At 68.4% G+C, this 56,252-nt stretch carries 54 protein-coding genes, 1 tRNA gene and 1 pseudogene (1 of these 56 running past the window's edge); 23 read left to right on the top strand and 33 right to left on the bottom strand.

Annotated elements, in window-relative coordinates:
• Positions 1-514: the 3' portion of a DMT family transporter gene (locus JM664_RS07090; protein WP_227419221.1), read on the top strand. It extends 392 nt beyond the left edge of the window; the window shows 514 of its 906 coding nt (coding positions 393-906); its start codon lies off the left edge, out of view; its stop codon occupies positions 512-514.
• Positions 515-600: 86 nt separating this feature from the next.
• Here the strand turns inward: JM664_RS07090 and dnaE are convergent, their stop codons facing one another.
• A complete protein-coding gene (gene dnaE, locus JM664_RS07085) occupies positions 601-4,101 on the bottom strand; it encodes a DNA polymerase III subunit alpha (RefSeq protein WP_227419220.1) in 3,501 nt (1,166 codons plus the stop codon).
• 97 nt (positions 4,102-4,198) lie between these two features.
• On the opposite strand from dnaE, the gene JM664_RS07080 reads away from it, so the two are divergent.
• The 8 genes from JM664_RS07080 (at position 4,199) to JM664_RS07045 (ending at position 14,375) form a co-directional block, all read left to right on the top strand.
• Complete coding sequence (locus JM664_RS07080) at positions 4,199-4,672, top strand: SRPBCC family protein (RefSeq protein WP_227419219.1); 474 nt, start codon at positions 4,199-4,201, stop codon at positions 4,670-4,672.
• A gap of 178 nt (positions 4,673-4,850) precedes the next feature.
• A complete protein-coding gene (gene xdhA, locus JM664_RS07075) occupies positions 4,851-6,377 on the top strand; it encodes a xanthine dehydrogenase small subunit (RefSeq protein WP_227419218.1) in 1,527 nt (508 codons plus the stop codon).
• Positions 6,374-8,788 (top strand): xanthine dehydrogenase molybdopterin binding subunit, encoded by a 2,415-nt coding sequence (gene xdhB, locus JM664_RS07070; protein ID WP_227419217.1) that lies wholly within the window; start codon positions 6,374-6,376, stop codon positions 8,786-8,788. The genes xdhA and xdhB overlap by 4 nt, the downstream gene beginning before the upstream one ends.
• Positions 8,785-9,723, top strand: coding sequence for a xanthine dehydrogenase accessory protein XdhC (xdhC, locus tag JM664_RS07065; RefSeq protein WP_227419216.1), 939 nt, complete (start codon positions 8,785-8,787; stop codon positions 9,721-9,723). Before xdhB ends, xdhC begins: the two co-directional genes overlap by 4 nt.
• Positions 9,720-11,243 carry an ABC transporter ATP-binding protein gene (locus JM664_RS07060; RefSeq protein WP_227419215.1) on the top strand — a complete coding sequence of 508 codons (1,524 nt, stop codon included), beginning with the start codon at positions 9,720-9,722 and terminating at the stop codon, positions 11,241-11,243. The genes xdhC and JM664_RS07060 overlap by 4 nt, the downstream gene beginning before the upstream one ends.
• Before the next feature lie 12 nt (positions 11,244-11,255).
• Positions 11,256-12,335, top strand: a complete 1,080-nt coding sequence (locus tag JM664_RS07055) for an ABC transporter permease (protein WP_227419214.1) — start codon at positions 11,256-11,258, stop codon at positions 12,333-12,335.
• Entirely contained in the window at positions 12,332-13,255 is a 924-nt protein-coding gene (locus tag JM664_RS07050) for an ABC transporter permease (RefSeq protein WP_227419213.1), read from the top strand. Before JM664_RS07055 ends, JM664_RS07050 begins: the two co-directional genes overlap by 4 nt.
• A gap of 43 nt (positions 13,256-13,298) precedes the next feature.
• The gene (locus JM664_RS07045; RefSeq protein WP_227419212.1) at positions 13,299-14,375 is read left to right on the top strand and encodes a BMP family ABC transporter substrate-binding protein; all 1,077 of its coding nucleotides are present in this window, start codon (positions 13,299-13,301) and stop codon (positions 14,373-14,375) included.
• Between the two features lie 143 nt (positions 14,376-14,518).
• On the opposite strand, the gene JM664_RS07040 is transcribed toward JM664_RS07045, so the two are convergent.
• The gene (locus JM664_RS07040) at positions 14,519-17,008 is read right to left on the bottom strand and encodes a GcvT family protein (protein ID WP_227419211.1); all 2,490 of its coding nucleotides are present in this window, start codon (positions 17,006-17,008) and stop codon (positions 14,519-14,521) included.
• A 104-nt stretch (positions 17,009-17,112) separates the two neighbouring features.
• Between JM664_RS07040 and panC the strand changes: the two genes are divergently transcribed.
• From panC to JM664_RS07025, 3 genes are all read left to right on the top strand, one after another.
• Positions 17,113-17,991: a pantoate--beta-alanine ligase gene (panC, locus tag JM664_RS07035; RefSeq protein ID WP_319637522.1), complete on the top strand. Its 879-nt coding sequence runs from the start codon at positions 17,113-17,115 to the stop codon at positions 17,989-17,991.
• On the top strand, positions 17,988-18,803 hold the full coding sequence (gene panB / locus JM664_RS07030; RefSeq protein ID WP_227419210.1) for a 3-methyl-2-oxobutanoate hydroxymethyltransferase: 816 nt from the start codon (positions 17,988-17,990) through the stop codon (positions 18,801-18,803). The genes panC and panB overlap by 4 nt, the downstream gene beginning before the upstream one ends.
• Before the next feature lie 73 nt (positions 18,804-18,876).
• The gene (locus JM664_RS07025; RefSeq protein ID WP_227419209.1) at positions 18,877-19,518 is read left to right on the top strand and encodes an alpha/beta hydrolase family protein; all 642 of its coding nucleotides are present in this window, start codon (positions 18,877-18,879) and stop codon (positions 19,516-19,518) included.
• A 107-nt stretch (positions 19,519-19,625) separates the two neighbouring features.
• On the opposite strand, the gene JM664_RS07020 is transcribed toward JM664_RS07025, so the two are convergent.
• From JM664_RS07020 to JM664_RS18850, 4 genes are all read right to left on the bottom strand, one after another.
• A complete protein-coding gene (locus tag JM664_RS07020; protein WP_227419208.1) occupies positions 19,626-20,372 on the bottom strand; it encodes a dienelactone hydrolase family protein in 747 nt (248 codons plus the stop codon).
• Positions 20,373-20,447: 75 nt separating this feature from the next.
• Positions 20,448-21,437: a molybdopterin-binding protein gene (locus tag JM664_RS07015; RefSeq protein ID WP_227419207.1), complete on the bottom strand. Its 990-nt coding sequence runs from the start codon at positions 21,435-21,437 to the stop codon at positions 20,448-20,450.
• 118 nt (positions 21,438-21,555) lie between these two features.
• Positions 21,556-22,524: an XdhC family protein gene (locus JM664_RS07010; protein ID WP_227419408.1), complete on the bottom strand. Its 969-nt coding sequence runs from the start codon at positions 22,522-22,524 to the stop codon at positions 21,556-21,558.
• 253 nt (positions 22,525-22,777) lie between these two features.
• Positions 22,778-24,817 (bottom strand): OmpA family protein, encoded by a 2,040-nt coding sequence (locus tag JM664_RS18850; RefSeq protein WP_319637521.1) that lies wholly within the window; start codon positions 24,815-24,817, stop codon positions 22,778-22,780.
• A gap of 184 nt (positions 24,818-25,001) precedes the next feature.
• On the opposite strand from JM664_RS18850, the gene JM664_RS07000 reads away from it, so the two are divergent.
• The 3 genes from JM664_RS07000 (at position 25,002) to JM664_RS06990 (ending at position 27,379) form a co-directional block, all read left to right on the top strand.
• Positions 25,002-25,748, top strand: coding sequence for a hypothetical protein (locus tag JM664_RS07000; RefSeq protein WP_227419206.1), 747 nt, complete (start codon positions 25,002-25,004; stop codon positions 25,746-25,748).
• The gene (locus JM664_RS06995; RefSeq protein ID WP_227419205.1) at positions 25,723-26,877 is read left to right on the top strand and encodes a PRC-barrel domain-containing protein; all 1,155 of its coding nucleotides are present in this window, start codon (positions 25,723-25,725) and stop codon (positions 26,875-26,877) included. The genes JM664_RS07000 and JM664_RS06995 overlap by 26 nt, the downstream gene beginning before the upstream one ends.
• 76 nt (positions 26,878-26,953) lie before the next feature.
• Positions 26,954-27,379, top strand: coding sequence for a DUF4112 domain-containing protein (locus tag JM664_RS06990; RefSeq protein WP_227419204.1), 426 nt, complete (start codon positions 26,954-26,956; stop codon positions 27,377-27,379).
• On the opposite strand, the gene JM664_RS06985 is transcribed toward JM664_RS06990, so the two are convergent.
• From JM664_RS06985 to rpsD, 10 genes are all read right to left on the bottom strand, one after another.
• Positions 27,376-28,005, bottom strand: a complete 630-nt coding sequence (locus JM664_RS06985; RefSeq protein WP_227419203.1) for a Rho termination factor N-terminal domain-containing protein — start codon at positions 28,003-28,005, stop codon at positions 27,376-27,378. The genes JM664_RS06990 and JM664_RS06985 overlap by 4 nt on opposite strands.
• Positions 28,006-28,231: 226 nt before the next feature.
• Positions 28,232-28,693, bottom strand: a complete 462-nt coding sequence (locus JM664_RS06980) for a hypothetical protein (protein ID WP_227419202.1) — start codon at positions 28,691-28,693, stop codon at positions 28,232-28,234.
• A 61-nt stretch (positions 28,694-28,754) separates the two neighbouring features.
• The gene (locus tag JM664_RS06975) at positions 28,755-29,069 is read right to left on the bottom strand and encodes an antifreeze protein (protein WP_227419201.1); all 315 of its coding nucleotides are present in this window, start codon (positions 29,067-29,069) and stop codon (positions 28,755-28,757) included.
• A gap of 174 nt (positions 29,070-29,243) precedes the next feature.
• Complete coding sequence (gene phoB, locus JM664_RS06970) at positions 29,244-29,933, bottom strand: phosphate regulon transcriptional regulator PhoB (protein ID WP_227419200.1); 690 nt, start codon at positions 29,931-29,933, stop codon at positions 29,244-29,246.
• The gene (gene phoU / locus JM664_RS06965) at positions 29,930-30,643 is read right to left on the bottom strand and encodes a phosphate signaling complex protein PhoU (protein WP_227419199.1); all 714 of its coding nucleotides are present in this window, start codon (positions 30,641-30,643) and stop codon (positions 29,930-29,932) included. The genes phoB and phoU overlap by 4 nt, the downstream gene beginning before the upstream one ends.
• A 9-nt stretch (positions 30,644-30,652) precedes the next feature.
• Positions 30,653-31,450, bottom strand: coding sequence for a phosphate ABC transporter ATP-binding protein PstB (pstB, locus tag JM664_RS06960; RefSeq protein ID WP_227419198.1), 798 nt, complete (start codon positions 31,448-31,450; stop codon positions 30,653-30,655).
• Between the two features lie 10 nt (positions 31,451-31,460).
• Positions 31,461-32,747: a phosphate ABC transporter permease PstA gene (gene pstA, locus JM664_RS06955; RefSeq protein WP_227419197.1), complete on the bottom strand. Its 1,287-nt coding sequence runs from the start codon at positions 32,745-32,747 to the stop codon at positions 31,461-31,463.
• A 7-nt stretch (positions 32,748-32,754) separates the two neighbouring features.
• Positions 32,755-34,128, bottom strand: coding sequence for a phosphate ABC transporter permease subunit PstC (gene pstC / locus JM664_RS06950; protein ID WP_227419196.1), 1,374 nt, complete (start codon positions 34,126-34,128; stop codon positions 32,755-32,757).
• A gap of 60 nt (positions 34,129-34,188) precedes the next feature.
• The gene (locus JM664_RS06945; protein WP_227419195.1) at positions 34,189-35,235 is read right to left on the bottom strand and encodes a substrate-binding domain-containing protein; all 1,047 of its coding nucleotides are present in this window, start codon (positions 35,233-35,235) and stop codon (positions 34,189-34,191) included.
• A gap of 455 nt (positions 35,236-35,690) precedes the next feature.
• A complete protein-coding gene (rpsD, locus tag JM664_RS06940) occupies positions 35,691-36,311 on the bottom strand; it encodes a 30S ribosomal protein S4 (protein ID WP_227419194.1) in 621 nt (206 codons plus the stop codon).
• 203 nt (positions 36,312-36,514) lie between these two features.
• Here rpsD and JM664_RS06935 point away from each other — a divergent pair, with 203 nt between their 5' ends.
• Positions 36,515-37,330: a glycosyl transferase gene (locus JM664_RS06935; RefSeq protein WP_227419193.1), complete on the top strand. Its 816-nt coding sequence runs from the start codon at positions 36,515-36,517 to the stop codon at positions 37,328-37,330.
• Positions 37,331-37,368: 38 nt separating this feature from the next.
• Positions 37,369-38,793 (top strand): dihydrolipoyl dehydrogenase, encoded by a 1,425-nt coding sequence (locus tag JM664_RS06930; protein WP_227419192.1) that lies wholly within the window; start codon positions 37,369-37,371, stop codon positions 38,791-38,793.
• Between the two features lie 32 nt (positions 38,794-38,825).
• Here JM664_RS06930 and JM664_RS06925 read toward each other — a convergent pair whose 3' ends face one another.
• Both JM664_RS06925 and JM664_RS06920 read right to left on the bottom strand, forming a co-directional pair.
• Complete coding sequence (locus JM664_RS06925) at positions 38,826-39,242, bottom strand: DoxX family protein (RefSeq protein WP_227419191.1); 417 nt, start codon at positions 39,240-39,242, stop codon at positions 38,826-38,828.
• An 89-nt stretch (positions 39,243-39,331) separates the two neighbouring features.
• A complete protein-coding gene (locus tag JM664_RS06920; RefSeq protein ID WP_227419190.1) occupies positions 39,332-40,327 on the bottom strand; it encodes a LysR family transcriptional regulator in 996 nt (331 codons plus the stop codon).
• Positions 40,328-42,794: 2,467 nt separating this feature from the next.
• On the opposite strand from JM664_RS06920, the gene JM664_RS06915 reads away from it, so the two are divergent.
• Positions 42,795-43,382 carry a hypothetical protein gene (locus JM664_RS06915; RefSeq protein WP_227419189.1) on the top strand — a complete coding sequence of 196 codons (588 nt, stop codon included), beginning with the start codon at positions 42,795-42,797 and terminating at the stop codon, positions 43,380-43,382.
• A 161-nt stretch (positions 43,383-43,543) separates the two neighbouring features.
• On the opposite strand, the pseudogene JM664_RS06910 reads toward JM664_RS06915, so the two are convergent.
• The 13 genes and pseudogenes from JM664_RS06910 to JM664_RS06850 all read right to left on the bottom strand — a co-directional run.
• A pseudogene (locus tag JM664_RS06910) lies at positions 43,544-43,900 on the bottom strand (hypothetical protein); the annotation flags it as partial.
• A gap of 186 nt (positions 43,901-44,086) precedes the next feature.
• Positions 44,087-44,161 (bottom strand) — tRNA-Phe (locus tag JM664_RS06905).
• 82 nt (positions 44,162-44,243) lie between these two features.
• Positions 44,244-44,402 carry a DNA gyrase inhibitor YacG gene (locus JM664_RS06900; protein ID WP_227419188.1) on the bottom strand — a complete coding sequence of 53 codons (159 nt, stop codon included), beginning with the start codon at positions 44,400-44,402 and terminating at the stop codon, positions 44,244-44,246.
• Positions 44,399-45,430, bottom strand: coding sequence for a ribonuclease E/G (locus tag JM664_RS06895; protein WP_227419406.1), 1,032 nt, complete (start codon positions 45,428-45,430; stop codon positions 44,399-44,401). Before JM664_RS06895 ends, JM664_RS06900 begins: the two co-directional genes overlap by 4 nt.
• Complete coding sequence (locus JM664_RS06890) at positions 45,427-46,011, bottom strand: Maf family protein (RefSeq protein ID WP_227419187.1); 585 nt, start codon at positions 46,009-46,011, stop codon at positions 45,427-45,429. The genes JM664_RS06895 and JM664_RS06890 overlap by 4 nt, the downstream gene beginning before the upstream one ends.
• A gap of 4 nt (positions 46,012-46,015) precedes the next feature.
• The gene (gene infA / locus JM664_RS06885; protein WP_037209844.1) at positions 46,016-46,234 is read right to left on the bottom strand and encodes a translation initiation factor IF-1; all 219 of its coding nucleotides are present in this window, start codon (positions 46,232-46,234) and stop codon (positions 46,016-46,018) included.
• Between the two features lie 105 nt (positions 46,235-46,339).
• Positions 46,340-46,798, bottom strand: a complete 459-nt coding sequence (locus JM664_RS06880) for an arsenate-mycothiol transferase ArsC (RefSeq protein WP_227419186.1) — start codon at positions 46,796-46,798, stop codon at positions 46,340-46,342.
• A gap of 4 nt (positions 46,799-46,802) precedes the next feature.
• A complete protein-coding gene (locus JM664_RS06875; RefSeq protein WP_227419185.1) occupies positions 46,803-47,285 on the bottom strand; it encodes a UPF0262 family protein in 483 nt (160 codons plus the stop codon).
• 49 nt (positions 47,286-47,334) lie between these two features.
• The gene (gene hisD / locus JM664_RS06870) at positions 47,335-48,639 is read right to left on the bottom strand and encodes a histidinol dehydrogenase (RefSeq protein WP_227419184.1); all 1,305 of its coding nucleotides are present in this window, start codon (positions 48,637-48,639) and stop codon (positions 47,335-47,337) included.
• Positions 48,640-48,684: 45 nt separating this feature from the next.
• Entirely contained in the window at positions 48,685-49,179 is a 495-nt protein-coding gene (locus JM664_RS06865; RefSeq protein ID WP_227419183.1) for a GNAT family N-acetyltransferase, read from the bottom strand.
• Positions 49,176-49,655 carry a DUF2948 family protein gene (locus tag JM664_RS06860; RefSeq protein WP_227419182.1) on the bottom strand — a complete coding sequence of 160 codons (480 nt, stop codon included), beginning with the start codon at positions 49,653-49,655 and terminating at the stop codon, positions 49,176-49,178. Before JM664_RS06860 ends, JM664_RS06865 begins: the two co-directional genes overlap by 4 nt.
• A complete protein-coding gene (gene murA, locus JM664_RS06855) occupies positions 49,652-50,917 on the bottom strand; it encodes a UDP-N-acetylglucosamine 1-carboxyvinyltransferase (protein ID WP_227419181.1) in 1,266 nt (421 codons plus the stop codon). The genes JM664_RS06860 and murA overlap by 4 nt, the downstream gene beginning before the upstream one ends.
• Positions 50,917-51,057 carry a hypothetical protein gene (locus tag JM664_RS06850; RefSeq protein ID WP_227419180.1) on the bottom strand — a complete coding sequence of 47 codons (141 nt, stop codon included), beginning with the start codon at positions 51,055-51,057 and terminating at the stop codon, positions 50,917-50,919. Before JM664_RS06850 ends, murA begins: the two co-directional genes overlap by 1 nt.
• Positions 51,058-51,160: 103 nt before the next feature.
• Between JM664_RS06850 and JM664_RS06845 the strand changes: the two genes are divergently transcribed.
• Positions 51,161-51,343: a hypothetical protein gene (locus JM664_RS06845; protein ID WP_227419179.1), complete on the top strand. Its 183-nt coding sequence runs from the start codon at positions 51,161-51,163 to the stop codon at positions 51,341-51,343.
• 7 nt (positions 51,344-51,350) lie between these two features.
• Entirely contained in the window at positions 51,351-52,817 is a 1,467-nt protein-coding gene (locus tag JM664_RS06840; RefSeq protein WP_227419178.1) for a sodium:solute symporter family protein, read from the top strand.
• 8 nt (positions 52,818-52,825) lie between these two features.
• On the opposite strand, the gene JM664_RS06835 is transcribed toward JM664_RS06840, so the two are convergent.
• Positions 52,826-53,014 carry a DUF3008 family protein gene (locus JM664_RS06835; RefSeq protein WP_227419177.1) on the bottom strand — a complete coding sequence of 63 codons (189 nt, stop codon included), beginning with the start codon at positions 53,012-53,014 and terminating at the stop codon, positions 52,826-52,828.
• Positions 53,015-53,071: 57 nt separating this feature from the next.
• Complete coding sequence (locus JM664_RS06830) at positions 53,072-54,031, bottom strand: NAD(P)/FAD-dependent oxidoreductase (RefSeq protein ID WP_227419176.1); 960 nt, start codon at positions 54,029-54,031, stop codon at positions 53,072-53,074.
• 212 nt (positions 54,032-54,243) lie between these two features.
• Here JM664_RS06830 and JM664_RS06825 point away from each other — a divergent pair, with 212 nt between their 5' ends.
• Genes JM664_RS06825 through JM664_RS06815 form a run of 3 tightly spaced genes read left to right on the top strand, consistent with a single transcriptional unit; the run spans position 54,244 to position 56,228 of the window.
• The gene (locus JM664_RS06825) at positions 54,244-54,654 is read left to right on the top strand and encodes a hypothetical protein (protein ID WP_227419175.1); all 411 of its coding nucleotides are present in this window, start codon (positions 54,244-54,246) and stop codon (positions 54,652-54,654) included.
• Positions 54,651-56,027 carry a relaxase/mobilization nuclease domain-containing protein gene (locus JM664_RS06820; RefSeq protein ID WP_227419174.1) on the top strand — a complete coding sequence of 459 codons (1,377 nt, stop codon included), beginning with the start codon at positions 54,651-54,653 and terminating at the stop codon, positions 56,025-56,027. Before JM664_RS06825 ends, JM664_RS06820 begins: the two co-directional genes overlap by 4 nt.
• 24 nt (positions 56,028-56,051) lie before the next feature.
• Entirely contained in the window at positions 56,052-56,228 is a 177-nt protein-coding gene (locus JM664_RS06815) for a hypothetical protein (protein ID WP_227419173.1), read from the top strand.
• The last annotated feature ends 24 nt before the right edge of the window (positions 56,229-56,252 follow it).

The raw sequence follows: 56,252 nt of genomic DNA, 5'->3' as shown, positions 1-56,252 counted from the left end.
AGTGGCTGTGATGGTGGGCGGTGCCGCGCTCGGCGACCTCGACAGCGCCGTCTGGGCGCAGATCGCGATCCTGGGCGCGGCGCTCTGCTACGCCATCGCCGGCGTCTTCGGCCGCAGGTTTGCACGCCTCGGCGTCGCGCCCATGCAGATTGCGACGGGCCAGGTGACCGCCTCGACGCTCATGCTCGTGCCGCTGGCGCTCATGCTCGACCAGCCGTGGCGCCTCTCGCCCTCGCTCGCCGCCACGGCATCGGTGCTCGGGCTGGCGCTGGTCTGCACCGCCCTCGCCTATGTCATCTACTTCCGCATCCTCGCCGCCTCGGGCGCCGTGAACATTCTGCTGGTCACCTTCCTGGTGCCGGTGACAGCCATTCTGCTCGGCACTGTCCTCCTTGATGAGACGCTGGTCCCGCGCCACCTCGTCGGCCTCGCCGCCATCGCGATCGGCCTTGCGCTAATCGACGGCCGCCTGCTGCGCTGGCCGCGCGCTGGCCGCTCCCGCATCTCGGGCTGACATGGGCGTCGGCGGCGTCAGCCGCCGGCGGGCGCGGAGGCGGGGGCCACAGGCCCTCTCCGACGCGCCCGCGCCCCCTCGCGGGCTCAGGCCTCGTCGACCTGCACCACGCCCGGCAGCGACTTCAGCGCGCTGCGGATCGCGGGCGTCAGCGGCCATTCGCGCGACGGCGTCAGGTCCACCTCCTGTCCCGTCGCGGGGTCGGCGATAGTGAAAGTGATGGGGCCCTTGCCGCGCGCTCCGCGCCCGTCGGCCATCCGCTCGAGCACCGACTTCACCGACGCGACCGCCTCCGGCGCATTGATGAAGACCTTCAGCGCCATGCCGCCCGCATCCGCCGCCACCGCGTCGACCGGCACCACCGACCGCGCCAGCAGCTTCAGCGTCTCGCCCTCCATCGTCGCCTCGACCGTCATCACCACCTTCGCGCCCGGCTCCAGCAGATCGCGCGCCGCGTCGAGCGTGTCGGAAAAGACCGTCGCCTCGTAGAGGCCGGTCGGATCCGAAGCCTGCACGAATGCGTATCGGGTCCCGCGCGCCGACTTGCGCTCCTGCCGGCCCGTCACCGCGCCGGCGACCTTGGCGAGCAGCGGTCCGTGCTCGGCCTTGGCCGACACCTCCGCCAGCGTCATCACGTCCTTGCGCTTCAGGCGCGACATGTAGTCGTCGAGCGGGTGGCCGGAGAGGTAGAAGCCGACCGCCTTCAGCTCCTCCGCCAGCTTCTCGTCCGGCAGCCAGTCCTCGACCCGCGCCAGACGCGGCTCCGGCAGGTCGTCGCCCGCCTCCCCGAAGAGCGAGACCTGCGCCGAGGCGCGCTGGTCGTGCGCCGCGCCAGAATAGGCGCAGAGCGCGTCGAGGCTCTCGAATACCCGCCGCCGGTTGCGGTCGAGCTCGTCGAATGCCCCCGCCCGCGCCAGCATCTCCATCGGCCGCTTGCCGATCCGCCGGAGATCTACCCGCCGCGCCATGTCGTAGAGCGTCGCGAAGGGCCGCCCATCCCGCCCCTCGACAATCAGCCGCATCGCCTCGACACCGACGTTCTTGAGTGCGCCCAGCGCATAGACCAGCTTGCCGTCCTTCACCGTGAAGGTCGCGTCGGATCGGTTCACGCAGGGCGGCACGATCTCGATCTCCAGCCCTCGCCGCACCTCCTCGGCATAGACGGCGAGCTTCTCGGTCAGGTGGATGTCGCAGTTCATCACGCCGGCCATGAACTCGACGGGATGGTTCGCCTTGAGCCAGGCGGTCTGGTAGCTGACCACGGCGTAGGCCGCCGCGTGCGACTTGTTGAAGCCGTAGTTCGCGAACTTGTCGAGCAGGTTCCAGACTTCGACCGCCTTCTCCTTGTCCACGCCGTTCGCCTGTGCGCCGGCAATGAACTTCGGCCGCTCGGCGTCCATCGCCGCCTGGATCTTCTTGCCCATCGCCCGGCGCAGCAGGTCCGCGCCGCCCAGCGAATAGCCCGCCATCTCCTGCGCGATCTGCATCACCTGCTCCTGGTAGACGATGATGCCCTGGGTCTCGTCCAGGATGTGGTCGATCGACGGGTGGATCGAGCCGCGCTCCGCCCGCCCGTTCTTGACGTCGCAGAACTGGGGGATGTTCTCCATCGGCCCCGGCCGGTAGAGGGCGACCAGCGCGATGATGTCTTCGATGCAGGTCGGCCTCAGCTGCCCCAGGGCGCGCTTCATTCCGTCCGATTCCACCTGAAACACCGCGACCGTCTTCTGCCGCGCGTAGAGCTCGTATGTCCGCTCGTCGTCGAGCGGGATCTGCCCGATGTCGTTCTTCGCCCCCTCGAACGGTTCATAGATCGTGTCCCCGTCCGCCGCGACATGAAGGTCCCGCCCCGAGCCGTGGATCAGGTCGATGGCGTTCTGGATCACCGTCAGCGTCTTGAGGCCGAGGAAGTCGAACTTCACGAGGCCCGCCGCCTCGACCCACTTCATGTTGAACTGCGTCGCCGGCATGTCCGAACGCGGGTCGCGGTAGAGCGGCACCAGCTCGTCGAGCGGCCGATCCCCGATCACCACCCCCGCCGCGTGGGTCGAGGCGTTCCTGAGCAGGCCCTCAACCTGTCGCGCGTATGTCAGCAGGCGATCCACCACCTCCTCGGCCCTGGCCGCGTCGCGCAGCCGCTCCTCCGTCGCCAGCGCCTTCTCGATCGAGACGGGCTTCACCCCCTCCACCGGGATCAGCTTCGAGAGCCGGTCCACCTGCCCGTAGGGCATCTGCAAGACGCGGCCCACGTCGCGCACCGCCGCCTTGGACAGGAGTGCGCCGAAGGTGATGATCTGCGCCACCTTCTCGGCGCCGTACTTGCCCTGGACGTACTCGATCACCTCCTCCCGCCGGTCCATGCAGAAGTCGATGTCGAAGTCGGGCATCGACACCCGCTCTGGGTTCAGGAACCGCTCGAAGAGCAGGCTGTAACGCAATGGATCGAGGTCGGTAATCGTCAATGCATAGGCCACGAGGCTGCCCGCGCCCGAGCCCCGCCCCGGCCCCACCGGAATGTCCCGCTCCTTCGCCCACTTGATGAAGTCCGCGACGATTAGGAAGTAGCCCGGGAACCCCATCCCCTCGATGATGCCGAGCTCGAACTCCAGTCGCTTCTCGTACTCCTCGACCGACGCCGCGTGCGGGATGACGGCCAGCCGCGCCCTCAGCCCCTCGCGCGCCTGCCGCCTCAGCTCCTCCACCTCGTCATCGGCGAAGCGCGGCAGGATCGGGTCGCGCTTGCGTGGCGCATAGGCGCAGCGCCGCGCGATCTCGACCGTGTTCTCCAGCGCTTCGGGCAGGTCGGCGAAGAGGGTCGCCATCTCCTGCGGCGACTTGAGATAGTGCTGGGGCGTCAGCCGCCTCCGCGGCGCCTGCTGGTCGACATAGACACCCTCGGCAATGCAGATCAGCGCGTCGTGCGCCTCGTACATCTCCGGCTTCGGGAAATGCACGTCGTTCGTCGCGACGAGCGGCAGGTCCATCGCATAGGCCAGTTCGACGAAGCCACGCTCGGTCAGGCGCTCGGCCTCGGGTGCGCCTTCCTCGCCCGGATGGCGCTGCAGTTCCACGTAGAGGCGGTCAGGAAAGATCGCCGCCAGCCGCGTCACCAGCGCCTCGGCCCGCTGGCGCTTGCCCGTCCGCAGGAGTCGCCCCACCGGCCCGTCCGGACCGCCCGTCAGGCAGACTAGGCCCTGCGCCCGCTCCGCAAGGTCGGCGAGCGTCAGGTGCGGCACCTCGCGCCCCTGCTGCAGATAGAGCGCCGTGTTGAGCTTCATGAGGTTGCCGTAGCCCGTCTCGTCCTGCGCCAGGAGGACAATCGGCGCCGGCGGCAGTGCCGGCTCTCCGGGCGCGGGAGGCTCGGCCAGAAGGTCCGCCTGGCAGCCGACGATGGGCTGGATGCCCGCGCCGCGCGCCGCCTCCGCGAATTCGAGCGCGCCGAAGAGGTTGTTGCTGTCCGTCACCGCGATGGCCGGCGTACCCGCCGCAGCCGCGAGCTTCGGCAACGACTTCAGCCGCACCGCCCCCTCGAGCAGCGAGTATTCGGTGTGGACGCGGAGGTGGATGAATCGAGGCGCTTCGGACATGTGCAAAGCCTATCCCGCTGGTCTCGGAATGAGAAATCGGTATTCATGGCTGGCCGGGCAGCAGCCCGTGCGACTTCAGACCGATGGAGGAAATCGCATGGCGTCTACCCCTGTTGAAGGCGACGATCTCGTCCTGGAGGTTCACCTCGACGCCCCGCCAGCGAAGGTCTGGCGCGCTCTGACCGAGGCCGACCTGATCATGCGCTGGTTCTGCCCGCGCCCGTGGCGCACCAAGGAGGCGGTGCTCGACCTGCGACCCGGTGGCCGCTTCTTCACGCGGATGGAGGGGCCGGACGGCGAGGCACCGGAACCAGGCGAAGGTTGTGTCCTCCTCGTGGAAACAGAGCGGCGACTCGTTTGGACCGACGCGCTCTCCGAAGGTTTTCGCCCGAACCCGACCGCCTTCATGACCGCCGACATCACGCTTACGCCCGACGACGATGGCACACTCTACCGCGCCGAGGTCCGTCACAAGGACTTGGCCGATCGAGAGAAGCACGAGGCGATGGGCTTCCACGACGGCTGGATGGCGGCCGCCCGCCAGCTCGACGAGGTCGCGCAGTCGGTCTGAGAAGCTTTCTGTCGGGCGCGCCCTACCCCGGCGTCACGCTCTCCTGGCTCATCGGCAGCCTTGCAATGATCCGCGAACGGCGCTCTCATCGCCCGTCGAAGGGCGACGGGCGCCGCTTTACGCCGCATCGGGCGGGCCCAGCGAGATCGCCGGTGCAGAGAAAGCGGCGGATGGCGCCATGCCAACCACCTTCCTTCTGAACGGAGCGCCCGTGAGCGTCGGCGGCGACGATCCCACCCGCACCCTGCTCGACTGGTTGCGCCTCGATCGCGGGCTGACGGGCACCAAGGAGGGCTGCAACGAGGGTGACTGCGGCGCCTGCTCCGTCGTCGTAACCGACGGCCGCGGCACGCGCGCGCTGAACGCCTGCATCCTGTTCCTGCCCCAGCTCGACGGTAAGGCCGTCCGCACGGTCGAGGGCGTGGCCGGACCCGAGGGCGAACTCCACCCGGTCCAGCGCGCGATGATCGAGCACCACGGCTCGCAATGCGGCTTCTGCACCCCCGGCTTCATCACCACCATGGCGGCCGCGCATCTCAGGGGCCGGACGGATCACGACGACCAGCTCGCGGGAAACCTCTGCCGCTGCACCGGCTACGCCCCGATCGTGCGCGCGGCAGAGGCTGCGGCGGCCGAGCCCGTACCCGACTGGATGCGCGACGATCCTGCGCGCGCCCTCTCCGCCCGTCCCGCGGCGACAGCCGCGGCGGCCGAGGAGGCGGGGGGGCCAACGGCCCCCTCCTCCGACGAGGCCGCGCCCCCGCACGCCACGGCACCTGCCGACTGGGGCCGCCGTGCGCCCCTCGCCGAAACCTCCGCCGCATGCGGCGCCGACATGGCGGCGCATCCGACGTGGGTGCGCCCCCGCACCGCCGACGAACTCGCCGCCTGGTATCTGGCGCACCCCGACGGCGTGCTCGTTGCCGGTGCGACCGACGTTGGCCTATGGGTGACGAAGGGCCTGCGCGAACCCTCGCCGCTCGCCTTTATCGCCGGGATCGAGGACCTGCGCTTCGTCGAGGTCGGCGAGGACGAGGTCTGCATAGGCGCCACCGCCACGCTTGAGGATCTGCGACCCGCCATAGCCCCGCTCCACCCCGACCTTGCTGAATTGATCCGCCGCTTCGGCGCGGCGCAGGTGCGCGGCGCGGCGACGGTCGGCGGCAACATCGCCAATGGCTCGCCGATCGGCGACCTGCCACCGGCCCTGATCGCGCTCGGTGCGACGCTGCACCTGCGCCAGGGCGACACGCGGCGGTCGATCCCGCTCGAGGACTTCTTCATCGACTACGGCAAGCAGGATCGCCGGCCGGGCGAGTTCGTGGAGGCGGTAAGCGTCCCGCGCCAGACCGACCGCCTGCGGTGCTACAAGATCTCCAAGCGCTTCGACCAGGACATCTCGGCCCTCTGCGGCTGCTTCCGCATCACGGTCGAGGACGGTGGCGTGACCGACGCACGGATCGCCTTCGGCGGAATGGCCGGCACCCCGAAGCGCGCCCGCGCCGTCGAAGCCGCCCTCACCGGCCGGAATTGGAGCCAGGCCGCAGTCGATCGCGCATGCAGTGCGATGGCCGAAGATTTCCAGCCCCTGAGCGACATGCGCGCCTCAGCCGGCTACCGGCTGGAGACCGCCGCCAACCTGCTCGTGCGGTACTTCCACGAAAGCGCCGGGACAGCCGCCCGCCTGCTCGAGGTGCAGCCGTGAGCGTGGGCCGTCCGATCCCGCACGATGCGGCGGTCCTGCATGTGACGGGTACGGCGCGCTACGTCGACGACATCCCTGCCCCGCACGACACGCTGCACCTCTGCTTCGGCCTGTCCGACACCGCCTGCGGCGAGATCGTCGCGATGGACCTCGCCGCCGTCCGCTCGGCCCCCGGTGTCGTCGCGGTGCTGGCGGCGGAAGACCTGCCAAACAGCGCCGACACCTCGCCCTCGGCCCACGACGAGCCACTGCTGGCGACCGGCCGCGTGCACCACATGGGCCAGCCCCTGTTCCTCGCCATCGCCAACAGCCACCTCGCCGCCCGCAAGGCCGTGCGCCGCGCCAGCGTCGAGATCAGGGAAGAGCCGGCTATCCTCAGCATCGACGACGCCCTCGCCGCCGACAGCCGGTTCGAGGAGGGTCCGCGCTTCTACCGCAAGGGCGACGCAAACCGCGCCATCGCCGCCGCGCCGCACCGGCTGGAGGGCCGGATCGAGATCGGCGGACAGGAGCACTTCTACCTCGAGGGGCAGGCCGCCCTCGCCCTCCCGCAGGAGGGGGGCGACATGGTCGTCCACACCTCCAGCCAGCATCCGACGGAGATCCAGCACAAGGTCGCCGACGCGCTCGGCCTGCCGATGGCCGCCGTCCGGGTCGAGGTCCGGCGCATGGGCGGCGGCTTCGGCGGCAAGGAGAGCCAGGCCAACGCTCTCGCCGTCGCCTGTGCCGTGGCAGCCCGCGTCACCGGCCGCCCCTGCCGGATGCGCTACGACCGCGACGATGACATGGTCATCACCGGCAAGCGCCACGACTTCCGCATCGACTACCGCGCTGGATATGACGATGACGGCCGCATCCGCGGCATCGAATTCCGTCAGTTCGCACGCTGCGGCTGGAGTCAGGATCTGAGCCTGCCGGTCGCCGACCGCGCCATGCTGCACGCCGACAACGCCTACCTGCTCGACGACGTCACGATCGAGAGCCACAGGCTCAAGACCAACACCCAGTCCGCGACTGCCTTTCGCGGCTTCGGCGGCCCGCAGGGGATGGTCGGGATCGAGCGGGTGATGGACGAGATCGCCCACGCCCTCGGCTGCGACCCTGTCAAGGTTCGCCGGGCGAACTACTACGCCGACGCCGCGCCGGGCGATGCCGCGCCCGCCCCCGCGCCGCTCGACGACGGGCGCGATGCGCCGGCGGACACGCACGCCGACCTCACCTCGCGCGGCACGACGGAGACCCGTGGCCAACCCGCGCCGCCGCCCTCCGGGGCGCAGACGACGCCCTACCACATGGCGGTCGAGGACTTCGTCCTCGGCGAGATGACCGAGCGCCTTGTCGAGAGCGCCGACTACCGCGGCCGGAGGGAGCAGGTGCGTGCTTGGAACGCTGGGAACGAAATTCTGAAGCGCGGCCTCGCCCTGACGCCGGTCAAGTTCGGGATCAGCTTCACCCTCACCCACCTCAACCAGGCCGGGGCGCTGGTCCATGTCTACCAGGATGGCTCGGTGCACCTGAACCACGGCGGCACCGAGATGGGCCAAGGTCTCTTCCGCAAGGTGAGTCAGGTCGCCGCGCACCGCTTCGGCGTGCCGCTGGAGCGCATCCGGATCACCGCGACCGACACTGGGAAGGTGCCGAACACGTCGGCCACCGCCGCCTCGTCCGGTTCCGATTTGAACGGCATGGCGGTCAAGGCCGCCTGCGACACGATCCGCGACCGCATCGCCCGGCTGATCGCCGAGCGGCACCAGGCCCGCGCCGCCGATGTCCGCTTCGGAGGCGACCGGGTGCATGTCGGCGGCGAGAGCTATGGGTGGGAGGAGGCGGTGCGGCTCGCCTACGAGAACCGCGTCAGCCTCTCCGCCACCGGCTTCTACAAGACGCCAAAGCTGGAATGGGACCGCATCGCCGGGCGCGGCCGCCCGTTCTTCTACTTCGCGCAGGGGGTGGCGGCGACCGAGGTCGTGATCGACACGCTGACCGGCGAGAACCGCATCCTGAGGACCGACATCCTGCACGATTGCGGCGCCTCGCTGAACCCGGCGGTGGACATGGGCCAGATCGAGGGCGGCTTCGTGCAGGGCGCCGGCTGGCTCACCACAGAGGAGCTGGTCTGGACGGACAAGGGCCGCCTCGCGACGCACGCGCCGTCGACCTACAAGATTCCCGCCTGCTCGGACCGGCCGCGGGTCTCCAACGTGTCGCTCTGGGACGGGCGCAACCGCGAGGACACGATCTACCGTTCCAAGGCGGTGGGCGAGCCGCCGCTGATGCTGGCGATCTCGGTCCTCATGGCGCTCAGCGACGCCTGCGCCGCCTGCGGGCCGCACTATCCGGCGCTCGACGCGCCCGCCACGCCCGAGCGCGTGCTGGCGGCGGTGCGGCGGGCGCGGGAGGGCGCACGGTGAGCTTCGAACGGGAGGCCCTCGCCGGCGCCGTCGCGCGGCACGGACGGGTGGCGCGCGTCGTGGTCGCCGCGTCCCGCGGCTCGGTCCCGCGCGAGGTCGGCGCCTCGATGCTGGTCTGGCCTGATGGCCAGTCCGGCACGATCGGCGGCGGCGCGCTGGAGTGGGAGGCTGCGCGCCGCGCCCGTGACGCCGACGGCGATCGCCTCGACCGCATCCCGCTCGGCCCCGCGGTCGGCCAATGCTGCGGCGGCTCCGTCATGTTGCTGACCGAGGCGTGGGACGCCGCCCGTCTCGCCACGGCTGGCGGCGACGTCGTTGCCAGGCCGGTGCCCGGGACCAGCGGAGACGCCCCGCTCGCCGTGCGGCGCATCCTGAACGCCGCGCGGTCGCAGGGCCGGCCGGTGGTCCCGCAGCTGGTCCAGGGCTGGATGATCGAGCCGCAGTGTCGCCCGCTGCGCCGGGTCTGGATCTGGGGGGCAGGCCATGTCGGCCGCGCCCTCGTGGCAACGCTCGCGCCGCTGCCAGATCTCAGCGTCACCTGGATTGACACCGCGCGGGACCGGTTTCCGCCGGACGTGCCGGACGGTGTCGAGGTCGTCGTCGCCTCCGATCCGCCATCGCTCGTCGCCCGTGCGCCGGCGGAGGCCGAGCACCTGGTCCTGACCTTCAGCCACGCGCTCGATCTCGAGCTCTGCCACCGGCTGCTCGGGCACGGGTTCGCCACCTGCGGCCTGATCGGGTCGGCGACCAAATGGGCTCGCTTTCGCCGCCGTCTTGCGCAGCTCGGCCACGGCAGCGCCCAGATCGCGCGCATCGACTGTCCAATCGGCGATCCCTCTCTCGGCAAGCACCCGCAGGCCATTGCCGTGGGCGTCGCCGCCGCGCTACTCAGGCGCGGGGGTCAGCGGGACATGGCGCGGGACATTACTTCTTGACGGGCGCGGCGCTTCTTTCGGTCGAAGGGGTGACCAAGGCCTATCCCGGCGTCGTTGCCAACGACGACGTCTCGTTTTCGGTGGCGCCCGGCGAGGTCCACGCCCTGCTGGGGGAAAACGGCGCCGGCAAGTCTACCCTCGTCAAGTCGATCTATGGTCTTGTGCAGCCCGACTCCGGGCGGATGACGCTGCACGGCCAGCCCTACGCCCCGGCAACGCCCCACGACGCGCGGCGTGGTGGCGTCGCGATGGTTTTCCAGCACTTTTCGCTCTTCGAGGCGCTGGACGTGGCCGAGAACGTGGCGCTGGGAATGGAGAACCCGCCGCCGCTGAGGCAGCTCGCCCGGCGCATCGCGGAGGTCAGCCAGGCCTACGGCCTGCCGCTCGACCCCGGCCGCACGGTGGGACACCTGAGTGCGGGCGAGCGGCAGCGGGTCGAGATCGTGCGCTGCCTGCTGCAGAACCCGCGCCTGCTGATCATGGACGAGCCGACGAGCGTGCTGACCCCGCAGGAGGTGGAGATCCTCTTCGCCACGCTGCGCAGGCTCGCGGCCGAGGGCACCGCGATCCTCTACATCAGCCACAAGCTGCAGGAGATCCTCGCGCTCTGCGACGCGGCGACGATCCTGCGGCAGGGCCGCGTCGTCGCCACCTGCGATCCGCGCGAGAGCACCGCGCGTGAACTGGCCGAGCTGATGGTCGGCGGAACGCTGCAGACGCCGACGCGCGAGACGGCGGAGCCTGGGGCGGTTCTGCTCGAGGTGCGGAGCCTCTCGCTTGCCCCGGCCAACGCCTTTGGCACCGCCCTGCGGGACGTCTCGTTCGAGGTGCGGCGCGGCGAGGTGCTGGGCATCGGCGGGGTCGCGGGCAACGGACAGGACGAGCTACTGGCGGCGCTGTCGGGCGAGCGCCGCGCGTCGGCGGAGGCGATCCGCCTCGAAGGGCGCGCCATCGGCGATGCGCCGCCGCCGGAGCGGCGCCGCCTCGGTCTGCTCGCGGCGCCGGAGGAGCGGCTGGGCCATGCCGCCGCCCCTGACATGACGCTGACCGAGAACGCGGTGCTGAGCGCGGCAGCCCGGATGAACCTGACGCGGCACGGCTTCCTGCGCTGGCGGGCAGCGCGGGACTATGCCGGTCGGATCATCTCGGCCTTCGACGTGCGCACCTCCGGCCCCGGCGCCGCGGCCAGATCGCTGTCGGGCGGCAACCTGCAGAAATTCGTCATCGGCCGCGAGGTGCTGCAGCGGCCCGAGGTGCTGGTGGTCAATCAGCCGACCTGGGGCGTCGACGCGCAGGCCGCCGCGCAGGTGCGGCAGGCGCTTCTTGACCTCGCGGCGCAGGGTGCGGCGATCGTCGTCATCAGCCAGGATCTCGACGAGTTGATGGAGATCGCGGACCGCTTCGCCGCGCTGAACGAAGGGCGGTTGAGCCCGCCCCGCCCGGCGCGGGGGCTAAGCGTGGAGGAGATCGGCCTGATGATGGGCGGCGCCCACGACATGGAGACCGCGCATGTCGCCTGAGCCTCGCGCCGCATGATCCGCCTCGTCCCGCGCGCAGAGCCGTCGACGGCATGGACGATCGCGACGCCGATCCTCGCGGTGCTGCTGACGATGATCGCGGGCGGGCTGATGTTCGCGGCCCTGGGCAAGGACCCCTTCGAGTCAATCCGCACGATCTTCTGGGACCCGCTCTTCCACCCGCAGTTCGCCGGCTACTCGCGGCCGCAGCTCCTGGTGAAGGCTGGGCCGCTGATCCTGATCGCGATCGGGCTCAGCCTGGGCTTCCGCGCCGGCGTCTGGAACATCGGCGCCGAGGGGCAGTACATCGTCGGCGCTCTGGCCGGGGCGGGCACGGCGCTCGCGCTCTATCCGCTCGAGGCCTGGTGGATCTTTCCGCTGGCGGTGCTCATAGGCGCGCTGGGCGGCTGGGCCTGGGCGATGATCCCCGCCCTCCTGAAGACCCGCTTCCGGACGAACGAGATCCTCGTCTCGCTCCTGCTCGTCTACGTGGCCGAGGCCTTGCTCGCGTCGATGTCGCTCGGCCTGATGCGCAACCCCGAGGGCGGCGGCTTTCCCGGCAGCCGCAACCTCGCGCGGTGGGAGCCGACGGCAAACGCCGAACTCATCGGCGGCACCGGGATGCACTGGGGCGTGCTGACCGCCTTCCTCGCGGTGATCGCGGCCTACGTCCTGCTCACGCGGCACATCCGCGGCTTTCACCTGCGCCTGGCGGGGCAGTCGCCGCGCGCGGCGCGTTTCGCCGGGGTCGAGCCGAACCGGCTGGTGATCTTCTGCCTCGGCGTCTCCGGGGCGCTGGCGGGCCTGGCCGGCATCTTCGAGGTGACGGGGCCGGCGGGACAAATCAGCATCGACTTCAATGTGGGCTACGGCTTCACGGCGATCATCGTCGCGTTCCTCGGCCGGCTGCATCCGGTCGGCATCCTGCTCGCCGGCCTCCTGATGGCGCTGACCTACATCGGCGGCGAGCTGGCGCAGCTGATGCTGGGGCTGCCGGCGGCGGCGATCCAGGCCTTCCAGGGCATGCTGCTCTTCTTCCTGCTGGCGGTCGACGTGCTGACGAACTACCGCCTGCGCCTCGGAGCCGTGGCATGAGCGGCATCGACCCGATCCTCCTTCTCGCGGCCCTGATGGTCGGCTCGACGCCGATCCTGCTCGCCGCCATCGGCGAGCTGGTCGTCGAGAAGTCGGGCGTGCTGAACCTCGGCGTCGAGGGGATGATGATCACCGGCGCGATCTGCGGCTTTGCCGTGGCGGTCGAGACTGGCTCGCCCACGCTCGGCTTTCTCGGCGCAGCGGCGGGGGGCGCGGCGCTCGCGCTGCTTTTCGGCGTGCTGACGCAATTCCTGCTGTCGAACCAGGTGGCGACGGGCCTCGCGCTCACGCTCTTCGGGCTCGGCCTCTCGGCACTGATCGGCCAGGCCTACATCGGCGTCCGGCCGCCGCCGACGCCGCGGGTGGATCTGGGGCCGCTGACCGACCTGCCGGTGGTAGGCCGCGTGATCTTCGGCCATGATTTCATGGTCTACGTCTCGCTCGCGCTCGTTGTGGCGGTCTGGTGGATTCTGCGGCGCACGCGCGCCGGCCTGATCCTGCGCGCGGTGGGTGAGAACCACGACGCGGCGCACGCGCTGGGCTACCGCGTTGTGCTGGTCCGGCTGGCGGCGATCCTCTTCGGCGGCGCCTGCGCCGGCCTCGGTGGCGCGTATCTCAGCCTGATCCGGGTGCCGCAATGGACAGAGGGAATGACAGCCGGCGCGGGCTGGATCGCGCTCGCCATCGTCGTCTTTTCGGGCTGGCGGCCGTTTGGCGTGCTAGTCGGCGCTTACCTCTTCGGCGGCGTGTCGGTCCTGCAGCTGAACCTGCAGGCAGCCGGCGTCGCGGTGCCGGTCGAGCTCTTGTCGATGTCGCCTTACCTGATAACCATCCTGGTGCTTGTCGTGATGTCCAGCCGCTCGCGCACCGCGCTCGGCGCTCCGGCATCGCTAGGGAAGGCGTTCCATGCCACAACGTAGCGAGTAAGGCCGGAGGGGATCCGGCGACGAAAGGGGAAAGAGAATGCATCGCAGAACATTGTTGGCCGCCACGGCGGCACTGGCCCTCGGCACCGGCTGGGCGGCCGCGCAGGACGACCCGGTCAAGGTCGGCTTCATCTATGTCGGCCCTGTCGGCGACGGCGGCTGGACCTATGAGCACGACCAGGCCCGCCAGGCGGTCGAGGAGCATTTCGGCGACGCCGTCGAGACGGTCTATCAGGAGAGCGTGCCCGAGGGCGCCGACGCCGAGCGGGCGATCACGCAGATGGCGCTGGGCGGCGCGGACCTGATCTTTACCACCTCATTCGGCTTCATGGACCCGACCATGAACGTGGCCGAGCGCTTCCCGGACGTGAAGTTCGAGCATGCGACGGGCTACAAGACCGCGGAGAACGTCTCGAACTACGGCGCGCGGTTCTACGAAGGACGGGCGGTGATCGGCCATATCGCGGGCAAGATGACCGAGACGAACAAGATCGGCTACATCGCCTCGTTCCCGATCCCCGAGGTGATCCGCGGCATCAACGCCTCCTACATCGCGGCGAAGAAGGCCAATCCCGACGTCGAATTCAGCGTGGTCTGGGCCTACACCTGGATCGATCCCGCCAAGGAGGCCGACGCGGCGCAGGCCCTGATCGAGCAGGGCGCCGACGTCATCCTGCAGCACACGGACTCGACCGCGCCGCTGGCCCTGGCCGAGCAGGCGGGCAACGTGATCGGTTTCGGCCAGGCGAGCGACATGGCCGAGTACAAGCCCTCACCGCGGGTGAGCTCGATCATCGACAACTGGGCGCCCTACTACATCGACCGCGTGCAGGCGGTGATGGACGGCACGTGGGAGAGCCAGTCGGTCTGGCACGGTATCGATGAGGGCATGGTCGAGATCGGCGAGATGACGGACGCCATCCCCGAGGACGTGCGCGCCGAGGCGCAGGACATCGCCGACCAGATCGCGGCGGGCGAGTACCACCCGTTCACCGGCCCGATCAACAGGCAGGACGGCACGCCCTGGTTGGCCGAGGGCGAGGTCGCGGACGACGAGACGCTGCTCGGCATGGACTTCTACGTCGAGGGTCTGACCGGCGAGATCCCGAACTGATCCGACAGCGGGAGCCCGCTACGGCGGGCTCTCGCGCCTTAAAGCGGCCTTCCCTCCCAACGATCGGGGACCCGCCGGACGGCCGGCGATGCAGCCCATACACCTGGCGTCCTCATCGCGAGGACGGACATGCGGCCGACGGTTCAGCCGTCGGCGCGAAGTTCGGCGTGGGCGGGGTCGTAGGGCGAATCCTCCAGCACCTCGGCCGGCCAGAGGCGGTCGAACATCCTGACTTGCAACCGGGTGCCCGGCGCGGCGCGGTCGGGCGCGACGTAGCCCATCCCGACAGAGCGGCCGAGGTGCACCGAGTAGCCGCCCGAGGTCATCCGGCCGACCCGCGTTTCACCGTCGTAGAGCGCCTCGCGGCCCCAGGGGTCGGCGTCGTCGGGACCGTCGACGGCGAGGGTGACGCAGCGGCTGCGGATGCCGTTTTCCTCCATCGCCTGTCGGCCGCGGAACTCGCGGGTCTGGTCGACGAAGCGGTCGAGGCCCGCTTCGAGCGGCGTAGCGTCCCGGCCAAGCTCGGCCCCGAATGCGCGATAGGATTTCTCCTGCCTCAGCCAGTTCTGCGCGCGCGCGCCGAAGAGGCGGAGGTCCACCGCCTCACCCGCCTCCATCAGCCGGTCGAAGAGGTAGTTCTGCATCTCGATCGGGTGGTGCAGCTCCCAACCGAGCGCGCCGGTATAGGCCACTCGCAGTCCGAAGACCGGCGCCATCATCAGCTCGATCCGTCGCGCGGAGAGCCAGGGGAAGCGCTTGTTCGAAAGCGCGATTCCGGGCTCTGCGTCGCGGACGAGCGGGCGCAGGAGCTCGCGCGACCGTGGCCCAGCAACCGCGAATACGCCGATCTGGGTCGTGACGTCGGTGAGGTGCATCCGGCTGAAGTCGCCGCGGCGGTCGGCGACGGCCTTGGCCAGCAGGTCGCCGTCGTAGTCCTGCCACGCTCCGGCGGAGATGAGGTAGAAGCGGTCCTCGGCCTCGCGGACGATGGTGAACTCACTCTGGAAGGTGCCGGAGTCGGTCAGCGCGTAGGTCAGCGAGACGCGGCCGGTCCGCGGCAGGCGGTTGGTGGTGTACCATTCTAGGAAGGCCGCCGCACCCGGCCCCTCCAGCCGGTGCTTGGCGAAGGCGGTGCCGTCCAGCAGGCCCACGCCCTCGCGCACCGCCTGCGCCTCGGCGCGCGTATGTTCCCACCAGCCGCCGCGGCGGAACGAGCGGACGTCGTGGTCGGAGAAGCCCTGCGGCGCGAAGTAATTCGGCCGCTCCCACCCGTTGACCTGCCCGAACTGCGCGCCGCGTGCGGCCATCCGGTCGTAGCACGGCGCGGTCCTCAGCGGCCGCGCCGCCGGCCGCTCCTCGTCCGGGTGGTGCAGGATGTAGACGTGTGCGTAGGCCTCCTCGTTCTTGCGAGCGGCGTACTCGGTCGTCATCCAGGCGCCGAAGCGGCGCGGGTCGAGCGAGGTCATGTCGATCTCGGGCTCATGCCCGGACATGAGCTGCGCGAGGTAGTGCCCTGCCCCGCCCGCGGCGGTGATGCCGAAAGAGAAGCCCTCGGCAAGCCAGAGGTTGCGCAGGCCCGGCGCAGGCCCGAGCAGCGGGTTTCCGTCAGGCGTGTAGCAGATCGGGCCGTTGTAGTCGTCCTTGAGCCCCACTTCCTCCGACGATGGGATGCGGTGGATGAAGCTCATGTACTCCGCCTCGATCCGCTCGAGGTCGAGCGGGAAGAGGTCGGCCCGGAAGCTCTCGGGCACGTCGTGGCAGAACCGCGCGGGCGCGCCCTGCTCGTAGGGGCCGAGGATCCAGCCGCCGCGCTCTTCCCGCACGTACCATTTGGCGTCGGCGTCGCGCAGGACCGGATGCTCCGGGTTCGACTGCCGCCATTCGACGAGCGCCGGGTCGCGCTCGGTCACGACATACTGGTGCTCGACCGGGATCGCGGGAATGTGGAGGCCCAGCAGACGGGCGGTGCGCTGCGCATGGTTGCCGGTGGCGGTGACGACGTGCTCGGCAGTGACCTCGACCTGCTCGTCCGAGGGCACGAGATTGCCGCCCCGTTCGACCATCTTCGTCAGCGTCACTACCCACTCCGACCCGGTCCAGCGGTAGGCATCCGCCTGCCAGCGTCTCTCCACCGCGACGCCGCGCTGCCGTGCGCCGCGCGCCAGCGCCTGCGTCACGTCGGCCGGATTGATGTAGCCGTCGGTCGGGTGGAAGATCGCGCCCTCGAGGTCGTCCGTCCGCACCAGCGGCCAGCGCTCGCGGATCTGGTCAGGCGTCAGCCACTCATAGGGCACGCCCGCCGTCTCGGCGGTGGAGGCGTAGAGCATGTACTCGTCCATCCGCGCCCGGCTCTGCGCCATGCGGAGGTTGCCGACGACGGCGAAGCCGGGATTCAGCCCCGTCTCCTCCTCCAGCGTCTTGTAGAGCCGGATGGAGTGGTCGTGGATATGGGTCGTCGCGTAGCTCATGTTGAAGTAGGGCAAGAGGCCGGCGGCGTGCCAGGTGGAGCCCGAGGTCAGCTCGTCGCGCTCCACCAGCATCACGTCGGACCAGCCGGCCCGCGCCAAGGCATAGGCGATCCCGGTTCCGACCGCGCCGCCGCCGATCACCAGTGCCCGAACATGGCTCTGCATGGCCGTCCCTCCGACTGTCCCTCGGCGCAGAATGCCTGCCATGTCCTCCGGCGCAAGGGCGGCGGTCCTTGTCCCCCTCCGCTGCGGCCTCTATCGAAGAGCCGATGGAGGATAACGCCACGATGATCGTCTGTCCCAGCAAGGGGGATATCCGCACCGCCGTTAACCACCTACGCGGGCGCGGGCGGACGATCGGACTGGTGCCGACGATGGGCGCGTTGCACGAGGGTCACATGGCGCTCGTGGCGCGCGCGGCCGAGTTGGCCGACCGGGTGGTGGCCACGATTTTCGTCAATCCAACCCAATTCGGCCCGAACGAGGACCTCTCCACCTATCCCCGCACGCTCGAGCGCGACCTGCAGATGTTGCGCGAGGCCGGCGTGGCGGCGGTGTTCGCGCCGGAGCCGGGCGAGATGTACCACACGGAGGCGCAGACCGTGGTGGAGACCACGGGCCTCTCGCGGGTGCTGATGGGGCGGCTCAGGCCGGGCCACTTCCGAGGCGTGGCGACGGTAGTGACCAAGCTCTTCAACATCGTGCAGCCCGATATCGCCGTCTTTGGCGAGAAGGACTACCAGCAGCTCGCCGTGATCCGCACGATGGTACGCGACCTCGATATTCCCGTCCGCATCGAGGGGGTGCCGACGCAGCGCGCGCCGGACGGACTGGCACTCTCGTCGCGCAACGCGCGTCTGACGGAGGCGCAGCGCGCGGCGGCGCCGGTCCTGTCGCAGGCGATGGCCGAGGCGGCGGAGCTGCTAGCCGAGGGTGAGACGGCGGAGATCGCCCGCGCCCGGATCGCCCGGCTGATCGCGGCCGAGCCGCTGGCGCAGCTGCGCTCGGCCGACATCCGCGATGCCGCCAGCCTCGCCCCAGTGCGGGGCCGCCCCGCCCGGCCGGTGGTGATCCTGCTCGCGGTGCGCTTCGGCGACGTCACCCTGATCGACCAGCGCGTGGTCCAGACCCGAGGAGAGCCCACATGAGCACCGAGCCGCAGAAGCCGGTCCGCCGCATCACCGTCCCCCAGATCGCCGCGCGCAAGGGCGGCGAGCCCATCGTTTCCCTCACCTCCTACCATGCGCACACGGCCGCCATCGTCGACCGCTACGCCGACTTCATCCTGGTGGGCGACAGCCTCGGCATGGTGATGCACGGGATGGAGACGACGGTCGGCGTCCCGCTCGACCTGATGATCATGCACGGCCGGGCGGTGGTGCGCGGCACGCGGCGGGCGCTGGTGGTCGTCGACATGCCCTTCGGCACCTACGAGGAGAGCCCCAACGTCGCCTTCCGCAACGCCGCGAAGATCATGAAGGAGACCGGCTGCGGCGCGGTGAAGCTCGAGGGCGGCGCGCGCATGGCCGAGACGATCCGCTTCCTGACGGAGCGTGGCGTGCCGGTGATGGCGCATATCGGCCTCACGCCGCAGTCGAGCCACGTGATGGGCGGCTTCAAGACTCAGGGCCGCGACGCGGACACCTGGCCCGCCCACATCGACGACGCGCAGGCCGTGGCAGAGGCCGGCGCGTTCTGCGTGGTGGTCGAAGGGGTGGTGGAGCCGCTCGCCGCCCGCATCACCGAGGCGGTCGATATCCCCACCATCGGCATCGGCGCGTCGGCCGCCTGCGACGGTCAGATCCTGGTGCTGGAGGACATGCTGGGCCTGAATCCGCGCCCGCCGAAGTTCGTCAAGGTCTATGGCGCGCTCGCCGAAGAGATCGAGCGCGCCGTCTCGTCCTACGCCGAGGACGTCCGCCAACGCGCCTTTCCGACGGAGGATCAGGTCTACCGCTGAGGCGTACGTAGCGTCAGGCGCCTGTTCATGATATGCTGATCCCATTGGATCAGGCATTTCAGCGGGGCGCAGCATGGGCCATATCGGTGTATTGGACGCGGCGCGGATGGTCCGCCTGGCCTACGACGCGGCGCGCGATCTCGATCCTATCGACAGGATCGACATCCGCGGGGCGCAGGCGTACCTGATCAAGGGCGACATTCTCGTCATCCCCGGCACCAACGAGCGGATCGACTGGGGCTTCAACCTGCACCTGGCCGAGCAGGGCAAGGAGATCCAGGGCTTCAAGATCGTAGCCGGCGACAGCGGCCGGGTCTGGCACGCCGGATTCCTGCGGCACGCCGAATTTCTCTACGGCTTCGCCAAACGAGCGCGCCCGAAGTTCATCGTCGGCCACTCGCTCGGCGGCGCCTCGGCGCAGATACTTGGCTGGTCGCTGCGCACCCCCACGGTGACCTTCGGCTCGCCCCGGCCGTTGCGCGGGAAGGCCCCGCTCGAGGGCGAGGGCTGGATCCTGAACCTCTGCCGGGCGGACGACGAGGTGTGCCACCTGCCCCCTAGGCCGATGGGTTTCCGCCACGTCGGTTCGGTCCGGTGGCTGCTGCCCGAGGCCTTCGACGCGGAGTTCGACCACGGGATGGTGAACTACATCGAGATCCTCGGCGAGACGAAGACCGCCGAGCGTATCGAGAAGCAATGGCCACGCGCCGCCTGAAGCCCGCGCGACGAAATCCGCTGGCCTGCCGCGCAGGCTGCGCCCGCGCCTGCCCTTTCTGCCGGAAGCGGCCCGCGCCGAAGCGTGGCCGCTGACCGGCAGAGCGCTCAGAGCCGCTCTTCGAGGAACATCTGCAACGCGAGCCAAGAGGCCTGGTCCGCCTCAAGGTCGTAGTCGTCCGCGCCCCATACGGTGTAGGCGTGCCGCGCGCCGCCATAGAGCTGCGCCTCGTGGTCGACGCCGGCCGCCTCGAGCTCCTCCACCAGCGTAGCGAGCGCCGCCGGCCCCGACACCGGATCGGCAGTGCCGTGCAGCACCAGCACAGGGCCGGAGGCCTGCGACCAGTCCTGCCCCTCCGGCGTCTCGAGGCCGCCGTGGAAGCTCACGAAGCCTGCAGCATCGGCGCCCGCGCGTGCCGCCTCCAGCACCGCGGCGCCGCCGAAGCAGTAGCCAATGACGAGGACGCCTCCCTCGCCCCCGCCGACCGCCCGCGCCGCCTCCAGCGACGCCATGAGGCGCGCGCGGAACATCTCGCGGTCGGTGTAGAGTTCGCCCGAGCGCTCGCGGTTCTCGTCCATGCTCTGCGGAAGGTTGTCGGCGCCGTAGACGTCGGCGGCGAAGGCGGTGTAACCCTGCGCCGCCAACATGTCCGCGCGCCGCTTCTCGTAGTCCGTCAGGCCGTCCCAGTCATGGACGATCATGACCGTGCCGCGGCTCTCCTCCAGGTTCGCGTTGCGGGCGACGTAGCCCTCGAACTCCATCCCATTCACGCTGTAACGGTAGGGCTCCCCGGTGATCTGCGCCTGCCCGGCGGTGGCGGCAAAGATGGCGAGCGTGGTGACGATGCGAAACATGAATGTCCTCCCGTTGCGGTCTGGCGTGAGACATAGGCCGCCGTATCGGAGGGCCAGCGTCGCGATGCCGCACGCTCAGCTTTCGCGCGGGCGGCCCCTTGCCGGGATCTCCTTGAGGAGCCCACCCACGCCCATGGCGGCGATGTCCGCGTGCGAGACCTCGACCCCGCAGGCCACGCGCTCCAGCACCCAATCGGCGCCGTTCAGCGCCGGCGACCTGGCACAGCCCGGCAGCCCGATCACCGGGCGCTCGCCGATCTGCCCCAGAAACAGCAGGTTTCCCGGATCGACCGGCATCCCGAAACGCGTCAGCCTGCCACCCGCACGCCGCACCGCCTCCGGCCCGACGTCGTGCGGGTCCGAGGTAGCCGATGCGGTCAGGATCAGCACGAGGTCCGCCTCCGCCTCGGCCAGCGCCTCGGCCAGCTCGTCCTCGCGGTGCGGCACGCGGCGATAGTCCGACAGCGTCATGCCGAGCACCTCCAGCCGGCGGCGCATCGCCGCCTCGCCCTTCGCGGGGCCCGGGGCGCCGATCTCGGTCTCGATCAGCGCGGCGGTCGCCAGCCTGACGGGCGCGATCCGCAGCGCACGCTCGGCATGGTGCACCGCCGCGTCGACCGCCGACTGCGGCACGGCATAGCTGATGATCTTGACGGTCCCCACGAGCATTCGAGCGCGCGTGGCGGCAAAAGGCGGCAGGACCGCGAAGGTGATCATCGGCTCGACGCGGTTCAGCGCATGGATATGCGCGGGGTCGTAGAGCAGGATGCCGGGCCCCTCCGCATGGAGGTTCACCCGCCCCGTCGCCGCCCGACCGACGCGCAGGCCGGCTGCGGCGGGATCCGGAACCAGCGCCTGAGCGACCGCGGTCGCCGCGGCGTCCTCGCCGAGATCGCCCGGCTCGAGTCGCGCGACGGTCACCGCGGTCACGCCCGCCTCGCCGAGGCGCTGCAGATCGTCCGGCCCGAGCAACCGCCCCTTGCGCAGGCGCGCGCCGCCCGCCTCGACCGAGTGGGCGAGTATGGCGCCTTCGGCCTCTCCCAGCGGGACCTCCCCGAACCTCACCGCCGTGTCCGGGTGCGGGACCGGCCCCGCCCGGCGGGCGCGGGTGGGTGGGCGGGGCGTCCGCCGGGCACCGCCGGCGGAGTTGCGCCACCTGCATGTGGATCGTCGCGGCGGCGCATCAGCCAAGCCTCAGGACGCGCGTGATCTCGGCCATGATGGCGACGGCGATCTCCGCGGGGCTTCGCGCGCCGATATCTAGCCCCACCGGCGCGTGGATCCTGCCGATCGCGCGGTCGTCAAAGCCGGCAGCGCGCAGCCGGTCAACTCGCTTGGCGTGCGTGCGGCTGGATCCGAGGCAGCCAAGATAGAAGACGTCCGACGCAAGCGCCGTCTCGATGGCCGGGTCGTCAAGCTTCGGGTCGTGCGTCAGCGTCACCACGGCCGTCCGCTGATCCAGCCCGTGCGCACTGAGCGCGTCGTCCGGCCAGTCATGCACGAGGCGCGCGTCGGGGAAGCGCTCCACCGAGCCGAACGCTTCGCGCGGGTCGACCAGGGTGGCGTCGTAGCCGGCGAGCTTCGCCATCTGCATCAGCGGCTGCGCGATGTGGACCGCGCCCACGACCACCATCCTCAGCGGCGGGTTGTGGATCGCGACGAAGCAGTCCTCCTCGAACCCCGACCGATCCAGCCGGAAACGCTCAGGCCAGTCCTGCGGGCCATCGAGCCGCCGTTGCCACGTCACCGTGTCGACAGCGTAGGCGACCGGGCGCCGCTCTGCCCGCGCCTCGCAAAGGTCGGCGAGCATCGTCTCGGGCAGCGCGCCGATCGGCTCCACCAGCACCCGGATAGTGCCGCCGCAGGCCAAACCGACGGCAAAGGCGTCGTCGTCGCTGACGCCGTAGGTCAGGAGGCGGCTCTCACCAGTGCCGATCGCCTCGAGCGCCTCGGCGACTACGGCGCTCTCGACGCAGCCGCCGGAGACGGATCCCATCATGTCGCTCGTGCCGGAGATCGCGAGCTGGCTGCCGACCGGTCGCGGCGCAGAGCCCCAGGTCTCGACGACCGTACCCAAAGCCGCGCCGCGCCCTTCCCGGTGCCAGGCAAGCGCGGCTTCCGGGATGGCTTCGTAATCCGCACGCGATGCGATTTTCGCCAGAGGCTGTTCGGCTAGGTCTGTCACTCTGCGCTGTACCCGATGCGGCCCATGTTCATGGCACCGAGCATGCATCCGCGTCGGGTGGCAAGTCCAGCGGCCGAAGCGCGGGCCGAGGACGGAGGCGCCGCGGGCTTGAGCGCCACAAGGGCCGCCGGTTCCCCCGCGGCGGGCCGCCCGGGGCGACCAGAGCGGCCCCGCCGGCCTTGACGACGCCCGACGACCAGGTGTCGCCGGGCGTCGCTTGTCAGTTTGCGGCCGCGGTCTGCAGCAGCGGCGTGATACGCCGGATGGTCGCCCGCCGGTTCTGCCGCTCGGCCTCCTGGGTGGGGACGCGCAGGAATTGCTCGCCGTAGCCCTGGACTACCAGATTCTCGGGCGGAACCTGGAAGTACTCGGTCAGGGCAAGCGCCACCGACTCCGCACGACGGTCGGAAAGCGCGAGGTTGTAGGCAGGATCGCCGATGGCGTCGGTATGGCCCTCCACGAGGAAGATCTCCCGCGGATTGTCGGCGATGGTGTCGGCGATGTACCGCCCGAGCTCGGCCAGCTCCTGCGCCTGGTCCGGCGAGATCGCTGCCGAGCCGGAGGCGAAGGTGATGTTGTCCAGGGTTACAGCCGGGGCGAGGTTGCGCACCTCGCTGATCCGCCTGACCTGGTTGAGGCTGAAGGTGCGATTCACCTGCGCCTCTGCCGCCAGGGCCCGGCGCAGCGCCTCCTCGTCGATCGCGTCCTGGGTGAACTGCTGGCGCGGCGCCGGAAGCGTCGAGACATCGACGGCCTGCGAACCGCCGGTGTCGTCGATGAGCACGATCCGCTCGCCGTCCGGCGTGATCCGGGTCCTGCGCAGCACCCTGAGGTCGGCATCACGGATGGTGACAATCCGGCTGCCGTCCTCGCGCGTCACGACAGTGCGGCTCGAGCCGTCGTCGAAGGTCTCGGTCTGGACCTCCGAGCCGGGCTGCCTGAGCAGCGTGTTGTCGTCCTTGATCAGCTCGTACTGCCCCCCGCGCTGCACAACGACGCGGTCCTCGGACGCGGCCACGACCTCGCCGCGATTCCTCAGCATCGATCCGACCACCAGGGCGCCGGCGCCGACAAGCAGTGCCTTCTCGAGCGTGCTAAGGCCATCGTCGTCGTCATCGTCCTCGACGCGGGCGCCTTCTTCAGTGGCGAGCGTCGTCTCGAAGTCCTCGGCGCTCGACCGGGCAGTTTCCTCGGTCACGGTTTCAGACGTCACCTCCGCCTCGGCCGCGACTTCGCCCTCTCCGGCAGCGGCGGCAGCCGCGGCAGCCGGCTCCTCGGCCGCAGTCGGGTTTTCGGCGGGAGGCGTCGCACCAGCGTCGGCGCTGGCCTCGCCTTCGGCTTCGGGTGTAGCGGCTGCAGCTTCGGCCTCGGCGGGTTCTGCCTCTGCGGCAGGTGCCGGAGCCTCGGTCTCGGCCGTCGCTTCGCCGGCTTCCGCGTCCGTCGTGGCAGGCGCCGGTTCGGCGACCTCCGGCTCATCAGGCGCCGTCTGGCCATCTTCGGCGGCCGCTTCAGGTGGGCACGGCGGCGTGCTGCCGTCGACGCAGACTTCTTCGGAGGCTGCCGCGGCGTCGGCGGCCAGACCCTGCTCCAGCGTCTCTACGATGTCATCCTCCGCAGCCTCGCCGTCCGCAGTGGCCTCGGCCTCGGGAGCGGCGGCCGGCTCCTCGGCGGCTGTGGCAGCCGTTGCGGCCTCCCCACCCACGGACGCGTCGTCAGCCGCTTCGGGCGTCGCCGCGTCCTGTTGCTCGCCCGCAGGCTCGGTTGGCGCATCGGCGCTTTCTGCCGCCGGCTCGGCTTCGGCGGGCGCATCGGCAGGCTCGGCTTCGGGCGCAGGCTCGGCTTCGGGCGCAGGCGTGGCCTCGGGCGCGGGCTCGGACGGCGCCTCGACGGCTTCGGCGTCCGGCGCAGGCTCGGACGGAGCTTCGGCTGCCTCGACCTCGGGCTCGGCAGCCTCGGCCGGAGCAGCAGCTTCGGCAGGTTCGGCGGCCTCGGCGGGCTCATTCGCCTCGGCGGGCGCGGCGGCGTCCGGTGCTTCGGCGGCGGCGGGTTCTTCTGCCGCCTCAGCGGCGGGCTCCTCCGGCGCCTCGGTTGCCGCCTCGGGCGGACAGGGCGGCTGGGTGCCGTCGGCGCACTCGGTGGCAGGCTCTGTCGCCGCCTCCTGCGCCGGGACGGTCGTTGGCAGGACGAGCGACAGGCTCGCCAGCAGCGCGGTCGTCGTGTTGAGCGTGCGACGCATGATCGTCTTCCTCTCTGCGTTCATCGCCCGTCAACGGCCGCCTCGGGTCGCAGGTTCCTCCTCCCCGCCGGTGCGGCGCAGGGCGATATCGCCGCGGATCCGGGGGCCGGCCCCGGCTACGCGGAGGCAGCATCGTCCCGGAGAGAAGGTCGCATGACGCGGCCAGCCATGTTACACTTCGGTTGCATTCTGAGGCTTGGCATTCGGCATGAGCGATTTTGCGAAGGTGGCGCTGCCATTCCTGGGGGTGGTGATTGCATCCGTCATGGGCTTCTTTCTCAACACCGTGACCGAGGAACTGCGGTCGAGTCGGTCGGTCGTCTACTCGCTGAACGCGGAGGGCGACAGCACGACGGTGGCGATCCAGAACGTCTCGCGCGTGCCGATCGAGGCGGCGAACTTCCAGATCACCTGCATTGACCGGCCGTGCTTTCGCCCCGGCGCACCGGACGGGACGCTCGTGCGCTTCGAGGGTCAGGGCATGATCGCGTCGCAGGACATACGCGCCGATGTCGAGCACACCTCGCTGATTTCGCTCCGCGTCTCGCTGATCCCCGGCGCCCGCACCCTCGTCCGCGTGTTCCCGACAGAAACCGCCGGTGACCTGCTGTTCCTCTATCGCCCGGACCCGGGGCAGGCTGAGGCGCTGCGGATGCTGCGCGCCAGCAGCGCGACCGGCTTCGTCATCCGCAACTACATCGAGATGTTCGCGCTCGTCTTCCTGGGCTCGCTGATCTTCGCGGCGGCGATGGCCGTGATCGCGCTGGCGAGCGTCGTCCTGCACTGGCGCCGACCGCGCCGCGACCCGAAAAAGGAGACCGGAGATGCTCCAGAGAGACCCAGCCCGTCAGCCCTCGCCCTCGCCGGGCTCGCTGCGCTCTGGCTGGAGGGCCGCGTCCAGAGGCGCCGCCTCGCTCGCGCTGACGATCGTGCTGCCGGCCAGCGCCGGGGCTGACATCGAGGTCGCGCTGCGCGTCGAGGGCAATCCGCCGGCCGTCGACGTCTACCGGATCGTCTACGTCGACGGCGACGTGACGCGAGAGCTGGGCCGACTGAAGATCGGCGAGGTCCAGACGTTTCCGATCGATTGCGCCGAGGGGGTGCGGATCAGGGCGATCACCGACGACCCGTTCTACTCCTACCCAGAGCGGCCCTGCACGCCGCCGCCTGTGGAGCTCGTCTCCGAAGAAATGGGATACATCACCGCCATGTTCGACTCGGCGAGCGACCGCGTGACCTATGCATCTTTGGTGCGCCGGGCGCTCTCGGCGACGAATCCCGCGGCGCAGCTTGAGGCGCGCAGGACCACGGCCTTGGCGTCCAAGACGATCTCCTCCCGCACCACAGAGCAGGAGGAGGCGTCCGCAGAAGCCGACGAAGCTGCGGCGCGTGAAGAAGACGAAATGACGCAGCAAGCCGATCTCGCGCAGGCGATGGCGAACAGGGAGCTCTTTTCGATGGAAATGGACGGCGTGCAGCTCTGGAGCGCGCTGTCGAGCCGCGACTATGCGCGAGCCAGCGAACTCGCGCGCGACGCGGCCGACAATGCCGCCGATCCGGCGCTCGCTGACGCGCTCCGGCTCCTCGCGCTGGACACGGCGTTTCGCGCCGCGGGGCTCGACCCGGATGACCCGGAGGGGCCGTTGATCACGGTCCAGGGCAACGGCTACGCGCTGACGCCCCTCGGGCAGTTTGCCGCGGCGGCGCACTATGACGGCACGACGTACCTGACGCTCGATAATCCGTTCTCACGGATGGCGGATATGGAGGTCGGCGACCTGGTGGGGATGCAGGTGGTCGACGCAGATGGCGAAATCATCGGCGATCTCGACGGCGTCATGCAGAACGACGGCGAGCTCGCGGCCGTGGTCGAGGTCGGCGGCTTCCTCGGCCTCGGCAATCGGCAGGTCGCCCTCCCGCTTGACGAGCTGGAGTCCGATGGCGAGCGCGTCCAGCTGCGCGCGATCGACACCTACGAGCTGGAGGCAACGCCGGAGAACCAGTTCACGATGGGCGAGACGCTGGACCCCGGAAGAACGCTGCGAGACGCGATCCAGGGCGCGGCGCCGCTGGTTGCGCGGTAGCGCGCAGGGAACACAGGGAGCCCCGCGTCGATTGCGCATGAGGGCCGGTTCGGCCGGCGCAACGGCAAGGTGACGCGTGGCACGGATTGAAGACAGGACCGACAAGGGTGTGCGGGCGCCGGGCAACGACCCATCGCTCCAAAGGGACATGGAGCGGGTCGAGAACATCGCCCGTCTGATGGACAGCGCGATCCGCATCCCCGTCATCGGTTACCGGATCGGGCTCGACGGCATTCTCGGGCTCATCCCCGGTGTGGGCGATGCTGCCGCGCTCGCTCCGGCCGGCTACATCATATACCTCGCGCATCGGATGGGCGCGCCAAGACACGCGCTGGTGCAGATGGGCGCCAACGTGGCCGCGGACGCGCTGATCGGGTCGATCCCGCTGGTGGGCGACCTCTTCGACTTCGCGTTCAAGGCGAACAAGCGCAACCTGAAGATCCTGCGCAAGCACGTCGACCTGCGCCGGGCCGAGGCGGCGGCGGAGGCCGGCCGCCTCTAGGAAAGCGCCCGCAGCAGGTCCTGCTTGCTCATCTTGCTGCGGCCCTCGATGCCGCGCTCCTGCGCCATCTCATAGAGCTGAGATCGGGTCATGTTCCGGTGAGCGCCCACTTTGCCGCGCCCGTCACCGTCCGTTGCCCGTTCGATGGCCTCCAGCAGCTCGTCCTTGTTCATGTTGGCGCGACCCTCGATCCCAAGGTCCGCCGCCCGCTCGTCGAGCATCGCTTTGGTCGGACCGTCACGCTTGATCCGGCTGACCTTCTCGCGCACGTCCTTCGGCTGATCGACGAACTGCTCCTTCGCGCCACGCTTCTTGCGCGAGGTACGCGCGTACTCATCCTCGGTCAGGAGCATCCTGACCTTCTTCGGGAGGTACCTTTCACCCGACTCGAGTGACTGCTCGCCGGACTTCGTGCCCCAGTCCTCCTCGGTCCACTGGTGGAGGTCTGTCTCGTCCTGCGCGAGACCGTCCTCCTCGTACTCGCCGCCGCGCTTCTTGTACTCCTGCACCGCCATCTGCGCCTTGCGGGCCGACCACTGCCCCTTCTTGCCGCCCTTGTCGGAGCGGGTGATTTCCTCCTTCACCTCATCCCACAGCTGCGGATCGCTTCGCTTCGCCTCGGCCATGTCGTCCTCCGTTTCGCCACGAAACGCGGCCGATGCGATACGGTTCTCGGACGCAAGGTCGCAGTCCGACAATCGCTCTCTGCCAGGGCGGGTAGTGCAGCGCGACGAGACGAGCCGGCGCAGCCGCGCACGCGGCATGCGGTGCGATCCCCGGCAACGAGAAACGCCGGCGCCACGAGGGCGCCGGCGCCGGTTCAGGCTCCGATCGGGACGAAATCGGGGCGGGTCAGGAGCCCTTGACGTCCTTCGCGGAAGACTTGCCCCGCGGCGGATGTTTTTCGGTCTGGCCGGTTCCGGTGCCGCTCGGCATCCCGGCGCCGGCCTTGGCGGCGGCGTCGAGGGGGTCGTCAGAGTTCTTCTTCGCCCCTTGCGCCATGTCGTCGGCGGCCTCGGGACGCTTGGTCGACATTTCCACCGCCAGGTCCTCGACGGGCGCCTCGACGGCTTCCGTCGCTTCCTGCGTTGCCTCATCGGCCACTTCGGCCGCGGCGTCGAGCGTTTCCGCAGCCGCCGAGACGGCGATATCCGCGGCGTCGACCGCCCGGTCGAGCATCTGCACCGGAGCGCCCAGTTCGCCACGCAGGGCGCTGGTCATCCGCCGGCCCATCTCAATCTGAAGGTCCGTAAGGTCTTTCCACATCTGCACGCTGGTGCGCCAGATATGCATCTGAACGTCCAAGGTGGTCATCGTTCCGGTCCTCTTGCTGCCTCACCATTGATCCGGCGCGGATGCGCCGAACTGCATCACCTCACCGGCGGACGAAGCCCCGCTGGCCGAGTCGCCGCATGTTCGAGCTCGTCTTGCTGCGAAGCGGGCGCACCCAAGCGCCCACGACCTTGTCGGGGCCCTGCCCCTGCATCACGGCGACGCCGGCCGCGATGGCCGCCTCGGCAAAGGCGGGGGCCTTCTCGTCGACCATCCTCTGGTTTTCTGTCTTGGCCACGGCCCAGAGACCGGCCATGCCCATGAACCGGTACGCCATGACCATCTGCGTCTCGACCATCAGCGCGCCGAGCTCGACGCCCGTGCGCCAAAGGTCGAAAGGATCGACACTCTTTTCCATTTTCTACTCACTCCTGCCGCCGCTCGAGCCGCGGGCGGCCGATCCCTCGCCTTAAGGTCGGCCACGCGTGCGGCTCCCCCGGCAGTTCGGACCATGGTTACTCCGGCCACGGCGCAGGCACCATAGCCTTCGTGCCGCAGCGCAGCAATTTCGTCAGAGGGTCTGGTTCTGCGGCTAGCGCAGCGCGTAGCCCGCGCCGCGCACGGTGCGGATCGGGTCATCGCCGCCCTGCAGTTTCAATGCCTTGCGCAGCCGGCCGATATGCACGTCCACGGTGCGCGTGTCGACATAGATGTCACGGCCCCACACGCGATCTAGAAGCTGCTCGCGGCTCCAGACCCGGCCGGGCTTTTCCATGAACGTCGACAGAAGGCGGAATTCGGTGGGACCGAGCTTCACCGCCTCGCCGTCTCGCGTCACCTTGTGCGTCTCGGCGTCGAGGACGATGTCCTCGAACTCCAGCCGCTCGCCCACGGTGGCCGGGCGGGTTCGCCTGAGCTGCGAGCGCACGCGCGCCATCAGCTCGACCACTGAATAGGGTTTCACGACGTAGTCGTCGGCGCCGGTTTCGAGGCCGCGGACGCGGTCCACCTCCTCCGACTTTGCCGACATCATGATGATCGGGATCGCCCGGCTCTCGCTGCGCATCCTCAGCCTGCGGCAGACCTCGATGCCGGAGACGCCTGGCAGCATCCAGTCGAGCAGGACGATGTCCGGCCCGACCTCCTCGACCAGCAGCAGCGCCTCGTCGCCCGTGGACGCTCGGCTGACCGCAAAGCCCTCCGCCTCAAGGTTGTAGGACAGGATCTCCTGCTGCGCCGGCTCGTCCTCGACGACGAGGACGCGCGGCTGCTGGGCGCTCATCCCTCCCCGCCTCCGACGAAGGCGGTCCGGTCACCCTTCGGCCGCTGCTCCTCCGGGAGGCTGCCGCTGACGAGGTAGATCACCTGCTCGCAGATCGAGGTGACGTGGTCGCCCATTCGCTCGAGGTTCTTCGCGATGAAGTGCAGGTGCATGCAAGCCGTGATGTTCCGCGGATCCTCCATCATGAAGGTCAGGAACTCGCGGAAGAGGGCATTGTACATCTGGTCGACCTCGGCGTCGCGCTCCCGCACGTTCTGCGCGAGCTCCACGTCGCGCTGCATGTAGGCATCGAGTGCGTCCTTGAGCATCGCTTCGACTTCGCGTGCCATGCGCCGGACCGATTTCGCAGTGTTGTCGATGGGCTGCATCTGCACGAGGACCGAAGTCCGCTTGGCGAGGTTCTTGGCGAAGTCGCCACAGCGCTCGAGGCTGTTGCTGATCTTTATGACGGTGAGCACCGTCCTCAGGTCCCGCGCCGTCGGCGCGCGGATGGCAAGCACCCGCGCCGCTTCCTCGTTGATCTGCTCCTCGAGCGCGTCGATGCGCTTGTCGCCCTCGCGGACCTTCTGCGCCAGCTCGTCATCCCGCTCCTCGAGCGACTTGGCCGCGTCGAGGATCGCCGCCTCGACCAGCCCGCCCATCTTCATGATGAGCGACTGGATCCGCTCCAGGTCGCGGTCGAAGGCGGATGCGATGTGTTGGTCGGCCATCTGTCTCCCCTAGCCTATCCGGCCCGTGATGTAGCTCTCGGTGCGCCGGTCCTTCGGGTTCGTGAAAATCTGTCCCGTCTCGCCAAACTCTACGAGGTTGCCGAGATGGAAGAACGCCGTCTTCTGGCTCACCCGCGCGGCCTGCTGCATCGAGTGCGTGACGATGACCACGGAATAGTTCTTGCGCAGATCGTCGATCAGCTCCTCGACCTGCGCCGTCGCGATCGGGTCGAGCGCCGAGCAAGGCTCGTCCATCAGGAGGACCTCGGGCTCGGTCGCGACCGCCCGCGCGATGCAGAGCCGCTGCTGCTGCCCACCCGAGAGGCCGGTGCCCGGCTGGTGCAGGCGGTCCTTGGCCTCTTCCCAGAGCGCGCCGCGGCGCAGGGCTCGCTCGACGATCTCGTCGAGATCCGCCTTGCTCCTGGCGAGGCCGTGGATCTTCGGTCCGTACGCCACGTTGTCATAGATCGACTTCGGGAACGGGTTAGGCTTCTGGAACACCATGCCGACCTTGGCGCGCAGTTGCACCGGATCGATGCTGGGGTCGTAGATGTCCTGACCGTCGATCCTGATCTCGCCCTCGACGCGAGCGATGTCGATCGTGTCGTTCATCCGGTTCAGGCAGCGCAGGAACGTCGACTTGCCGCAGCCGGAGGGCCCGATGAAGGCGGTGACCGTCCTGTCCGCGATGTCGACGCTGACGTCCTTGATGGCGTGCGTATCGCCGTAGAAGACGTTCACGTCGCGCGCCGAGATCTTCGCCTCGCTCATCCTCACCGCCTTTTCTGCGAGCTTCATGTCGTTCATGGCAAGGCTCCTACCAAGTGCGTTGGAAGCGGTTGCGAAGGTAGATCGCGACCGCGTTCATCATCACGAGGAAGCCCAGCAGCACCATGATAGCTGCGGAGGTCCGGCTGACGAAACCCCGCTCCGGGCTGTCGGCCCAGATGAAGATCTGCGTCGGCAACGCGGTCGACGAGTCGAAGGGCGTGGCCGGCGCCGATGTGATGAAGGCGTTCATCCCGATGAGCAGCAGCGGAGCGGTCTCGCCCAGCGCCTGCGCCAGTCCGATGATCGTCCCGGTCAGGATGCCCGGCATGGCCAGCGGCAGGACGTGCTGAAAGACGACTTGGTGCCTGGACGCGCCGACCCCCAGCGCCGCCTCGCGGATCGAGGGCGGCACCGCCTTCAGCGCCGCACGCGTGGCGATGATGATCGTCGGCAGCGTCATCAGCGCCAGCGTCATGCCGCCCACGAAGGGCGACGAGCGCGGCATGCCGAACCAGCCGAGGAACACCGCGAGCGCAAGCAGGCCGAAGACCACCGACGGCACCGCCGCGAGGTTGTTTATGTTGACCTCGATGAGGTCCGAGAAGCGGTTCCGCGGCGCGAACTCCTCGAGGTAGATCGCCGCCCCTATGCCCACGGGGAAGGACAGCACGAAGCATGTCGCAAGCGCGTAGAAGGAACCGATTATCGCCCCCTTTAGGCCCGCCAGCTCGGGGAAGCGCGAGTCCGCGTTGAAGAAGAGCGCCCAGTTGAACGTCGCCTCGACCCGTCCCTCCTCGACCAGCCGGTCGAAGTACGCGATCTGCGCGTCGTCGAGACGGCGGAACTGCTCCGGCGTCTCGCGGTCGATAAAGCCCTTGTAGAGCTGGTCGTAGGTGTCGGCGACGGGCACGCTGACCGCCACTGTCTCGCCGACGAGGTCGGGGTTTTCCACGATGAGGTCGCGGATTGTCCAGCGCGCGCCGTCGCTGAGGATGCCCGTCAGGCGCCGGAGCTCGGCCGTGCCCTCGACCTCGGGGAACTGCGCCTGCATCGTGGCGGCGAGCACGGCGTTGAAGTTGCTCCGCGGAAGGTCGTCGACGTCGATTGCTTCCGGGTCGAAGAATACGTCGATCTCGACGTGCGTCTGGACGAAGGCGCTGTAGCCGCTCGAGATGATCGAGACGAGCAGGATGCCAAGCATCAGGAACGCGATCCCGATCGAGACCATGCCGGCATACTTCAGCCGGTTCTGACGGCGGCGCCGTGCCTTGAGGCGGCTCGACGTCTCGGGCGACGCCCAGTCGATGCCGCGGGTGGGTGTGGTCTCGGTCATCGGCGCCTCAGTCGTAGGCCTCGCGATACCTGCGCACGATGCGCAGCGCGAGGATGTTGATGGCCAGCGTCACCAGGAAAAGCATCATCCCCAGGGCGAAGGCGGCCAGGGTCTTGGGGTTGTCGAACGCGGTGTCGCCGATCAGCAGCGTCACGATCTGCACCGTGATCGTCGTGACCGACTCGAGCGGGTTGATCGTCATCTGCGCGATCAGGCCCGCTGCCATCACGACGATCATCGTCTCGCCGATGGCGCGGCTGACCGCCAGCAGAACGCCACCGACGATGCCGGGGATGGCCGCGGGAAAGAGCACGTTCAGCATGGTCTCGCCCCGCGTCGCGCCGAGCGCGAGCGCGCCGTCGCGCAGGGCGCGCGGTACGGCCGACAGCGCATCGTCGGCGAAGGACGAGATGAACGGGATCAGCATGATGCCCATCACGCCGCCCGCCGCGAGCGCGGTGTTGGGCGAAACGTCGAGACCGATCGACTGCCCAAACTGGCGGATCGCCGGCGCGACGACCAGGATTGCGAAGAAACCGTAGACCACCGTCGGAACGCCCGCCAGGATCTCGAGCAGCGGCTTGACCACCGACCGGACACGGCGCGAGGCGAACTCGTTGAGGTAGATGGCCGAGAAGAGACCGACCGGCACCGCCACGGTCAGCGCCACGACCGTGATGACAAGCGTGCCGAGCAGAACGGGCAGCCAGCCAAAGGCTCCCTCGGCCGCGATCTGGTCCTCGCGGATCGGGATCTGGGGCTCCCAATTCGTGCCGAAAAGGAATTCGGTGACCGGCACCATGCTGAAGAAGCGGACCGTCTCGAAGAGCAGCGACGCGACGATGCCGAGGGTCGTGAAGATCGCGACGAGCGAGCAGAAGATCAGCAGTCCGCCGATGATCCCCTCGACTCGCTGCCGGGCGCGGAACTCGGGCGAGACGCGCCTACGCGCCAGGAAGAGCATCGCCGCGATGAGGGCGAGAAGGACCACGTACATCAGCACCAGAGACTGGCCGCGCAGCGCCTCCAGCCGAGCGGCGGCTTCCATCTTCCAGGGTTCGGGCTGGCCGAAGATGCGGCCGCCGGCGATCGACTTGATCTCGGCAAGCACGAGCTGGACCTGCCCGGTGGCGGACCCGGCGAGCTCGTCAGCGACGCTCGCGAGCACCAGCCGATCGATCACGACGCCCTGCAGCATCAGCCAGAGCACGATGAGGATGAAGGCGGGGAGCGCCACGAGGAGAAACGAATAGCCGCCGTGGAAGCCGCCGAGCGAATGCAGCCGCTCGCCCCGGTCGCGTATCTGAAGCGCGGCGCGGCGGTTCAGGACGTAGCCGAAGATCGCAGCGGCGAAGAGGATGAGGAAGGCCAGCAATGTCATGCGCGAGATCCGGGTCGGGGAGCGCGCCGCCCGGCAGACCGGGCGGCGCAGGCTGCTGCGTCAGTCGGCCGGCGCGTCCATCGGCACGGCGTTGATGACACGGTCCTGCATCTCGGCGCGGCGATCGTCGCCCAGCGGGACAAGGCCTCGCTCCGAGAGGTAGCCGCCGGGCGCCAGCGCGTCCTCGGACATGTACTCCTCGATGAACTCCTGAAAGCCCGGAATCACGCCGCGATGCGCGTTCTTGGTGTAAAAGTAGAGCGGCCGCGCGATCGGGTACGAGAAGTCGGCGATCGTGTTTTCGTCAGGGGCGACACCCTCGATCAGCACCGGCTTCAGCGTGTCGAGGTTCTCGAAGAGGAATGAGTAGCCGAAGATGCCCATCGCGTTTGAGTCAGCGTTCAGGCGCTGGACGATGAGGTTGTCGTTCTCGCCCGCCTCGACGAACGGACCGTCCTGGCGCATCCGCGAGCAGTTCTGCTCGATCCAGTCGTCGTCGTGTCCCTGGCTCTCGACGTATTCGAGCTGCTCGCAGCCGGCGAGCATGGCAAGCTCCACGAAGGCGTCGCGCGTGCCCGACGTCGGCGGCGGGCCGTAGACCAGGATCTCGCTGTCCGGCAGGTCGGGGTTGATGTCGGACCACGTCTCGTGCGGGTTGTCGACCCACTCGCCATCGACCGGCACCTGGGCGCCAAGAGCCTGATAGACCTCGCCCAGCGTCAGGTCCCACTCGTCCCCGTTCGAGCGCGAGATGGCGATCGAGAGGCCGTCGTACCCGATGAGCGCCTCGGAAACGCTCTCGACGCCGTTCTCCTGGCAGAGCTGGTATTCCGACGGCCGCATGGCGCGCGATGCGCCGGTGAGATCGGGATGCTGCTCACCGATGCCGCCGCAGAAGATCTGCATTCCGCCGCCGGTGCCCGTCGATTCGACGATGGGTGACGGCGCGCCGGTCACGTTGGCGAACTGCTCCGCCACAGCCTGGGTATAGGGGAAAACGGTAGATGATCCGACGATGCTGATCTGCTCCCGGCCTTGCGCCTGGGCCATATTGGCCGACGCTGCCATGACCAACACCGTGGCGGCACCTGCTCTTGCGATCGACATGTATCCTGCTCCTGATCTTGCTTTCGGCCGCTGCTGCGGCGCGACGTCTGCGGGATAAGTTCGCGGCAAGACACCTATGTAAACGCCCTGTAACAGCAGTATGAAAATCGGAGCTTCGGACCCGAGGTCAAGCCGCCGGTGCCGGAGACGAAACTCTTGGGGTGAATTCTGCCCGACCCGCTCGCCTTCGAGGTGCTCCAATGGCGGGTAGCGGGCGAGAAGATTGAGGGCCGCAGCGGCATGCCGCCATGTGCAGTTGCCCCAGCCAATGCAAGCGAGCTCGGGAGCGCAGTGCGCGCGCCGGCACGGAGTCCACAACGGGGGCAGAAGCCGCCTGACGGATTGCGGCAGCAACATTTCAAGCGGCACGCGCCTGCGCCCAAGAGAAACGGCGCCGGACTTGCCGACGCCGTAGTGATCTCTCCCGACGATGCAGCGGCCGCGGCCGCTCGCGATCAGTTCTGGGCGTAGTATTCGATTACGAGATTCGGCTCCATCTGCACCGGATAGGGCACGTCGCCCAGGCCAGGCGTCCGCACGAAGCGCGCGGTCATCTTGGAGTGGTCGACCTCGATGTAATCGGGCACGTCGCGCTCCGGCAGGCCCACGGCCTCGAGCACGATGGCGAGCTGCTTCGAACGGGCGCGCACCTCGACGACGTCGTCTTCCTTGACGCGGTAGCTAGGGATGTTGACCCGCTGGCCGTTCACCAGGACGTGGCCGTGGTTCACGAACTGCCGCGCGGCCCAGATCGTGGGCACGAACTTGGCGCGGTAGACCACAGCGTCGAGACGCCGCTCCAGGAGGCCGATCAGCAGCTCACCGGTGTCGCCGCGCACGCGCTCGGCCTCCGCGAAGATGCGGCGGAACTGCTTTTCCGTCAGGTCGCCGTAGTAGCCCTTGAGCTTCTGCTTGGCCCGAAGTTGCAGGCCGAAGTCGCTCATCTTGCCCTTGCGGCGCTGGCCGTGCTGGCCGGGGCCGTATTCACGGCGGTTCACCGGGGACTTCGGGCGGCCCCAGATGTTCTGGCCCATCCGGCGGTCGATCTTGTACTTGGCAGAGGTGCGTTTCGTCACCGTCTGATCTCCTTCGCGATGTGAAGGGCGTTGTCCTTTGCCTCGCGGCCGACAGGCATCCCCTCGCGGGGGCCACCAACACCAATGACTCCGCACCCCTCGGGGCCGGAACGGCGCGCTTATACCGGCGGCGGAGGGGCTGTCAACAGCGGGGCTTGCGGCCGCGGGCGATCCTCTGGGATATGTCGGCAGGCGGAGGGCGCATGAAGCAGGTCATCTCGATCAAGTGGGGCAAGCGCTATGGCGCCGAGTATCCCAACCGGCTTTTCGCCGCGGTCTCGCGCCACCTTTCGCCGCCGTTCCGGTTCATCTGCTTCACCGACGACCCGACCGGCCTGGTCGAGGGGATCGAGGCGATGCCGCTGCCCCCGCTCGACTGCGAGATGCCGGTCAACACGCTCGGCAAGTGGGGCAAGGCGCGGCTCTGGAGCGAGCGACTCGGCGGACTGACCGGAACGGTGCTCTTCATCGACCTCGACGTGGTGATCCTGTCGTCGCTCGACCCGCTCTTTGAGTTTGGCGAGGCCAACGACGTGGTCCTCGCCCGCAACCCGAACACACCCTTCGAACGGCTGGGCCAGACCTCGATCTACCGGATGCCGGTGGGCAGGCTGGCCTCGCTTAAGGCTGACTTCGAGGCCGACCCGCAGGGCGTCGCCGATCGCTTCCGCTTCGAGCAGCGGTTCGTGACGCGCCGCGCGCCGGACGGCGTCCGCTTCTGGCCGCGCGGCTGGGTGGCTGTTTACAAGTGGCACTGCATCCCGCCGTTTCCGCTGAACTACGTCCGCACACCACGTCCGCCGCGGAAGGCCAAGGTCGTGATCTTTCCCGGGCCGCTCAACCCGCCCGACGCGATCGAAGGGCGCTTCCGTCGCCACACGCCGATCCGCTCGCCGGTCGAGCATCTGCGGGCGACGTTCGACGGCGCGCGCAAGGTCAGTGTTCTCGCGCACCTGCGCCACTACGTCCGCCCCGCGCCGTGGGTGGCGGAGCATTGGAACGACCCCTCCGTCCGCTGAGGCGCGTTGGGAGGGACGAGCATGCGGAGGCGCGAGACATGAGCCGGGACGAACTGTCGGTAGATGTGGCGATCGTAGGTGCGGGCACCGCAGGGCTCTCGGCGCTGCGCGAGGTGCGGCGGCGCACCGAGAGCTTCGTGCTCGTGAACGACCCGCCCTACGGCACGACCTGCGCCCGCGTCGGGTGCATGCCGTCGAAGGCGCTGATTGCCGCGGCTAACGCCATGCACACCCGCGCTCGCCTGGGTGAGTTCGGCATCCGCGGCGGGCAGGCGCTGGAGGCTGACATCCCCGCAGCGCTGCGGCGCGTGCGCGCGCTGCGCGACCATTTCGTGGCGGGCGTGCTGGAGGCGACCGACGATCTCGGCGAACGCAACATCGCCGGGCGGGCGCGCCTCGAGGGTCCGGATCGCCTGGTCGTCGGCGGGCGCGTCATCCGGGCGCGGCAGGTGATCCTCGCCCCCGGCTCCAGCCCGATCGTGCCCGAGGAATGGCGCGCCTTCGGCGACCGTGTTCTCACGACGGATACGCTCTTCGAGCAGGAGGACCTGCCGCGCCGGATCGGGGTTGTCGGCCTCGGCGCGATCGGCGTGGAGGTCGCGCAGGCGCTGGCGAGGCTCGGCCTCGATGTGCAGGGCTTCGAGGGCGCGCCGCATGTCGCCGGCATCGCCGACGAAGGCATTGCCGCGGCCATGCGCGACTGGCTCTGCGAGGAGTTCCCCGTGCACCTCGATGCGCAGGTCGACCTGCGCGAGGCCGATGGCGACCTCGAGATTCGCTGGCGCGGACGAAGCGTAGTCGTGGACAAGGTCGTGGTGGCGGTAGGCCGGCGGCCGAACATCGCCGGGCTGGGCCTCGAGACACTCGGCGTGCCGCTTGACGAGCGCGGAATGCCGGAGGTGGACGCCACCACGATGCGGATCGGCGAGACACAGGTCCTGCTCGCCGGCGACGCGAACGGCAGGCGGCCTCTCCTGCACGAGGCCGCCGACGACGGACACATTGCGGGGATCAACGCCACGAGCGACGAGCCGGTGCGGCTTGCGCGACGCACGCTCCTCGGCATCGTCTTCTGCGACCCCGAGGTGGCTACCGTCGGACAGCGGCCGGAAGAGCTGGAGCCGCACGAGTTCCTGCGCGGCGAGGTGGACTTCGCCTCGCAGGGCCGTGCGCGGACGATGCAGGAAAACCGCGGGCGGCTGCACGTCTATGCCGCGCCGACTGACGGGCGGCTGCTCGGCGCCGAGATCGCGGCACCCGCCGCCGAGCACATGGCGCACCTCCTCGCGCTCGCGGTGAGCCAGCGGCTGACGGTGCATGACCTCCTCAGGATGCCGACCTACCATCCAACGCTGGAAGAAGGCTTGCGCACCGCGCTCCGCGCGATCGCCCGCCACCTGCCGCCGTGCAGTATCTCGGACCTGGCGGAATGCGGCTCGCTCGGCGCCGAGGCGCTAGAATAGGCGCCACCTTCTCGAAGGGCGGCGCACACCTTTCAGATGGCCCGCTGCGGCTCGCGCCGACCGGACAGCGCGCTGTCGACGCTCCAGGGGCCGGGGCCTGCGAAGACGATGTAGAGGAAGACGAAGCAGAAGAGGATGGCCGCGTCACCACCGTTGAGCGCGGGATAGGGGCTCTGCGGCGCGTGCGCGATCCAGTACGCAGCGGCCATGAGGCCCGAGAGGACGAACGCCGTCGGTCGCGTGAACCAGCCGACGATCAGCAGCGCGCCGCCGAAGAGTTCAAGAACGCCGGCGATCCAAGGCAGAGAGAGCACCGCCGGCGAGAAGTCCGAGGCCGGAAAACCGAGCAGTTTCTGCGTGCCATGGGCAAAGAAAATGAGAGCGGAGACGATCCTGAGGACGCTGAGCATGCGCGGCGCCCAGGCCTCCTGCGTTCGAGAAGAAATCATGACGGTTCCTTTCCGACACCAGCGATGATGATGCAGCCGCCGGCACCGGCGACACTCGCCACGTCAGATCGCGCACTCCGGCGAAAAGATTAATCCCGGCCGCTGGCAGATGATTGCTGCCGATATGGAAGCGATACGATCCCGCGCTCCCATGGCGGCTCGCCGCGGTAACGGGCAGCTAGGAAGTCGACGAGGACCCTCACCTTCGCCGCCAGATGCCGACTGTGCGGATAAAGCGCATGCACGTCTAGCGGCGGGGACGCCTGATGCCCCAGCAGCACCCTGACCGCACCCGCCCGCACCGCCGGCGCAGCCACGAACGCCGGAACGTGGGCGAGCCCGAGGCCGGCCTCCGCGGCACTCAGGCAGGCGTCGGCGCTGGAAAAGCGCAGGCGCCCGAAAACCGGCACGGCGAGGGAACCACCTGCCATGTCCGAGAAGACCCAGCGACCGGGATCGCGCAGGTTCGAGTCGAGGATGCATTCGTGGCGCGAGAGGTCGGTTGCCGTGACGGGCGGACCGTGTGCCGCGATGTACGCGTCCGAGGCGACCAGCAGGAGGCGCGCCGTGCTGAGCTTTCGCGCCACAAGGCTACTGTCCGAGGGCCGGCCGATGCGGATCGCGAGGTCGAAGCCCTCGTCCACCACGTTGACCAGCCGGTCGGTGAAGCTGACATCCAGCCGGATGTCGGGATAGCTGGCGGCGAAGGCGTTCAGCATCGGGGCGAGCTCCAGGCTCCCGAATGACAGCGGCGCCGTCAGCCGCAGCAGACCCCGCGGCGACTGGGAAATGTTCCGCACGGCGAGGTCGAGCGCGTCCCACTGGTCGAGCAGATCGCCCACCTGCTCGAAGTAGGCCTGCCCCGCCTCGGTGGCGGAGACCGCGCGGGTCGTGCGGTTCAGCAGACGGACGCCGAGATCCGCCTCGAGCCGCGACACCAGCTTCGACGCCTGCCCCGAACTGGTGCCAAGCCGCTCCGCCGCACGGACGAAGCTGCCGGTCTCCATCACGGCGACGAACATCCGGTCGCAGGTCAGCCGGTCCAACGCACGCTCCATCGGCCCGAGCGCAGCCTCCCGTACCACCCGCTCGTCGACCGCAGCCTTCTCGGCCGCTCCGCGGACGGTCTGCGGACGAGGTGCCGTGCCATCAGGTCAATCCCAAATCGCTCGCTCATCGAGAGCCTCCTTTGGCTGATCAACGGGCCCACCTCGATAGAGGTCCCACGGCCCCTGCCCCGGCAGAGGCCCGCCGACTGCCTGGCTTCCATCCGACGCTGATCAGGTCGCCACGGGGGCACTTGGCGGTGGGCGTTTCGGGAACACGGACGAGGGACCATGAGGGGTGAGCATCGCGGTTCCCGAGACCCGCTGCAGCTGCTGACCAAAGCACGGGGAGCCGCATCTGCGACGCACCGGCTCCGCCCGATCTGCTCGCGCGATCCGACGTCCGGCTCTCCGTGCCGCTGCCGTCCAGAGGGTGTCGCCACGACGGGCTGATCGCCGATCCCAACACCGCCCGCGATGCGTCGGCGGAAGGGTTCGCGAAGTTGATCAACGGCTGTCGCGAAGGCGGGCACCTCTACGCTGGGCACACTCCTGTTTTCTGGCCCAACTGTGCATGTCAGCTTCGCCGCCTTGATGGACTTTACTGAACGACAATCCGAGATCGACCGCAGTCAGAACGAGGGGCGGCAAAGCCACCGTTCGGGAGCTAAGATTGTGGACCGAAGATGACTTTCCCGATCGAAAGAGGCTGGCAATTTGCTAGGCAGCTCGTCGACTTCAAGGATCCGTCTCTCGTCGTTAAACCGTTTGCTCGTCGGTTTTCCGCGCAACCGCGTCGCCTGACTGGAGGCGGATATGCCGGCCGCTCACGATGCGATTGAACGCGCTCGCCCAATGGCGCAGCTGACGCGTGCTTGTTTCGTCCGTGTGATCTTGAAACGTAACTACGGTGGTCGAGCTTGGCGTAGCACGTGCTGGAGTAGCAAAGCTAGCGACTGAAGTAGCTGCGTTTCTTGACAAGCGCCTGAAGGCTGCACTTCGTCAAGTATTTCTCCGGCAGCGTGCAGCGCGATGGCAGGCAGGAGCTGATTGCCTTGCAGGAGCCGTTCGCCTGTAGGCAGCCGGCATGTCTGCCGGGAATGGCTCGGGAAAGGCCGGCGCTTGCGGATGCCGGCGCCGCGAGTGTGTCCATTGTGGCCAGAGTAGAAAAAAGCGCTTCCATTTTCGGTCTTCGGACTAATGTATCTCCGGACAGGTACGGAGCCAACAGTGACGGCAGACTGCGATTCGGAATGCGGCCGCCGAAAATCAGATCATCTCCGGCATTGCTTGCAAGGGTCTCCGCATCCTCTCGCCGGCAGCGTGTGAGCGTCCGGCGCCACTCCCGCGCTTCATGATCAGAAAAGAACGGTGCGCTCGGGGCGAGGCAATGCACGGCTTGCTCTACCTCTTCAATCCCGTTTTGGAAGATTTCTTCCTCATGTTCTACATGTTGATCCGACGCTCGGCGGCCTCCGAATGTAGCGCCGCCTCGAGCGCCGGCGCGTCGTCGCTGTAGATCATCGCGTGCGTTTGCACGAGAACCGCACGCTCGAGTCGCCCACATCGAGAACAGATCGTCGGGGCCGAGGCGTCGCGTGAATCCGCCCTTCACGACGTCCCAGTCGACGCTTTGCGGACCCGCTATGTGCTCGCGATGGACCCGGACAGCGTGTTACAAAACCGGCGCGCCGACGGCTACGAGGGGCGGTGGCTCGTGTAGATGTTTCTCTACGGGAACGACGAGGGTTACGGCTTTTCCGGCTGCCGGGCGGGCGAGTCTGGCGCGGCGCACAGCCTCTATGCCCCGTCGCCGTCGTCCCGCCAGACGAGGCGCCGCGACCAACTTCGGCGGCCAGCACGCAGCGGCCGGCTGCCGGCGCGATGTCTTTTCCCTGACAAACAGCATTCGGCCGAAAACGTGCGCTAACGCTGCCTCACGCACCCAGCGGCGTGGTCGGGGAGATTTGAAGTCAGCACGCACTCGCTCGCAGCATCCGCTTGACTCAGCTAAGGGTTCCAGACCTGCTTTAGGCGCGACTAGAACAAGCGATAAGGGGCACTTCATCCCTTCAACAAACGGACATAGGGTCACCCTGAGACCGACGATGAAACGCAAAACAACGCCACCTAGGCCCGGACGCCCTTGAGCCGAAGCAAATCAAGTAAAAAACGGTCGCGAGGTAGCCATGCGACGAACTGATTTCCCTGAGATAGACGAATTGTAAGGGATTGCACAGCCGAGACACAAGGATACGTTCTCACAAAACGACTTGGCGCACGACGAGAAGCGATATGCACGGTATGCTATCGCTTATCTTGCTGGAAGAAATATCCAAGTTACCAAAAACGTCTACCGATGGGTTTACACGTCCACCTTTTGGCTCTTTTCGATTTCGTTTCTGACACGATACTTCTTGGCGTGATACTTTGGCGCACTTTGTAGGGGCTCAAGGGTGAATGCAGCACAGTAAATTCAAGAGGACGAGTGGAAGGACGGACTACCTTGGTCGCGAGGAACGTTTTGTATCAGGTTGGGAAACATCTTCAGATGAATGGTGAGCCAGAAGAGAAAAACTACCATCGTGTGTACTTCCCAATCGGCTATGCAGAAGTTAAGTGGGAACACCTCGAGACGCGGCTCTTTGAGCTGTATTCTGCGTTAGCCAGCAATGATCGCTTCGCCGACACCCAAGCGTATAGCACGCTCTTAGCTTTCAAAACGCGCGCCGAGGTCATAAAGCGTTTAGCAGCCTATAGGCTAAAGGACAAGCCGAACCGCCTTGAAAGGCGCAAGACGTTGATTGAGCGAGTTCTTCGACTTTCAAAACGGCGCAACGAGGCGCTTCATGGACAACTTGCGAAAGTAATGGACAATGCGAGGGCGGACGCTGAAGGGAACAGAAAGAAGGGACTTAGAATTCATAATTCCATCCGTGAATCAACTTATGACACTTTCGCTTCTACGAAAAGGTACTCGCACAGCGCCGACGCAATTCTCGGGTTTGGTAACAGCTTCGAGGCGTGTCGGCATGACCTCAGTAATCTCATAGACGAGCTCAAAATCGTAGATCAGTCTGATTTACCCTTGTAGAGCGCGCGGCACGCACCACCCCCACCCGCCGGCACGCGCTAACGGTGCGCATAAACGTGCCTTGGCCCCGCCACTCACTCGGCTCAACTTCAACCATCGGGGGTGAAGTCTTGCCACGGCTCAACGGTTCGACTCTCATTGCTTCACCCTGAACAATCCGATCAGCCGCCGGCAGCGCCCATTTCGAGAGGGCTGTCGGGCCTGAATGCGCCGAGGATGGCGGCGATCAGGAGAGCCAAGAGCGCCCTGAGGTGGGCGAGGATCTTGCGGAGGTTGTGGTCGCAGGCGCAGAGGACGGCGAAGAGCGCGTCGCCAGTGGTTCCCTTGAGCGGGCTGCGCGTCAGCCGGCCGTCGGTCTTCATGTGGCCGGTCGCCAATGAATGCGCCAATGATTCGAGCATCATTGGCGACGGCTCGATGGCGCTGCGGCGGCGCAGGAGCCTGGCCAGTGACGGCGTGATGCCCCTGCGGGTGCCGCTGATCAGCACGCGTGTGGTCTCGACGCCGTGCCCGCGGTACGCGGTGATCGCCTCGTCGCCGCAGATGTCGACCACGTAGCCGCAGGATCGCTCGGCGCCACGGTGGAAGGTGACCGGTCTGCCTGCGCCCTTGAGCCGGAGGTTGCTGGGTTGTGCTCCGACATGTGCTACGCTCGCTTCATCCTGAGACAAAGCTGATGCGAGCCAATGGGTTAGCTGGTGATGTGGTGCCCGGGGGCGGAATCGAACCACCGACACGTGGATTTTCAATCCACTGCTCTACCCCTGAGCTACCCGGGCACGGGTGAACGGCGGACCGTTCGGGCGAGGTGGGTTCTAGACGGGCTCTGAGGAGAATGTCCAGAGGCGACGCCGCGGAAAGTCAGTCCTCGTCCGGCTTGTCCTCGACACGTACGGCATCCTCGGCCGGAACGGCGTAGCCGCCGGTCAGCCAGCGGCCAAGATCCACGTCCGCGCAGCGCTTCGAGCAGAAGGGGCGGTAATGCGGCGACGAAGGTTTCTTGCAGATCGGGCAGGTCATCCACCGACGGCCTCTCGAAGCGGGATGCGTTCGCGCTTGCGCTGCAGCTCCATGTGGGAAAGCGGCGTCCAGCCCGCAACCGATGTCTCCACGGCATCCGCCCTGAGCGCCGCGCCCAGCGCCTGCTCCAGCCGGATGCGATCACGCTTCGGCATCGGGGCGAAGTCCACGGTGATCTGGCCGCCGAGGCCCCGGCAACGGAGCTGTCGCGGCAAGGCGCGTGCCGCGTCGATGTTGGCCTTCAACCCCGCGGCCGGCGACGTGTCGCTCCCGGTGTCCACGTCCACTGCGACCAGCGCCCGCGTCGGCTCGATCGTCATCCGCCCGCCGCCGGGCAGCGCCACCTCGGGCAGCAGCAGCGCATCGATCATCTCGGTCAAGCCACGCGCCGCGAACGTATCCGCGCCTTCGATCAGGTCGTCGGCCGAGCCCCAGTCACGCAGCGCGAGGTCGTGCGGACCGGGACCGTCCAGCAGCAGTTCCGGCTCCCCCGCCGTGTCGTAAAGGATCGCGCGGGCCAATTCGCTGACCTCGGCCGCATCCGCGGTCACGTCGGCGTTGTCGGCGTCCTCCGCCGCGGAGCGCACGATGAGGCCCGCACCCTCGGGCAGCGCGATACCGTCGATCGCCTCCCTCAGCGCCACCCGACGCTCCTCGTCCGCGATGCCGCGCGAGACGTTCACGCCCGGCGCGTCCGGCGTCACGATGACGAGGCGGCTCTTGAAGAGGACACGCGTCGTGACAGGCACGGCCTTGCCCGGCTCGGCATGGCCGGTAACCTGCACCAGCAGGCGCTGACCGGGGGCGATGCCGCGGGTCTGGCGGAGGAAGGCGGAGCCATCGGGCAGGCGCAGGAAGAGGCCTCCCTGCCCCTTGGCCGGCCGCCCGGCGACCGCGCGATAGATCGCGCCGGGGACGGGCCTGTCGTCGCCCGGCGCCACGAGCAGGTCGTCGAGCTGCCCGTCGACCAGGAGCGCTGCAGCCTCGCGCCGGCGATAGGCGCCGAGCAGGACCTCGCGCCGCCTCACGTCCGCCACACAGGATAGCCGGCCGCTTCGAGCAGCGCCACGGTCTCGGCGACTGGCAGGCCGACGACGGCGCTGTGCGAACCCTGCAGCCACGGGATCAAGGCAGCCGCCGGCCCCTGGATGCCGTAGCCGCCGGCCTTTCCGCGCCAGTCCTCCGTATGGAGATAGGCGTTCACCTCGACGTCGCTCAGGCGCTTCATCTTCACGATCGTCACCACGTCGCGCTGCCATCGGCGCTTGCCCCGACGGACTGCAACGGCGGTGATGACCTTGTGGCGGCGTCCTGAGAGCTTGTGCAGGAACTCTGCCGCCTCACCAGCATCCGCCGGCTTGCCTAGGATACGGCGACCGAGCGCGACGGTGGTGTCGGCGCAGAGCACGACCTCGTCCTCGTCCGCCACGACGGCTTCAGCCTTCTCGCGAGCGATCCGCGTGCAATATTCCCGTGGCAGCTCGCGCGGCCGAGGGTCCTCGTCGATCTCCGGCGGGCGGATGTCGGCGGGTATCACGCCGATCTGGGCGAGGATCTCGAGCCGTCTCGGACTGCCTGAGCCCAGCACGAGCCGCGGCGTCGTCGCCACGGCGCTACTTGAAGCGATAGTTGATCCGCCCCTTGGTCAGGTCGTATGGCGTCATCTCGACCTGCACGCGGTCGCCGGCCAGCACCCTGATCCGGTTCTTCCGCATCTTTCCCGCCGTGTGCGCTATGATCTCATGGCCGTTCTCGAGCTCGACCCGGAATGTCGCATTCGGCAGGAGCTCCTTCACGACACCGGGAAATTCGAGCATCTCTTCCTTGGCCATGGTCACTCCGTCCTGAAACCCGCACCGGCTGCGGGCGGCCCCTAAATGCGCTCGGGTCGCGAAAGTTTCAAGAACATTCAGCGCCTCGCGGCGGCGGCCGCGCCGTCACTCCTCTTCCGTCGGCGGGCCGAAGCGGGCAATCATCCTCTCGCGGATCTGGTCGCGCGCCTGGCGATAGCTGACAAGCCGTGCCTCGCGCGTGTCGCCGAGGCCGGTCGGATCGAGGATCGGCCAGTACTCGACGTCGAGGCTGTAGATCCGCGTCAGCTCCAGCGCATGCCGCTGGCTCGCCGGCGACAGCGCCACGATCAGGTCGAAGGCCGACAGGTCGTCTCCCCATTCCTGCATCTCGTCGAAGGAGCGGACGCGGTGCCGCTCGAGCTCCACGTCGAGTTCGCGGCAGACGGCGACGCTGAAGCCGTCGACCTCCAGCTCGCCCTTCACGCCGGCCGATTGCACGTAGGCGCGCTGGCCGTAGAACTTCTTCATCAGCCCCTCTGCCATCGGCGAGCGGACGGCGTTGTGGTCACAGCAGAAGAGCACCGACTGCGGGAACCGTCCCAAGCCTTCAGCCGCCGAAGTGCAGCACGCAGATCAGCGTGAAGAGCCGGCGCGCGGTGTCGATGTCGAGCTCCGCCTTCCCCTCAAGCCGCTCCTGCAGCACCCGCGCCCCCTCGTTGTGGATGCCGCGCCGGGCCATGTCGATCGCCTCGATCTGGCTCGGCGGCAGGCGCTTGACCGCGTCGAAATAGCTTTCGCAGATCTGGAAGTAGTCCTTCACCACCTGGCGGAAGGGGCCCAGCGCCAGGTGGAACTCGGTCCGCGCCCCGCCTCCTTCCGAAGCGATGTCGAAGACGAGCCGCCGGTCGCGGATCGCGAGGGTCAGGTCGTAGGGCCCCGGCGGCACCTCCCGCCCCTCGCGCGGGAGGGGGACGAAGCTGTTGTCCTCGAGCAGGTCGAAGATCGCGACCCGCCGCTCCTGCTCGATCTCAGGCGTCGGCGCAGGCAACCCGGCATCGTCGATCTCGATGTTGCTGATGCGAGACGTCATCGCCGCGCTCCGGCGGCGGGTCTCACTCGCTGTCTGCCAGCCATCACGTCTATCGCTCGTTCAGCCGGTCGAGCCGAGCGCGGACGCTGAGCCCATGCGCCTCCAGCCTCTCGGACTGCGCGAGACGTTCGGCGGCAGGTCCGATCGCCGCGAGCGACTGCGGCGTCATCCGCGCAAGTGTCGTGCGCTTGAGGAAGTCGAGCACCGAGAGCCCGGACGAAAAGCGCGCCGAGCGCGCGGTCGGCAGGACGTGGTTCGGCCCGCCCACGTAGTCGCCAATGGCCTCGGGCGTCCAGGCGCCGAGAAAGACCGCGCCGGCGTGGCGGATCTCGCCGGCCAGCCCCTCGGGATCATCGGTACAGATTTGCAGGTGCTCGGGAGCGATGGCGTCGGCCAATTCCACGGCCTCCGAAAGGTCTCGCACCACGATCACCGCTCCGTTTTCGCGCCAGCTCGCTTCGGCGATGCTCCGCCGCTCGAGCGTGAGCAGCCGTCGCTCGACCGCCTCGTTGACGGCGCGAGCCAGTTCGGCGCTGTCGGTGACGAGGATCGCCTGCGCTGCCGGGTCGTGCTCGGCCTGGCTCAGCAGGTCGAGCGCGATCCAGTCGGGATCGTTGTTGGCGTCGGCGATCACCAGCACCTCGGACGGCCCCGCCACCATGTCAATGCCGACGCGGCCAAAGACCTGCCGCTTGGCCGCCGCCACCCAGGCGTTGCCGGGGCCGGTGATCTTGTCCACCGCGGGGATCGTCTCGGTCCCGTAGGCCATTGCGGCAATCGCCTGCGCGCCGCCGATCCTGTAGACGACGTCCACCTCGGCAAGACGCGCCGCATAGAGCACCAGCGGATTGACCTCGCCGTCGGGTGTCGGCACGCACATGACGAGCTGTCGGACGCCTGCCACCCGCGCCGGAATGGCATTCATCAGGACAGAGGACGGATATGACGCGGTGCCGCCCGGCACGTAGAGCCCCGCGGCATCGACCGCCCGCCAGCGCCAGCCAAGTTCGGCGCCGACCTCGTCCGTCAGCATCTCGTCGTGCGGCATCTGGCGGTCATGGTAGAAGCGGATGCGTTCGGCAGCGAGTTCCAGCGCGGCGCGCTCCTCCTCCGAGATCCTGGCGCACGCGTCCTCGATCTCGGCCGGTGAGAACGCCAACGTCTCGGACGTCAGCGAAAGCCGGTCAAAGCGCTCGGTCAGCTCGATGAGCGCGGCGTCTCCCCGCGCGCGCACCTCGGTGATGATCCCGGCGGCGGCCGCGTGAACCTCCTCCGACTCCTCGGCCTTGCGGTTCAGGAGCGCGGCGAAAGCGCTCCGGAAGTCGGCGGAGTCGGTGGATAGTTGGACGGCCATGCATTCTCCCCTGCCTGTCCGACATAGCTGCGCGCCTGCCCCGCCTCAAGCGTCGAGGCGCCGGACCATCAGCCACTCGTCGATCTCGCGCCCGCCGCAGCGGATCCAGCCCGGCAGGCGCGCCACCGTGCGGAAGCCCGCCCGCTCGTAGGCGCGGACCGCCATGTCGTTCCCGACGCCCACTACCAGCTCGAGCTGGAGCACGCCCTCGCGCTGCGCCCGCTCCGCCATCGCCTCGATCAGCCGGCCCGCCGCGCCGCGTCCGCGCGCGTCGGGGCAGACGTACATAGCCACGATCGTGGCACGGTGCCGCGAATGGCCGCCGGTCTGCCAATCGATCCCGCCGATCGCAACCAAACGCTCGCCCTCCCAGAGACCATAGGTGCCGCCCTCGGCCAGGAGCTCCGAGAAGGCCTCGATCGGCCGGTCGGACCAGTCTGCGACCGTGGAGGCATAGGCGTTGGGATGCGCCCGCAGCGCCTCGAGCCGGATTTCGCGAAACGCGGCGGCGTCGCCCGCGCCCAGCAGGCGGATCGTCACGGGTGGCGCGGCACGCGGCCCGAGGGCGCCGGGTAGGGCCGCGTCACGTCGCGCAGCACCATCTCAAGCGCCTCGACCTCGACGCGTATCGCCCCTCCCCCAGCCAGCGGGAATGTCAGGATACCTGCGCCGTCCTCGCCCGGCTGCCACTGGATCGCCAGGAGGCAGAGCGGGGTGTCGCCGTCAGCTTCATCCAGCCCTGCACTCGCAACCCGCTCGACATCCTCGACCACCAGCATCGTGCGCACCCGCTCGGCCGGAAGCTGGCGACGTTCGGAGGTGGCGATATCCTCCCACCTGAACCGATTCAGCAGCATGGCGAACCGGCGCTGGGACTTCTGCCACGTCAGGTCGCGCCGCGACACCACCGCGTCCTGCACGAGCGACGAGAGGACGCGCAGGTCGTCCTCATCGAGCGCCCTCAGGCGAAGCGGACCGCGCGGGTCGGCGTCCTCGAAGCGAGCATCCTCGGTCACGCGCTGATCCGTTCGATCCGGGCACCGCAGGCGCCGAGTTTCTCCTCCACCCGCTCGTAGCCACGGTCGAGATGGTAGACCCGGCTGACGACGGTCTCGCCCTCGGCGGCAAGCGCGGCGAGGATCAGGCTCACGCTTGCGCGCAGGTCCGTCGCCATCACCGGCGCCCCGTTCAGCCGCTCGACGCCGGTGACGCGCGCGGTGCCGCCGTGCACGTCGATCCTCGCGCCCATCCGCATCAGCTCGGGCGCGTGCATGAAGCGGTTCTCGAAGATCTTCTCCTCGAGCACGCTGACGCCGTCCGCGGTGCAGAGCAGCGCCATCATCTGCGCCTGAAGGTCGGTCGGGAATCCGGGGAACGGCTCGGTCGTGACATCGACCGCTTTGACGCGGCCGTTCCTTCGCACGACCTTCAAGCCCGCCTCGGTCTCGGCGACGTCGATGCCGGATTCCTCGAGCTTGTCGGCGAAGGCTGCCACGAGTTCGCGACGTCCGCCGAGCAGCTCGACCGCGCCGCCGGTGATGGCAGGCGCCAGCATGTAGGTGCCGAGCTCGATCCGGTCCGGCACCACCGCGTGCGTCGCGCCCTCCAGCCGGTCGACGCCCTCGACCGTGAGCGTCCCGGTGCCCTCGCCCTCGATGCGTGCGCCCATGCGGCGCAGGCAGCGGGCAAGGTCCATGATCTCGGGCTCGCGCGCGGCGTTCTCGATGACCGACGTGCCCCTGGCCAGCGTCGCAGCCATCAGCACATTTTCGGTCGCCCCGACGGAGACGAACGGAAAGGCGAAGCGGCCACCGGTCAGCCCGCCAGGCGCCGTCGCGTGCACGTAGCCGTCCCGCAGCTCCAGCGTCGCCCCCAGCGCCTCGAGCGCCCTGAGGTGAAGGTCCACCGGCCGAGCGCCGATCGCGCACCCGCCAGGCAGCGAAACAACGGCGTGTCCGTGCCGCGCCAGCAGTGGCCCGAGCACGAGGATCGAGGCGCGCATCTTTCGCACGATATCGTAGTCGGCAAGATGGTTCGTCAGGTCGTGCGACGAGAGCGCCAGCACTCGCCCGCCCTGCAGCGCCGTCACCTCGGCACCGAGCGACTGCAGGAGCGCGGTCATCGTCCTGATGTCGCTGAGGCGCGGCGCGTTCGTCAGCGTCAGCGGCCCATCGGTCAGCAGCGTCGCCGGCATCAGCGCCAGGCAGGCGTTCTTGGCGCCCGCGATGGGGATCTGCCCCGACAGCTCGGCGCCGCCATGCACCAGGATGGAGTCCATCACTCTTCGTCTTTCGCCTTGTCCCGCCGCGCCTGCGCCTGCGCCTTGCGCCGCGCCAGGTTCGCTTTCAGCGCGCTTCTCAGCCGGTCCTGCCGATCCTCGTCGCGCTTCTGCGATGCCTTGCCCGATGTCTCGCCCATGTCTTCCGATACCGCAGGCCGCAAAATCCGTCCAGCCGCGACGGGGTTGCCGACTACGGCCCAAGCCGCTAGCCCATTGCGTGATCGAGCGAAAGGGGACGCGGTGGGAACGAGCGGATTCCGGCTCTGGCTTGCATCTGTGGCGGCGCTGCTGCTGGCCGGTGTCGCAGTGCCCTACGCGGTCTTCGGAGGCGGAGAGCCGTCGCTCGACATCTTCGTCTTCTGGTGCCTTTTCGGCGTCGCGGTCGTGGCGCTGATCGCCGCCGGCTTCTCGAGGTGGGAGTGACGGGCCGATGACGCCGGGCCTGGTCTGGGCCGCGGTGGCGCTCTTCGCGGTGATCGGTGGCGTCATCGCCTTCGCGGCCGCCCGCGGCAATACCGGCAGCGCCGCCGACTACTACCTCGGCGGGCGCCGGATCGGAGGCGTGGTCGCTGGGCTTTCCTACGCCGCGACGACCTACTCCGCCTTCATGCTCGTCGTGTTGACTGGCCTCACCTATCGCGGCGGCGTCGGCGCGTTGGGTTTTGAACTCGTGTACTTTTCAGGGCTGACGCTGCTCGTGGTCTTTGGCCCCCGCTTCTGGCTCGCCGCGCGGCGTTGGGACTTCATCACCCCGGCCGAGATGCTGGCAGCGCGCTACGGCGACCGCAACGTCGGTCGGCTCGTGGCGGTGGTCAGTCTCGTTTTCCTCATGCCCTACTGCACGACGCAGATGGCGGGGATCGGCCTCCTGCTCTCCGGCGTGACGGGCGGCGCGATCGGGCTGGACGCCGCCGTCGCCACGGGCGCGATCCTCGCCATCTTCTGGACGCTCGTGGCCGGCCTGCGCTCGGTCGCCTGGACTGATGCCGGACAGGCGGCCGTCATGCTGGTCTCCAGCCTCCTCGCGCTCGGCTTCGTCGTCTCGGCGATCGGCGGCGTCGGCGACTTTGTCACCGCCCTGCGCACCGAGCGGGGCGAGTGGCTCGACGTTCCTGGGCCGGGGCTCTGGAGTTTTTCCACGTTTCTTGCCCTCGCGCTGCCCTGGTTCTTCTTCCCGCTCTCGAACCCGCAGGTCAGCCAGCGCCTGTTCGTCGTGCGCGACCTTGCGGCGATGCGCCGGATGATCGTCTGGGTGCTGGGTTTCGGCCTCGTCTTCACCCTGATCGCGGTGGTCTGGGGCTTTGCCGCACTGATCCTCGTGCCGGGGCTGGAGAACACGGCGACGGCCACGCCGGCGCTGCTGGGCTCGGGCGCGGTGCCGGCGGCCGTCGGCATACTGCTCGTGATCGGCATCCTGTCGGCAGCCGTTTCGACGCTCGACTCCATCGCGCTCACGCTCGGCTCAATGGTGGCCCGCGACCTCGGGCGGCGCGATGTACGGGACGCACGGCAAGTGCTGCTCGGCCGGCTGACGGTGGTACTGGTCGTTCTCTTTGCCGCGATCTTTGCGGTACGCGAGGCGGCGATCGTCGAGCAGCTCGCCGCGCTGTCGGCGGCCGCACTGATCGTGACCGTTCCCGCGACGATCGGCGCGTTCTTCTGGCGGCGAGGCACAGCCGCGGGAACATTGGCGTCGCTCATCGGGGGGGCGCTCACGGCGGCGTGGCTGGCGATGGTGCGGGGCGTCAGCGTCTTCGACCCGACGCTGCCCCTGTCGGTGTTGGGCGTCTCGACTGCCCTTTTCGCCGGCGTCAGCCTCGCGACGCGCAGCCGGCCCGAAGCGCTCGACTTTCCGCGCGAGTTGCGCACCGATCTGGACCGCCACCGCGTCTGGTGAAGCGCCCGCTACGACTTGCTGTCGTGCTCCGGCTTGCCCTTGCGCTTGCCCGAGGCCATGTCCTCGAGCTCGCTCTTGCTCATGGACTCGTACATGCTCTTCGACGGGCCCTCGAGATCGCTCTTCTTCTTGTCGCCCTTCTTTGCCGAGAGCGCGACGCCCGCCGCTTTCTGCTGAGCCTTCGACTTCGCCGGCATTTTCACCTCCGACTCGATTGGGGAGAAAACGGCAATGCCCGTACGCCGGTTCCGGTGTCACCTGGCCGGCGACGCCTCCTCACCCGGCGCCAACACCGGCAGCGCCGCGCGCACGCGGTTGTTGATGTCGGTCGCCGCGACCGCCGCCTGCCCCATCGCAACGCTGATCTGCGCCAGCCCCTGCACCACGTCGCCCGCGGCGTAGAGCCCGTCGACGCTGGTCCTCTGGTGCGCGTCGGTCGCCAAGGCTCCATCCGCGTCACACTTCACGCCGAGCGGGCGCACGAGGTTGGAGCGCACCTGCCGGCCCAGGGCCGAATAGATGGTGTCAAACTGCAGGAGTTCGCCACTCCGCATCCGCCAGGCGTCGATCCGGTCGCCATCGACCTCAAGCTCATCGACCGGATCCTCGACCATGCGCACCCCCGCCTCCGCGAGCGCCCGCCTGTCGTCGTCCGAGAACTCGAACGGCCGCCCCAGCGTCAGCAGCGTCAGGTCATCGGTATAGGCGCGTAGCAGCAGCGCCTCGCGCACCGGACACGCACCGTAGCCGATGATGCCGACGCGCTGCCCCATCGCCTCGTAGGCGTCGCAGATCGGACAGTGGCGGATCAGGCCCCGCCGGATCGCACCCCGCAGGTCCGGCAGCTCCGGCTCCCGATCCTCGACGCCCGTCGCGAAGAGGATCGTCTGCGCACGAAGCACCCTCTCCTCAACGATGGCCCGGAAGCCGTGGTCGGTCTTCTCGACCCGGCTCACCGTGCCGCGCTCAATCCTTGCGCCGTACCTCCTCGCCTGCCTGCGCATCCGGTCGAGCAATTCGATGCCCGCTATTCCTTCCGGAAAGCCGGCGTGGTTGTGGGACATGGGGATCCAGTCCGCCCGGCTCTCGCCTCCGTCGATAACGAGAAAATCGCGCCGGAACCGCGCCAGGTATATGGCCGCAGTCAGACCGGCGGGGCCACCGCCGATCACGAGGCAGTCGAGCGTCCGCTCAGGATGTGTCTTGTCGCGCATGGTTTCCCCGCAGAATTCGGCACCGCGCTTAACGCCAACGCCGACCGTTCGTTGCTACCGGAGAGAGGATGTCGACAACAGGAGGAGTCTGGTGCAGGTAGAGAGAGAAAGTTTGAACTCTCTCTTCGACATCTTGCAGGAATGGGAAACCATTCTAAAGACTTGTGATTTTCCTAACACCGTAACTCAGGACAACGATCCGGGGTGCGGTGATGAGCATTTCGGAACGTGATTTCAACAAGGCAGCGGCCAAGCCGGTAGGCAAGCGGGAAGCCCCTTTCTCGCTGCGGCTCAGCTTTGAAGAGAAAACCGCGCTGCGGGAGGCGGCGAACGGCGTGCCGCTCGGCGCTTACATCAAGGCCAAGCTCTTTGATGAGGACCTGGAAAAGGTGCGCCGCCGCAACACCAATCCTGTGCAGGATCACCAAGAGCTGGGCCGTATCCTCGGCTCGCTTGGTGCTTCGCGCCTTTCCCAGAACCTCAACCAGCTCGCCCGTGCCGCCAACCGTGGCGCTTTGCCCGTCTCGCCGGAAGTGGAGGCCGAACTCAAGCAAGCCTGCGCCGATGTCGCGGCGATGCGGGATGCCCTGATGCGTGCCCTTGGAAGCGGAGGGCCGTCATGATCCTTAAAGGTTCCCAGCGCGGCAATGCCGCCCAACTGGCCAAGCATCTGACCAACATGCGCGACAACGAGCATGTCGATCTGCACGAGCTGCGCGGCTTCATGAACGAAGACGAATTGCACGCGGCGTTGCAAGAGGCAGAAGCCATCGCCAAGGGCACGCGCTGCAAGCAGCATCTGTTCTCGCTCAGCCTGAACCCGCCCGAAGGCGTTCACGTCGATACGGCCACATTCGAGACCGCTATCGAAATGGCCGAACAAAAGCTCGGCCTCGATGGCCAGCCGCGCGCCGTAGTCTTCCATGAAAAGGAAGGGCGGCGGCATGCCCACGCCGTCTGGTCGCGGATCGATGTCGATACCATGACGGCGAAGCAGCTTTCTTTCAGCAAGATCCGGTTGATGGAGGTCTCCAAGGAACTCTACCTCCAACATGGTTGGGACATGCCAAAGGGCATGATCGACCGCGAAGCTCGCAACCCTTTCAACTTCTCGCGGGCCGAATGGCAGCAAGCACAGCGGGCCAAACAAGACCCACGTATGGTCAAGGCGCTCTTCAAGGACGCTTGGCAGCGTTCGGATTCGCCCGAAGCGCTTAAGGCCGCGCTCGAACAAAAAGGCTATTACCTCGCGCGCGGAGACCGGCGCGGCGTCGTCGCCGTGGATTATCGCGGTGAAGCCTATGCGGTGTCACGTTGGTCCGGGGTGAAGGCCAAGGATGTCAGCGCACGATTCAAGGAACCAGACGCGCTGCCGTCTATGGATGAGCAGCGGAAGGTTATCGCCGGTCTCGCCGCCGACAATCTGCGTGCGCAGGCGCGCGAGATTGCGGAAGGCTACAAGCGCCTGCGCCCCTCTATCGAGTTCAAGCGCACGCAAATGGTCGAGCGGCAGCGGATCGAGCGCACCGGCCTTGCACAGCTTCAAAAGCAGCGCGAGGAACGGGAAACGGCGGCGCGCGCGGCGCGTCTGCCGCAAAAGGGGGTGGCCAAGCTGTGGAGCCGGATCACCGGCAAATACTCCAAGCTGAAAGCCGAGAACGAACATGCTGCGTGGCAAGCGCTGCGCCGGGATCAGGCGGAACGGGACAAGGTGATTGCGCGCCAGATCGATGAGCGTCAGCGCCTGCAAGAGGTCATCAAGAAAATGCGCCAGGAGCGCAGCGAAGAAATCGCCGCCATCCGGCAGGAAATCGCGAACTACATGCTCATGCGTCAGGGCAAGGCCGTGACCATCGAGGCTACACGCCGCCCTGCGGAAACAGGCATCATCCGAAGCCGCCGCAAGGATAAGGCGCGTGAGCGCGATGATCCCGAACGGCAACGAGAACGGCAGCGGGATCGCGGCAAGGATCGTGATCGCGGCCCAGGATTTTAACCAAGGAGAAGAAAGGAGGTCGCTATGCGACACACATTGATGATCAATCTGGACGAGGCGCACGCCTTGCAGCTCGACGAGCTGCGGCAGCATTTCAAGCTGAGCGCGGAAGATACGGTGCGGCTGGCCATCCGCACCGCCCATGCCATTGAACTGGCCCCCGTTTCGACCGGACCCCCAGGCATAGCCATGGAGGCTTAGGCATATGCCTGAGCACGTGCTCAT

Source organism: Roseitranquillus sediminis (genome assembly GCF_016918935.1).
Lineage (GTDB): Bacteria > Pseudomonadota > Alphaproteobacteria > Rhodobacterales > Rhodobacteraceae > Roseitranquillus > Roseitranquillus sediminis.
This window is presented reverse-complemented; position numbering and strand designations above follow the sequence as displayed.

Excerpts from the sequence above, each read along its gene's own strand:
- panB (WP_227419210.1), top strand. The coding sequence starts at position 17,988 with ATGAGCACCGAGCCGCAGAAGCCGGTCCGCCGCATCACCGTCCCCCAG.
- JM664_RS07040 (WP_227419211.1), bottom strand. The coding sequence starts at position 17,008 with ATGCAGAGCCATGTTCGGGCACTGGTGATCGGCGGCGGCGCGGTCGGA.
- JM664_RS06835 (WP_227419177.1), bottom strand. The coding sequence starts at position 53,014 with ATGCCGGCGAAGTCGAAGGCTCAGCAGAAAGCGGCGGGCGTCGCGCTC.
- murA (WP_227419181.1), bottom strand. The coding sequence starts at position 50,917 with ATGGACTCCATCCTGGTGCATGGCGGCGCCGAGCTGTCGGGGCAGATC.
- JM664_RS07045 (WP_227419212.1), top strand. The coding sequence starts at position 13,299 with ATGCATCGCAGAACATTGTTGGCCGCCACGGCGGCACTGGCCCTCGGC.
- pstB (WP_227419198.1), bottom strand. The coding sequence starts at position 31,450 with ATGAACGACATGAAGCTCGCAGAAAAGGCGGTGAGGATGAGCGAGGCG.
- JM664_RS07055 (WP_227419214.1), top strand. The coding sequence starts at position 11,256 with ATGATCCGCCTCGTCCCGCGCGCAGAGCCGTCGACGGCATGGACGATC.
- JM664_RS06930 (WP_227419192.1), top strand. The coding sequence starts at position 37,369 with ATGAGCCGGGACGAACTGTCGGTAGATGTGGCGATCGTAGGTGCGGGC.
- JM664_RS06830 (WP_227419176.1), bottom strand. The coding sequence starts at position 54,031 with ATGCGCGACAAGACACATCCTGAGCGGACGCTCGACTGCCTCGTGATC.
- pstC (WP_227419196.1), bottom strand. The coding sequence starts at position 34,128 with ATGACATTGCTGGCCTTCCTCATCCTCTTCGCCGCTGCGATCTTCGGC.
- JM664_RS07050 (WP_227419213.1), top strand. The coding sequence starts at position 12,332 with ATGAGCGGCATCGACCCGATCCTCCTTCTCGCGGCCCTGATGGTCGGC.
- JM664_RS07025 (WP_227419209.1), top strand. The coding sequence starts at position 18,877 with ATGGGCCATATCGGTGTATTGGACGCGGCGCGGATGGTCCGCCTGGCC.
- JM664_RS06935 (WP_227419193.1), top strand. The coding sequence starts at position 36,515 with ATGAAGCAGGTCATCTCGATCAAGTGGGGCAAGCGCTATGGCGCCGAG.
- JM664_RS06850 (WP_227419180.1), bottom strand. The coding sequence starts at position 51,057 with ATGGGCGAGACATCGGGCAAGGCATCGCAGAAGCGCGACGAGGATCGG.
- JM664_RS07020 (WP_227419208.1), bottom strand. The coding sequence starts at position 20,372 with ATGTTTCGCATCGTCACCACGCTCGCCATCTTTGCCGCCACCGCCGGG.
- infA (WP_037209844.1), bottom strand. The coding sequence starts at position 46,234 with ATGGCCAAGGAAGAGATGCTCGAATTTCCCGGTGTCGTGAAGGAGCTC.
- JM664_RS06820 (WP_227419174.1), top strand. The coding sequence starts at position 54,651 with ATGATCCTTAAAGGTTCCCAGCGCGGCAATGCCGCCCAACTGGCCAAG.
- phoB (WP_227419200.1), bottom strand. The coding sequence starts at position 29,933 with ATGAGCGCCCAGCAGCCGCGCGTCCTCGTCGTCGAGGACGAGCCGGCG.
- JM664_RS06985 (WP_227419203.1), bottom strand. The coding sequence starts at position 28,005 with ATGGCCGAGGCGAAGCGAAGCGATCCGCAGCTGTGGGATGAGGTGAAG.
- JM664_RS06975 (WP_227419201.1), bottom strand. The coding sequence starts at position 29,069 with ATGGAAAAGAGTGTCGATCCTTTCGACCTTTGGCGCACGGGCGTCGAG.
- JM664_RS06825 (WP_227419175.1), top strand. The coding sequence starts at position 54,244 with ATGAGCATTTCGGAACGTGATTTCAACAAGGCAGCGGCCAAGCCGGTA.
- dnaE (WP_227419220.1), bottom strand. The coding sequence starts at position 4,101 with ATGTCCGAAGCGCCTCGATTCATCCACCTCCGCGTCCACACCGAATAC.
- JM664_RS06980 (WP_227419202.1), bottom strand. The coding sequence starts at position 28,693 with ATGACCACCTTGGACGTTCAGATGCATATCTGGCGCACCAGCGTGCAG.
- JM664_RS06945 (WP_227419195.1), bottom strand. The coding sequence starts at position 35,235 with ATGTCGATCGCAAGAGCAGGTGCCGCCACGGTGTTGGTCATGGCAGCG.
- JM664_RS07080 (WP_227419219.1), top strand. The coding sequence starts at position 4,199 with ATGGCGTCTACCCCTGTTGAAGGCGACGATCTCGTCCTGGAGGTTCAC.
- pstA (WP_227419197.1), bottom strand. The coding sequence starts at position 32,747 with ATGACCGAGACCACACCCACCCGCGGCATCGACTGGGCGTCGCCCGAG.
- phoU (WP_227419199.1), bottom strand. The coding sequence starts at position 30,643 with ATGGCCGACCAACACATCGCATCCGCCTTCGACCGCGACCTGGAGCGG.
- JM664_RS06815 (WP_227419173.1), top strand. The coding sequence starts at position 56,052 with ATGCGACACACATTGATGATCAATCTGGACGAGGCGCACGCCTTGCAG.
- JM664_RS06875 (WP_227419185.1), bottom strand. The coding sequence starts at position 47,285 with ATGACGTCTCGCATCAGCAACATCGAGATCGACGATGCCGGGTTGCCT.
- xdhA (WP_227419218.1), top strand. The coding sequence starts at position 4,851 with ATGCCAACCACCTTCCTTCTGAACGGAGCGCCCGTGAGCGTCGGCGGC.
- panC (WP_319637522.1), top strand. The coding sequence starts at position 17,113 with ATGGAGGATAACGCCACGATGATCGTCTGTCCCAGCAAGGGGGATATC.
- JM664_RS18850 (WP_319637521.1), bottom strand. The coding sequence starts at position 24,817 with ATGAACGCAGAGAGGAAGACGATCATGCGTCGCACGCTCAACACGACG.
- JM664_RS06900 (WP_227419188.1), bottom strand. The coding sequence starts at position 44,402 with ATGACCTGCCCGATCTGCAAGAAACCTTCGTCGCCGCATTACCGCCCC.
- hisD (WP_227419184.1), bottom strand. The coding sequence starts at position 48,639 with ATGGCCGTCCAACTATCCACCGACTCCGCCGACTTCCGGAGCGCTTTC.
- JM664_RS06840 (WP_227419178.1), top strand. The coding sequence starts at position 51,351 with ATGACGCCGGGCCTGGTCTGGGCCGCGGTGGCGCTCTTCGCGGTGATC.
- JM664_RS07000 (WP_227419206.1), top strand. The coding sequence starts at position 25,002 with ATGAGCGATTTTGCGAAGGTGGCGCTGCCATTCCTGGGGGTGGTGATT.
- JM664_RS06925 (WP_227419191.1), bottom strand. The coding sequence starts at position 39,242 with ATGATTTCTTCTCGAACGCAGGAGGCCTGGGCGCCGCGCATGCTCAGC.